Here is a 57,421-nt window from a genome sequence, read left to right on the forward strand (position 1 = left end):
TGTGCGGCAGTTCATCCAGCAGCGGCAGGTGCAGGCGCAGCAGGAACAGCAGGAGTGACGGTGTAGCGAGTTCGTGCGCGGGAGGGCGGCCGGTGCCGGTTGCTCTACCGCGGCGGCGGCCTGCGTTCAACCTGCCGCGGCGCACGTTCTGCCGCGGCCTTCTTCGTGGAAAGTTCGGCGCGCACGTGCGAAGCCGCGTCACGCCTCGCACGATCGACGCTCACGCTTCCCGCTGCGCATAGCGTCTCGCCGTCGCTGACGGCAACTCGCCGAACATCGCGCGATAGTCCTGCGCGAAACTGCTCAGGTGCCAGAAGCCCCACTTCGTCGCGGCCGACGTCACGGGGCCGCCGAGCCGCAGCTCGCGGCGAACGTGATTGAGCCGGACGGCGCGCAGGTAGGCGATCGGGTTCAGATTGAGCGTGTCGTTGAACGCGTATTGCACGGTACGCCGGCTGATGCCGAGCTGCACGCACAGTTCGGCGATCGACAGCGGGCACGTCGACGCATCCTGCAGCCGCGCCTGCGCCGCGTTGACGAGCGACCAGTACTTCGTCGAACGCGTCGCGAGCGCGTCCGGCGCGGGCACCGTCATCGCTTCGGAAATCGCATACAGCACGGTCCGCTCGAGCAGCTCGATGCGGTCCCGCGTCGTCACGTCGTCGGCCGGCGTGCTCTTCGCGGCCGCGGCCATCGCATGGCGCAGCAGGTGGCGCAGGCGATCGGCGACCTGGGCCGTCATTGGGATCAGCGGTGCGAAGGTGCGGGCCCGCAGCGACGCTGCGAACGTGCGCAGCGCCGGCGTCGACAGCTTGTCGGGCGCGATCTCGACGTTCACGAGCACGTGCCGGTCGGGAGAATAGAACTCGAACACGGGTTGGCTCGAGAACACGTGCAGGCTGTCGCGCCCGCTCTTTTCGCCGCACATGCGCGCATGGCCTTCGAGCTCCAGCGGCACGGCCACCGCGACGCGATCCGACGGCACCGCGCCCTGTTGCAGGATCACCTTGTCGAGGTCTTCGACCAGCAGCCGGATGCCGCCGAGCGACACGATGGACGACGAGCCATGAAACCGGCCGCCCGAGATCTGCGTGTAGTTCAGGTGCCAGCCGTCGAATATCCGCGCCTGCTCCTCCACGTCGGTGAACGCGCAGAACGTCACCCTCCGCGCGAGCGGCGGCGCGCCGGAGAAATCGCTCGGATCGGCAGACGGCGTCATCGGAGTCGGGAGGGGAGCGGGCGGATCGATTCATTGTAGTCGCTGCACGCGCGGATCAAAAAACCCCGGAGAAAACCCTCGTTTGCCGAAATCCGATAGTGCAAAGCCGGCCGGCGAAATATCGTTGGCATGAACACGACGCATCGCGCCGGCGCCTGGAGACTCCCGCTTCGTTGCCGGCCCGCGCACTTCAGGAGAGACGTTGATGGAGCTTCCACGTGGCGGATTCTGGCGGAACTGGGTCGGCAATCAGTCGTGCGTCGCCGCGCACATGGCGGCGCCCACCAGCGAGGCGGAGATTGCCGAGCTGGTGCACGCCGCGACGAGCCGGGGCAAGAACGTCCGCTGCGCGGGATCGGGGCATTCGTTCACGCCCATCGTCGCGACCAGCGGCCTGCTGCTGTCGCTGAAGGACTACCACGGCATCGTCGCGGTCGACGAGCAGCAGAAGCGCGTGACGGTGAAGGCCGGCACGCGGATCAACGCGGTCACGCAGCATCTGAAGCAAATCGGCTTCTCGCTCGTCAACCAGGGCGACATCGATTCGCAGGCCATTGCCGGTGCGTTGGCGACGGGCACGCACGGCACCGGGACGACGCTGAGCAACCTGTCGTCGCAGGTGGTCGGGATGCGCATCGTTCGTCCCGACGGCTCGATCATGGAAGTGAGCGACAAGCAGGACCGCGACCTGCTGCACGCGACGCAGGTGAATATCGGCATGTTCGGCGTGGTCTCCGAGCTGACGCTGCAGGTGACCGACGCGTTCTGGCTGCACGACCGCGTGTGGCGCGAGGACTTCGACGCGCTGATGGAGCGTTACGACGAGCTCGCGGCGACGCACCGGCATTTCGGTTTCTTCTGGTGCCCGACGTCCGAGAGCCGCCACCTGTACTGCCTGCCCGACACCACCGCGGTGTCGCATTCGAAGAAAGACTACGACGTGTGCGAAGTGAAGGTGATGGACATCACTGCCGCGCGCACGTACCACGAAGGCGAGCACGAGAAGATCGCGTACAGCTCGGAGGTCTACGCGATCCACTACGTCGCGAACTTCCACGAACTCGAGTACGCGGTGCCTGCCGAACACGGCAAGGAAGCGCTGCGCCGCGTGCGCGACCTGATCCTCACGAAGCATCGGGACTGCATCTTCCCGGTCGAGTACCGCTTCACGAAGGGCGATCCGGCATGGATCAGCCCGTTCAATCACCAGGACAGCGTGACCATCTCGTGCTCGGGCGGCCCGAACGGCGTCGACTACTGGCCGTTCCTGAAGGATGTCGACGACATCCTGCGCGACTACGGCTCGCGTCCGCACTGGGGCAAGCTGCACTTCACGAACCGCGACGACGTCGACCGTTGGTTCCCGAAGGCCGAGGCGTTCCGCGAACTGCGCCGCAGCGTGGACCCGGAAGGCCGTTTCCTCAACGATCATCTTCGGACCCTGTTCAGCTGAGGGGTCCTGACGAATCACACTGGAGAACGACGCATGAATGCCAAGATTGACGGTCGCCTTGCCGGCAAGGTCGCCATCGTGAGCGGCGGCGCGGGCGGATGCGGCGCCGCCGCGTCCGAGCTGTTCGCCGCGCAGGGCGCGAAGGTGGCGATCATCGACCGCGACGGCGACGCTGCCGACACGCTCGCGTCGCGGTTGCGCGATGCCGGCCTGCAGGCGATCGGCCTGCAAGCCGACGTGTCGAAGCAGCCGGACGTGCGGAACGCGGTCGATGCGGCCCACAAGCAGTACGGCAACGCGGACATCCTGTTCAATCATGCGGGCACGCTGATCGTCAAACCGTTTCTCGACATCGAGGAGTCGGAATGGGACTGGCTGATGGGCGTGAACGTGAAGAGCATGTTCCTGATGACGAAGGCGGTGCTGCCGCAGATGCTGGAAAAAGGGCGCGGCAGCATCGTGTGTACGTCGTCGATCTCGGCCGTCTTCGCGACGCCCGGCGAGGTGCTGTATGACGCGACCAAGGGCGCATGCCAGATGTTCGCGCGGGCGATCGCCGTCGAATACCGCGACCGCGGCATTCGCTGCAACGCGCTGGCGCCTGGCTTCATCCGCACGCCGCACGGGATGCGCGAGCTGAAGGATCTGCAGGCGATGGGCGTGGACGCGACCGAGGCGGCCATCGCGGTGCAGCAAGGCCGCCTGTGCGAGCCGTCGGAAGTGGCCGCGGCCGCGCTGTTCCTTGCGTCCGACGAATCGAGCTTCGTCAACGGCACCCAGCTATTCGTCGACAACTGTTTTTCCGCCGTTTAGGCCCCCATATATACAAGAAGCCGACGGGCTGGCGCGACCTCGCCGGGAACGGCAGGTTCGGTCGAAGGTGCCGCAGCGATGCGGACCTTCGATTTTTTTTTGGCCGGGCGTCGCGCGATGCGTCCTAGCGGAATGTCGCAATCCTTCTATCTGAACGCCGTGGCGTCTGCTGGAATGGCAATGACGCGTCACCGTTCAGCCGGCTTCGCGACGCGGCATGGTTGTCGACGTCATCGAGCGCCGGTTCGGCGCTCGGCTTCGCGGGTCCGGGCAAGTCCGGCATACCAGGATCAATCCATCACTCTCTTCTGATCAATCATCATGTTCAATCGCACTACCAGCACCGTCGCCAACGTCGATCCCGAACTCTGGACTGCCATTCAGGACGAGAACCGCCGCCAGGAAGACCACATCGAGCTGATCGCGTCGGAAAACTACACGAGCCCGGCCGTGATGGCCGCCCAGGGCTCGCAGCTCACGAACAAGTACGCGGAAGGTTATCCGGGCAAGCGCTACTACGGCGGCTGTGAATACGTCGATGTGGTCGAGCAGCTGGCGATCGACCGTGTGAAGCAGCTGTTCGGCGCGGAAGCCGCGAACGTGCAGCCGAACTCGGGTTCGCAGGCGAACCAGGGCGTGTTCTTCGCGATGCTCAAGCCGGGCGACACGATCATGGGCATGAGCCTCGCGCACGGTGGTCACCTGACGCACGGCTCGCCGGTGAACATGTCGGGCAAGTGGTTCAACGTGGTGAGCTACGGTCTGAACGAGCAGGAAGACATCGACTACGACGCGGCCGAGCAGCTCGCGCAGGAACACAAGCCGAAGCTGATCGTCGCGGGTGCATCGGCGTTCGCGCTGAAGATCGACTTCGAGCGTCTGGCGAAGATCGCGAAGTCGGTCGGTGCATACCTGATGGTCGACATGGCGCACTACGCGGGCCTGATCGCGGCGGGCGTGTATCCGAACCCGGTGCCGCACGCCGACTTCGTGACGACCACGACGCACAAGAGCCTGCGCGGCCCGCGCGGTGGCGTGATCCTGATGAAGTCGGAATACGAGAAGCCGATCAACTCGGCGATCTTCCCGGGCATCCAGGGTGGCCCGCTGATGCACGTGATCGCGGCGAAGGCCGTGGCGTTCAAGGAAGCGCTGTCGCCGGAATTCAAGGCGTACCAGGAAAAGGTGGTCGAGAACGCGCGCGTGCTGGCTGAAACGCTGGTCAAGCGCGGCCTGCGGATCGTGTCGGGCCGCACCGAAAGCCACGTGATGCTGGTGGACCTGCGCGCGAAGAACATCACGGGCAAGGCAGCGGAAGCAGCGCTCGGTGCCGCGCACATCACGGTGAACAAGAACGCGATCCCGAACGATCCGGAGAAGCCGTTCGTGACGAGCGGCATCCGTCTGGGTTCGCCGGCGATGACGACGCGCGGCTTTGGCCCGGCGGAAGCGGAACTGGTCGGCAACCTGATCGCCGACGTGCTCGAGAATCCGGAAGATGCAGCGACGATCGAGCGCGTGCGCGGGCTTGTCGCGGAGTTGACGCAGCGTTTCCCGGTCTACAGCTGACGCGCTGCAATCGGGCAGCCGGTCGGGCGTTCAACTACTCAGGCGGTTGAATCTCGTCCGGTCCGAAGCGATGTAAAAAAATCCGGCTCGCCGTGTGTGTGCGAGCCGGATTTTTTGCGTTGTAATCCTACATATAAGCCGCTATCGCTTCACACCGACGCATCGACGTTCGCCTCGAGTTCGCGAATGCGCGCGTCGTTGCGCGTGTCCTTGAGCACCGGCGGCCCCGCGAACGATTTGCGCACCCCGAAGCCGTACCAGATCACCATCAGCACGACCACGAACGCAACCAGCACGTAGAGCACCTTCTCGTTCGGCGGCTGGATGCCGACGTAAGCCAGCACGCAGGCGCCCACCAGCCCGAGCAACGCGCACGGCTTCGACCAGATGCCGAGCTGGAACGGGCCTTTTTCGGTCCACGTGCGCCCTTCGGCGAGCATCCCGGAGCCGATCGGCATCGCATACGAGATGAACAGGAACACGGCGCTGCCCGCGCTCAACACCGAGAACGCGTCGCCGTACAGCGTGACGACGATCGCGAGCACAGCGCACGTCCAGATCGCGGGGCCGGGCGTCCGATGGTTGTGATTCACGCTGCGCAGCAGCTTCGACGCCGGCAGCCCGCCGTCGCGCGCAAACGCATACACCATGCGCGACGTCGACATGATCGCGGCGAGCCCGCACACGTAGTTGATGAAGAACATCGCGAGTTCGAGGCATACGCGCAACGTCTTCGGAATCGGCGCGAGGATCGCTTCGAAGAAGCCGGCGCCCTGTTTCATCGCGGCCGTCAGGTCCGGCATGACCAGCACGAACGTGCACACCATCACGTAGCCGAACACCGCGGACCAGAACACCGAGCCGATGATGCCGCGCGGCACGTTCTTCGCCGCGTTGTGGGTCTCTTCCGACGTGTGCGCGGACGCGTCGAAGCCCGTGATCGTGTAGGTCACCAGCAGCAGGCCGGACAGGAACGCGAGCGGCAGCGTCTGCTTCGGCCATGCGCCGCCGTCGACGCCCGTGAAGTTGGTGAAGGTGACGAGCCGATGCAGGTCGAACGCGACCGGCGAGTAGACGAGCAGCGACACGACCAGCGCGATCGTCACGACGAAGATCAGGTAGCCGGACAGGTCGGTGATCTTGCTCGCGATCTTGATGCCGCGAGCGTTGAGCATCGCCTGCGACAACGTGATGATCGCGATGAACGCGGTCTGATGCCACCACGTCAGGCTGTCCGAACTAACGCCGAACATCGGGGCGATCAGCGTCTTGAAGAACGGATCGTAGGTGCCGAAATTGATCGCGGCGATCACGAAGATCAGGCCGATCAGGTTCAGCCACGCCGTCATCCACCCCCATTTCTTGCCGCCGAGGATGGCGCCCCAGTGATAGAGGCCGCCGGCGGTGGGGAACGCCGATGCGATCTGCGACATCGACACCGCGACGATCAGCGCGAACAGCGAGCCGAGCGGCCAGCCGAGGCCGATCGATGCGCCGCCGGCGGCGGAAAACGCGAGCTGAAACGCCGTGATGCCGCCCGACAGAATGCAGATCACCGAAAACGACACGGCGAAGTTCGAGAAGCCGCTCATGCGTCTCGACAGCTCCTGCGCATATCCCATCTTGTGGAGAAGGCTTACGTCACTGTCGGTGCCTGAGTCAGGCTGGATTTTCGCGTCCATGTTCGCTCCGTCACGAATGTCCTGCATGGCAGGACCGTCATCGCTGCCCGGGCCCGGCATTGCGGCCCGCCCCTGGAATTCGTCGGCGGCACGCGACGTCATGGGTGAATGACACGTCGCTTTCCGGTCCGATGCGGGAACGGTATGAAGCCAAATCTCGCGGCGCTATCGGATTTCGGCAATGCACCGGAAAGTCTGGACGGATGCACCTTTCGGGGGCATAGGGCGGGAGGTCTTGCCGATGCGGCGTGGGGTGGGCGATCGCCGTTATGTGATGGAGGGGAATGCGATGACGGCGACTGCCGTGGCCGCGTCGGTTCGCGCGTCGCTTGCGGGGGTGAATGCGTTGGCGGGTTCGGCGGCGGGGCGCAACGTCGGCGCGGATGGATGGAGCGATGTGCACGACGGTAGCCGGGTCGGATTGACCGCGCGTGCCGTTGCGACCGCGCTGACGAATCGCGTCACGTTCTGGCGGCATCGGACCTTCGATTGGCCGGTCGAGAACGGCTTCGACGAACTCCCCGATGGTGCTCACCGCCGATGCGTGGGTGCGGACATCGCGCAGCGATGTTGGCGCAACGGCGGATGCGCAAGTACGTTGCGACGCGCTGCTGCCCGGTGTGCTCGCAGACGTCGCGGCGCGCTACGGCGACGCGACGTCAGACAGGGTGGCGCTGCAACTGGAGCGGGTGAAGTAGCGGCGGAGAACTGGCGCGTCGCCCGACGCGAACCGCGCTTCGCCGCGCGGAAACGGCGTTGCGCTCAGGCCGTTGCCGTTCGCCGCGCCGTCAGCCGGTTCCACAGCATTCCGGAGCGGCTTCCGCTGCGGCAATACGCGAGCACGGGCTTCGGCAGCGCATCGACCAGCGCGCCGAACGCGTCGACTTCCGCATCGCCGATCCGGTCGCGTTCGACCGGCAGATAGCGCGCGTCGAGGCCGAGTTCGCGCGCGGCGGCCGCGATCTCGTCGAAGGCCGGTTGATCGGCGCTTTCGCCGTCGGGCCGATTGCAGATCACCGCGCGAAAGCCTGCATTGCGGATCGCCTTCAGCTCCGCCGGCGTGATCTGCCGCGACGCGGTGAACCCGGTGGCGGCCGCGGCTCGGCATTGCTCGATCGCGCGCGCGAAACACGCGACCGCGAAATCGACATCCTGCTCGGTCGTGAAGCGGCCGAAGCTGATGCGCACCGTGCGGCCGGCGGTTTCCGCATCGAGACCGATCGCGGTCAGCACGTGGGACGGCGCGCCGCTGGTCGAGTTGCATGCGGAGGTCGACGACACGGCGAGCGAATCGCCGAGCATGAACGGGAAGAAGCCCGGCGTGTTCACCGTGAGGCTCAACGTGTGCGGGATGCGGCGCGCCGCTGCCGCGTTGTGCGTGATGTCGCCGAGCGCGAGCAGCGCGTCCTTCAAGCGCGCGCTGAGTGCCGCGATCCGCTCGGCTTCGCGCTCGAGCTTTTCGGCGGCCAGCTCGCACGCGGTGCCCATCCCGACGATCTGATGCGTCGCGAGCGTGCCCGAGCGCAGGCCGCGCTCGTGCCCGCCGCCGTGAATCTGCGGCGCGATGCGATCGGCGATGTCGCGGCGCACGAACAGCGCGCCGATACCCTTGGGGCCATACACCTTGTGCGCGGACATCGACAGCAGGTCGATGCCGAGCGCGCGCACGTCGATCGGCGTCTTGCCGAGCGCCTGCGCGGCGTCGACGTGCAGCAGCGCGCCCGCCGCATGCACGATGCGCGAGATCGCGCCGATGTCCGTCAGCGTGCCGAGCTCGTTGTTGACGAGCATCAGCGACACGAGGCCCGTATCGGGGCGAATCGCCGCGGCCACGGCGTCGACGGTGATTTCGCCGTCGGCGGTGGGGCTCAGGTAAGCGGCCGTCATCCCGCGCTTCGACAGGTTCGCCATCGTGTCGAGGATGGCCTTGTGTTCGATGCGGCTCGTGATCAGGTGGCGCTTGTCGGTCGCGGCTTCCGCGTAGCCTTTCAGCGCGAGGTTGTTCGATTCGGTGGCGCCCGACGTCCAGATGATCTCGTCGGCATGCGCGCCGATCAGCGCGGCAACCTGCGCGCGTGCGTGCTCGACTTTTTCCTTCGCCAGGCGGCCGGCGGCGTGCGAGCTCGACGCCGGATTGCCGAAGATGCCGTCGGCGCCGAGGCACGCCGTCATCGCTTCGATCACGCGGGGATCCGCAGGGGTGGTGGCTGCGTAGTCGAGGTAGTGCAGCGGGGTGGTATCGCTCATGTCCTTCTCTTGCTCTTCTCTTCGGAATGGGAGAAATGATACGAGGTCGTGCGGGGAAAAAGGATCCAAAAGCGGCTGAGAATTTAGCTTGATATGGAATATGGATCTATCTGAATCCGATATTGGGGGATGAATTTCTTTCTTGGCGTGGCGGAGCATCGGGGATTGGTCATACGGATGCCCCAGGGCGCGGCGCACCGCGGTGGCGCGCGGGCCGGGCTGCGACAAACCGAAATGCCGTTAGCGCGTCGGCGCGCGGGTCGATCAGGCCGGCTCGTCTTGATCGGGCCGGTTCGATAAACGATGCGCGTCCTGCACCCATGCGTGCAGCGCGCGCTCGTATTTCGCCGGGATCGTGATCGTGACCGTGGTGAGGCGTGTGACGTTACCCGGCAGGTCCAGATACCGCTGCCACGCCTTGCGAACGAGTTGAGACATTGCCGAGCGGTTCATGCCCAGCTTCGCGGCCAGTTCGCGCTGCGGGCGGCCCTTCACGAAAATCTCGTGCAGCGCCCACTGGTTCACCGGCTTGATGCGGGTATCTTGAAGCCGCAACAGCCGGAACTGTTCGGCGGTCATGCGTCGTGTCTTCTGCATTCAAATTCGCCCCGAATTCGGAAGTGAAGAAATCAGTTTCGCGCCGCAGGTCGTTTCGTCACCATCGAACGCGGCGGCTTGGCCTTCAATGTTGAAGGCCGGGTCGCCTGCTGCAATCGTGCAGGCGCCGTGGATCGGACACGAGCAGGCGTCGCCAAAGCGCGCGACCGCGCGCCCCATGACCTTGCTGATTCCGGCTCCGGATTCGACCCGGCCGCCGTGGGTATGCATGTCGCCTACCCGGATAATTCCTCGCATATGACTCGTCCTCCGAATGATTCGTGTGTGGGTCGCGCGTTGCTCGCGCTGTGCCGCCGGTTTGCATCACCACGAATAGCCCTGCATGCCGTAATCGACATCGTGTCTGCGTCCCCACCACGGCAGGTAGGCGTTGTTTCCGCCGCGCGCGCGGAACCAGTCCTTGGTCGGGTCGATCGGCGTGAGCTTCGATGGCGGCCTGACGACGACGGCCACGGGGTGTTCAGCGTCGGTCGAGCCGGCGACCAATGCGTTGCCGCCGAAGTGGTTGATCCGGCCGATCGCGAGCGCGACGTCGGTCAATGCGCTGCCCGTTCCCATGTCACCGAGCAGGGCGGCGGTGTTGAATGTCTGCTTCTTGTGGTCGTATTCCGGCAGCGTTTCGGTCAAGGTTTGCGCGAGAGCGGCGACGCGTGACGACGCAGCATCGCTGCCGTGGCCTGCATCGTGAACGATGTAGTTGAGGTCAGTGACCGCGACACCCGCATTGCGTGCTGCTTCGGCGATGGTTGCCTTCCACGCCTGTACGGCGCGAGTCGTGCCGACCTTCGGCGCAAATGCTTTCGTGTCGCCGGCCGCGGCCTTGCCGATCCAGGCGAGTGGTTCCCGCTCAGTGTTGAAGTTCGGGCCGGCGAGGAACAGCACGACAAGGTTTTCGTTGATCTGCGCATCCGTGGGCGGGAAGTTCGGCGCGTCCCAGTTCATGGCCCACGCGGTCTTGTCGGGGTTCGCCTGCAAGTAGTCCAACGCCTTGTTCAGCGATGTAAAGCCGGCGTTCGCGCCGCCTTGCGTGATCTGGATATCGGGGGGCGTGTCGCGGCTCCAAAGCGTCTTGGGTGATGGTGGACCGATTTCGAAGCATTGGAGAAACTCATTGGTGAAGTACGTCTTCGCTTCGATCGGATCAAGCCTTGGAGGCAGCGCAAATTCGATATGTATTCCGGCAAGCTCGCGCCAATCTTTGGGATCCTCGGATTTCACGGTGTAGAAATAGCTCGCGTTCGCGAAGTAGCGCGAACGCATCAGCACGAGAAACTCTCTTACGTACTTGTGATAGAAACCGTTGAATGTTTCTTCGCCCTCGTTGCCGTATGCGATGCCAGCGACAGACTGCAGGGTGGTAAAGGACTTCGGATCGGTGCGAACCATATCGTCATTCTTGTTTGGCGCGGCAAGCCCCTGCGTCCACAACAATTGCCATTCGGTTGGATAGTCCATGCGTTGCAATGGATTCAACCACATCAGGCCGACAACCTGCGCGACGAACGGCTTGGCCGGCTCGTCGGTTGATGGTGATGAATTCTCTAGGGCGCTGACAGGTGCGGCATGTACAGAGCGCATGAGGGCTGTGGTGAACAGAAACACCATCAGCGCGGCTAGGCCAGGTACGACAAAAAATCGTTTCATCCAATCTCCTATTTCCAAATGTGCCACGTCGGGTTGTTCGACGTGCGCCATCAACGAGGCCATGAGCACGGTCGCGATCAGCCATGTCGAAACAGCGATGGCGACGCGTCGCGGCCACGTGGCGATCAGGGGCTTCATACAAAACCCCCGGCCTTCAGATAGAACTCGCCTTCACGTTCGTCCGTGATCGTCGGTCATGCGTCTCAGCGCCGGTTTGCATCACCACGAATAGCCCTGCATGCCGTAATCGACGTCGTGTCGGCGTCCCCACCACGGCAGGTAGGCGTTGTTTCCGCCGCGCGCGCGGAACCAGTCCTTGGTTGGGTCGATCGGCGTGAGATTCGAAGGCGGCCTGACGACGACGGCCACGGGGTGTTCAGCGTCGGTCGTGCCGGCGACCAATGCGTTGCCGCCGAAGTGGTTGATCCGGCCGATCGCGAGCGCGACGTCGGTCAATGCGCTACCTGTTCCCATGTCGCCGAGCAGGGCGGCGGTGTTGAATGTCTGCTTCTTGTGGTCGTATTCCGGTAGCGTTTCGGTCAGGGTTTGCGCGAGAGCGGCGACGCGTGACGAAGCGGCATCGCTGCCATGGCCTGCATCGTGAACGATGTAGGCCAGGTCAGTGACCGCGACGCCGGCATTGCGGGCCGCTTGGGCGATCGTTGCCTTCCACGCCTGTACGGCGCGGGTCGTGCCGACCTTCGGCGAGAACGCTTTCGTGTCGCCGGCCGCGGCCTTGCCGATCCATGCGAGCGGTTCGCGCTCGGTGTTGAAGTTCCGGCCGGCGAGGAACAGCACGACAAGGTTTTCGTTGATCTGCGCATCCGTGGGCGGGAAGTTCGGCGCGTCCCAGTTCATCGCCCATACGGTCTTGTCGGGGTTTGCCTGCAAGTAGTCCAAGGCCTTGTGCAGCGATGTAAAGCCGGCGTTCGCGCCGCCTTGCGTGATCCGGATATCGGGGGGTGTGTCGCGGCTCCACATCGTCGGGAAGTGCGGATTGCCGATAGAAAACGTCTTCCGAATCGAGTCTTGCACGTAGCTTTGCGATTCGGCTGCATCAAGTCGATTCGGAATCGCAAGCTCAACATGAATGCCCGCGAGTTCCCGCCAGTCCTTTTTATAGTTGGGCGCGACCGTGTAGAAGTATTTCGGATTGGAGGCATAGCGCGAGCTGAGCAGCAGAGGAAATTCGAACATGTACTTGCGGTAGAAACCTCTAAATGTTTCCTCGCCTTCGTTGCCGTACGCGATACCCGCTACCGATTGCAGCGTAGTGAAGGACTTCGGATCGGTGCGAACCATATCGTCATTCTTGTTTGGCCCGGCGAGTCCCTGCGTCCACAACAATTGCCATTCGGTCGGATAGTCCATGCGTTGCAAGGGATTCAACCAAATCATGCCGACAACCTGCGCGACGAACGGCTTGGCCGGCTCTTCGGCTGATGACGATGAATTCTCTAACGCGCTGACAGGTGCGGCATGTACCGAGCGGGCGATGGCCGTGGTGAACAGGAACACCATGAGCGCAGCCAGGCCAGGTACGACAAAAAATCGTTTCATCCAATCTCCTATTTCCAAATGTGCCGGGCCGGCTTGTTCGACGTGCGCCATCAGCGAGGCCATGAGCACGGTGGTGATGAGCCATGTCGAAAAAGCGATGGCGACGCGTCGCGGCCACCTGGCGATCAGGGCCTTCATACAAGACCTCCGGCCTTCAGATAAAACTCGCCTTCACGTTCATCCGGGATCGTGTCGGGCTTCTTGCCTCCACTATTCTCGGCATGTACCCATTCGTGCATCGATAAATCATCAAGTTGACCGCGTGCAAAATATTCGTAGTACTTCTTGTTTGGGTTGTCGTCCGACAGACCTTTACTCATCCGCCAATCCGCCTCGATGCGCAACGATTTGAGTTGCTTCTCGGTCAGGTAGCACAAGCCCACTGCAACGTCATACGCAAGCGCCTTCTCGGCATGCTCCGGATTGGTCATCGTCGTAGAGTGATTGGTCGGGCTATTCGTCGAACCACGATCGAGCCAGTCGACGATCTGCTTGTCGCGCCATTCTTTGTAGCCCTCCGGTATCGTGCTTTTGCCATCCTCACCAATTACGTGGCCGTCGCTATCAAACCATTCGGTGTTCAGCGTTCGACGCGCTTCCATTCGCAACAACGCGCGATCTTCATAGCGCTGTCCGGCTTCCGTTTCCGCTGTACCCTGCGCGACGCTATCCGCGTTCTTTGCGTGGTACTGGTCGTACGGATCGTCGGTCCGCTTGTCCGCATCGGTCTTGCTCGCGTCGCGCCACGCAGCCGGTGGATCGTTGCCTTCGTTGAAGTCGCTTGTCGCGTCGCCATCTTTCGTTTCGACGGGCTTGCCGAATCGCAGCGCCTTCGGCGAAAACGGATCATCAAGTGCCGGGGCATCCGCCACCACCGTCCAGCCTTTCGGCGGATCGGCATTCACACGCAGCATGTTCAACGCCGAGCTGATTCCAGTCACGACGAACATCAGGGGCGCTGTCACGAGCGTAGCGGCCACGCCCAAGACAGACTCATTGCCCTTGATCGCACCGATCAGATTGAACTTGGCGGGCGGCGATGGCGGATACCAGAAGCCCGGTTTCGTTCCTTGCTTGCCATGTCGCCAATCGTCTTCCCAATACCGGTAAGGTTTCTGCACACCGACCGGAAAACCCGATGCGAACACCCGCTGCGTCAGAATGCCCGCCGCACCGATACCCGCGAGTTCGTGCTTGCTGATCCCGCGCCATCCGATGCCTTGCACCGTCACCGCTGAAATCACCTGATCGTGCGGACAGCAATACGCGGTAACGCGCCCATACGTCGACCCATTCAAGCCATGCCGCGCGCGATCCTCTTGAGCTGCATAAGAACGGTTGCTCGTGGGCGATACCCGCTCGTTTGCCATGTCCTCATCGATCTTGTCCGCGGACAGTTCGCATGCTGTGCGAGCGCCGATGATCGATAGAAACTTGCCGAGCGTCTTCGTGCGCGCAGCATAGGTCTGGCGTCCGCGATGACCGCTCGCGTCTTTCGTCGCGCGTTGCGACCATGAATCCATGAACGTGTCGGATTTGTACGGGCCGTCCGCATTCGCCAGGCTATACGGCGCATTCGCCAGTACGTAGGCATCCGCCACGCAATGTCCGGTGCGTCCCCACGGATCTTCGACATCGGGGAAGGCGTCGCCAAAGAACGCCGCCGTGAGGCCGACGATGTTGCCCTGGCTATGACACACGACGGTAATCGGTACATCGGCCTGCATGCGGCGAATCGACTCGATCAGCCGGGCCAGTCGCAACGCCGCGAGCACGCCATACGCGCGAGGCGGCGCTCGGTACAGCGGCCGGTTGGTTGGATTGATGCCCTGCACCGTCATCCACCCCATCGTTCGATCGTCCAGACCGCCGTGCCAGAGATCGGGCAGGCTTGCACAGCCGTTCGTGAACGGACCACCGCCCCAATAGTCCTTCTCGTTCAGAAAGATCTTGTCGCCGTATTCCTTCAGTTCGGCCGCTGTTGCCCGATAGCCCCACCGGAAATGAATGACAGGCGAGAACGACGGTTCGGGTTTGATGTAGTCACCGGACCAAAGCTTCGGATTCAAGAACCCATCCGGCGTCACGCTTTCCGTATACTTCGCGGGCGTCAACTGCCCCGCGTCGACGCCGTGATACATCATCTGGTCGTCCAGTCGCCCGAGCCTGCGATTCAGTCCTTTGCACAGCCCTTGCTCCGTTGCATCGAACCATTCGCCCTCCGAGTTGACGCCGTGCACGAAGATCACGATGCCGGGCAACGGCAATTGCTTGATGCAGATCAGCGGCGTGTTCTTTGCAAACATCATCACGCCTTCGCCGCGGCCGACGATGATCTGCGGCGGCGAAGGCCGCGGCGCGGGAACGTCGGGAGCATCGGCTTTCGTCGCGGGTTGGTCGCCAGGAGTGGCCGCTGCCGTCACCGGATCAAGAAATGAATCGCTCATTCAAACTCCTTCGCATTCCTATACGTTTTTCTTGATGAATCGCACCGCCAGTCTTTCGAACTGGTCGGCATCGACGGCGGGCAGTTGGCCGGCCACGTCGCTCGACACATTGGACACCGGCCCGGATGGCTTTTGAATTTCGCCTTCGAATCCCGCCGCCGCGTGGCCGTCCGTCGCGCGGACGAGCTTTGGCACCCGGCCAAGCGTGTCCTGAGCGAATGTCGGCATGTCCGCGTTCATGCTCGCCGGACCATCCCAAGCATGACCAGCCGACTTCACCGTGAACGTGCCGGGGCATCCCAGCTCGATATCGCCGCCGCGCAGCCGGAGATACGCACCACCGGACGTAACGAGCACGACTTCATCGCTCGCGGTGCCGACGAGCTTCCCGCCCGCTGCGGTCAATTGAATGTTCTTCGCCGAGTCGACGCGCGTATCGTCGTTCTGCGACTGGATCGTGACCTTCCCCTGATTCGCGATCGCCGACACGCCGTCGCCGTGCGCAAACATCGCGACGCCGCGACCGGCATGCAGATTGATGCGTTCGCCGCTCGTGACTTGCACATGTTGTTGCGCGACTTGATCGATGTTCTCGCCCGCATGGATGACGTGCGTTTTGGGCGTGACGTGGAGGGCCCCGGACTGCGCGCCGAATGCGAGCAGCGCGCACGCATCGTCGGCCGCGCCGGCTGGTGCACCGCCAGGCGTCCAGTTGCGGAATGCACTGGCGACGTTGTCCTGCCCGCTGGTGTCGGCGGACTGTCCGCCGTGCTGGCCGGCGTAATCGCCGAGCGATTTGAAGAGTTCGGTGCATTGATCGAGCAGGCGAATCAGTTCATCGCGATCGAGCTGACCACCGGTGGCCCGTGTGCGCGCATAGGTCGACAGCAGGATGCCGCGCGCGGCGCGCAATGCGGCGGCGGCATCGGTGCGCAGCTCCGCGCCTTCGCCGCGCGCCTCACCATGTCCGTTTTCTCGCGGCTGCGTCAGATACCCGAGATTCAATTCGGTATGCGCATGTTCGCTCGCCAACTGCGCCGAGATTTGCGACGGCGTATCGTCCAGACGAAGCTGGTTATAACGCCTGCCGTTGATTTCCTTGGTCTTGATACCGGAGAGGAACCGGTTGCCGGGAAGCGCGCCGGTATGGCTGAAGGTCGCGGGCGGGTTCGCGCCATTGCTCAGCACGCCGATGATGACCAACCGGTCTGGGTCGCCTGCAAGACATCCCAGCAGGACTTCCATGCCGACGCGGGGCAGGAAGAGCGTCCCGAAGTTGCCGCCCGCCAGATTTGCTCCGACGCGGATCGGTGCGCTGTCACCAGCCCGGCCGTTCGTTCCGGCGCCTTGCGCGTGCGCATGATCGGCCGGGTCGTAACCGTGAATCCGCACGCGTACGCGGCCGGCGCTGTCGCAAAACACTTCCTCGCCCTGCATGCCGACGATCGTGCCGGTCAGCAGGTGAACCGGCGGCACATCGATCTTCGGATCGTAGGCGGGTTTGAGCGGCACGCCGCGCCGCACGCACGTGAAGCGGTTCTCGTAGCGTGTGTCGGTTTGCTCCGCTGGATCGGCAGGTATCGCCGGAACGGTTTCCGTCAGGTTACGGCTCGCCGCGAAGAGTCCCTGCGCCCGGCTCGCGAGCTGCGTTGGCAGGTTGTTGCGGATATCGTGTCGAACCGACGTGACGACGAACCGACGATGCTCGACGGGCTTCATATCCAGTTCCGGGTCGCCCGTCAGCGTGAACCAGTGGCCGACCGGCAAATCGCGCACGTTGCTGATCCCGTCGTATCGCTCGGCTTCGAACTGGTGAGCCAGTATCCGGTCGCGCGTGATGCGGTCGTGGTCGTTCCACGAATCGCCGACGTGCGGGATGTCGATCGCGACGTCGGTCAGCAGGTGGGCCAGATCGTTTCCCGATTCACCCTGATGGAGGCTGGCGACGGCCGTTGAATCGTCGATGCGAGCCGTCTTGTAGTCCCACGACGGACGGCGGACCTTGCCGGACGACAGGCGCTGGCGGTGCGCAAAGAGCGTCACCGTGTCGCGCTGCGCAGCGCCCGCATCGCGAGGGTGAAGGCGCAGCGCACCGGCCGGTGCCTCCTTCAAACAATGCGGATCGTCGCAAAATACGAGCGTGTGAACCGGCTGCTCGTCGGCCATGCCGTGCACGCGGCCGACCGTCTCGGCCTGCGCGAAGACCGTGATGCCTTCCCGGCGCAGCAGACGCCGGATGAAGCGCGCGTCCGATTCGTTGACCTGGCGCGTGAGCTCGCGCACCGGATAGCGATCGGCCTGCAGCCCGGACAAGTCGAAATCGAACGCGCGCGCGAGTGCGTAGCTGCGCTGTTTCCATTCGTTCATCAGCGTCGTGAGGATTTCCGGCACGCTGCGCGAGCGGAACACGCGGGCGTTCGTGCGGCCCTCCATCAACGACAGCGCGTCACACACCTGCAGTTGATAGACGGTCAGCTCGCCGTCGGATTGACCGGTCCGCACTTCGCGCACGATCGCATTGATCGCGCGTACGCCGCCCCGATCGGCCGTCACCCGAACCGACACGGGCAGCCCGAGAAACAGCGCAGGCGACAGATGGTCGTGGGTGGATACGCAGGTCAGCTGCCCGTCGATGCCGGACATCAGCCCTTCGTGGATATCGGCGTGATGGAGCGCCAACAGATGGCCGACCGCGCGTTGCGCGCGCCCGAAATGGAGATCGACCGGCCGCGGGTTTCCGTCAATCAGACCAGACGCAAAATTACGGAGCGTTTTTGCTATCGACATCACGCTAATCTCATTGCTATGTTTCAGAATTCTGATTTATCTGAAATTGAATATCGGTAGGGTTAAAGGCGTGAATTCGCTAAATCGCGCGGCGGAGATTAGCAAGTTTTTCTGGATCGTAAAATGTATTTTTATTTTGAGATCGCGCGATTTGTCTTTAAGAAACAGTATTTTGCGTTTATGGCGAGATGTTTGTTTTTTTAAAAGTCTTATGTCGAGATGTGATTGATGTTGTCTCGACAATTGTTCGGGGAGCCGCAAGAGCGCCGTCAGCTTCTTTTGTCCGATTAAAGCAGGTATGGTTTTTTAAAAACTCGATTTGTCAGACATAAAGGCGAACGACTGCCTGTTGCAGTATCGGAAAAGACGCGAACGGATCGCGCTCGTGCCTGCGCGGGCAATTCGGGAGAACACATGATGTCTATGAGGGATTCCCCCGTAACACGCCGATGAACGTCACGTCGACGCCCGCAGCCCGTCGCCCGGCGCTTTCCCGCCGACGCTTCCCACCGCCCGCTCCCGATTATTTGCGTTTCGCGAATGGCGCGTTCGCCGGTTGTTCCATACCCGATCGGCGGCCGCGCACCTATCGTTCGGGCGTCGGCTGATTGAATTCGACGCCTGCAACCGGAAAGGCGGCCGCCATTTCCTCGCGACTCGCGTCGCATCGCACACAAGACAACGGACCTGGCTTCATGCACCGACGCTCCGGCGCGTGCACGCGGACCAATCCACGGAGACAGACATGAAAGCAAACGAGTGGGATACCTCCTATGAGTGGAAGGCGGTGACGCTGCTGGCGCTCGGATTCGGGCTGGTCGGCCTCGACCGCTGGCTCATCGCGCCGCTGTTCCCGTCGATCATGAAGGACCTGCACCTGACCGCGCAGGACGTCGGCAACTGCATCGGCGTGCTCGGCCTGTCGTGGGGCATTTTCGCGGCGCTGATGGGCGGCATCTCGGACAAGATCGGCCGCCGCAAGGTGCTGATCCCGGCCATCGTCGCGTTCTCGCTGCTGTCCGGCTTCTCGGGGCTCGCGGGCGGGCTGCTCGGCCTGATCGCGATCCGCGGGCTGATGGGCGTGGCCGAGGGTTCGTTCTGCCCGACCAGCTTCGCGGCGACCGCCGACGCGTCGCACCCGCGTCGACGCGGCCTGAACCTCGGGCTGCAGCAAAGCGGCTTCGCGCTGTTCGGGCTGGCGCTGTCACCGATCATCGCAACCCAGTTGCTCAACGTCGTGTCGTGGCGCTGGGTGTTCGCGCTCGTGGCCCTTCCCGGGCTGATCCTCGGCGCGGTCATGTTCTTCGTGATCCGCGAACCGAAGCGCACGAAGGAGGTCGTGTCGGAACACGCGCCGGCCTCGCTCGGCCATGTGCTCAAGAGCCGCAACATCCTCGTCGCGATGGCCGCGCTCTGTTGCGCGATGACCGGCGTGTTCGTGCTCGGCGCGCTGCTGCCGCTGTACCTGACGGAGTACCTGTCGCTCGGCACGCAGAAGATGGGCCTGGTGGTGTCGGCGATCGGCTTCGGCGGTTTTCTCGGGCAGTTCGGGCTGCCGGGCTTGTCCGACCTGGTGGGCCGCCGCCTCGCGAGCATCGTCGGCTTCGCCGGCACCGCGGTGATGCTCTACATTTTCCGCGGGCTCGGCCCGCAGCCGGTCATGTTGTTCGTCGTCCTGTTCGTCGCGTCGTTCTTCACGCTCGGGCTGGTGTCGCTGCTGTCGGGCCCGGTGGCGACCGAAGCCGCGCCCGTCGGCCTCGTATCGACGTCGATCGGCGTGGTAGTCGGCTGCGGCGAGATCTTCGGCGGCGGCATCGCGCCGGCGCTGGGCGGCTATGTCGCCGCGCACTTCGGGATCCAGAACATTCTGTGGCTGCCGATGATCGCGGTGCTGCTCGGCATCGTGGTCAGCATGCTGCTGCGGGAAACCGCGCCGGCCGTGCTGCAGCGCCGCGTGGGCGTGCAGCCGGAGCTGACGGCGGGCGAGCAGCCGTAACGTGCCGCTCGGTCGCATCGGCGCCCGCGCCCGGCGGCCCTGCGAGATTGACACCTGTCGGGTGACAGTGTGACGCTTTGCGCATGCTCCAATCGGCCGGCAGGTGCGGTTAGACTGGCGGTTTCGCTTCCCGGAAAAGGCGCCGCATGGACCGCTTTCTGAGCATCGAGGCATTCGTCAGGGTCGCCGAGGCGAGCAGTTTTGCGGAAGCGGCGCGCCAGCTTGGGGTCACCAGTTCGGTCGTGACGAACCGCATCCAGCAGCTGGAGAAGTTCGTCAACGCGCCGCTGTTCCATCGCAGCACGCGCCACGTGCGGCTGTCCGAAGTGGGCGAGACCTTCTACCGCGAATGCGCGGAGGTGGTCGGGCGCGTCAACGAGCTGACCGACCAGATGCGCGAACTGCGCGCGACCCCGACCGGGCGGCTGCGCATCCAGATGCTGCCCGGCTTCGCGCTCGATCACTTCGGCGTGCCGCTCGCCGAATTCAATCGGCGCTACCCGGGCATCCAGCTCGACATCATCGTCAACGACCGTGTGGTGGACCCTGTCGAAGAAGGGTTCGACATCGCGTTCCAGATCTTCCCGCCGATTTCCGAATCGCTGATCGAGCGGCGCCTGTTCGTGGTCCGACGCCTGTTCTGCGCGTCGCCCGCGTATCTCGACGCGCATGGTGCGCCACAACATCCGCGCGAATTGCTGCAGCACACGACGGCGCTGTATTCGGGTTATCCATCACGCAATCGCTGGACGATGACGCGCGGCGACGAGGTCGTCGAAATGGAATTGCCCGGCATGATCCGCTCGAACTCCGTGCATTTGCTGCGCGAGTATGCGCTGACGGGCGGCGGTGTCGTGTGCCTGCCCACGCTGGTCGCGAGCGAGGCGCTCGTCGCGGGCCGGCTGGTGCCCATCCTCACCGACTTCGAGATCGCGCCACTGAGCTTCGCCGCCGTCTATCCCGCAACGCAGCGACAGGCATTGAAGGTGAAAGCGCTGGTCGAATTCCTCGCCGAATACATCGGCGACGAGTCGCCGTGGGACCGTCCGCTGCTGGAGCGCGGCTGGGTCCGTTGAGCCGGGCGATTATTCGCGAAACGCAAATGCCGTAGTCGCGCTCCGTTGCCTTGTTGAGGGGCGCCCTTGCCCCTAGAGTTGAATCCAACAAGCGGTACAACTCAGGAGACAGCAATGACCGACACGGCATTCCACACCGTCTTTGGCTCGCTCGACAGCTACACCAAGGGCGAGATCGAAATCACCAGCGGCAGCGCGCAGCACTACGCCTTCTCGAACGTGTTCGAGGTGGCATCGAAGTCGGCCCCCTACGAGAAAGTCGTCGCCGGCAAGAACCTTGAATACGTGATCGAAGTGCTGCGCACCGACGGCCAGTCGCCGTGGTTTGCATGCGCGCACGACGAGTTCGCGATCCAGATGGACGGCGAAGTCCGCATCGAATTCATCAAGCTCGACAACCCGCCGACCACCGGCCGCGGCACCGTGAGCGCCGGCACGCAGCCGGCGGGCCGCGAGATGGGCTACGTCGTCCTGCGCAAGGGGCACCAGGCGCTGCTGCCGGCCGGCTGCGCGTATCGGTTTTCTGCCGACCAGCCGGGCGTCGCGCTCGTGCAGACGGTGCTCGGCGAACTGTCCGTCGAGAAGTGGGCCGACATCTGCCTGCACTGACCGATCCGACCGCCCCCCATTCGACTATTCCAGGAGACACGTGATGGCCACCCTCGAGACCCTCGATCTTTCCGCCGGCTTTGCCGCCGATCTGGTGCAAGCCACCGAAGCCGATGCTGTCACCGGCTACCGCCGCTTTCACCTCGGCGCGTTCGCGTTCCAGCGCGACGAATACTTCGTCAAAATCAGCTGGCCGGCGAAGGGCAGCACGCGCACGCATGCGATCCCTGCGGACGCGTTTTTGCGCGCGATGATGCGCGACGTGGCGTGGGGCTTCTTCTACGGCTGGGTGAATTTCGATCACGTGTTCGGCACGCGCAATCACTACGGCAAGGTGGACGTCTATGCCGGCACATTCAACGGAATCCTGAAGGAAGCCGGCGTCGACTACACCGAGACCTTCGAAACGCCGACGATCATGGCGACCTTCAAGGCGATGCTGCACGACTGGACCAACGAAGGCTTCGACCCGTTCGCGGCGCCCGAGGAAACCGGCACGGCCTTCGGCCGCAAGCATGGCGAGAACGGCGCGGCGATCGAACGCACGCGCATCGCGACGCGCCGCATGCCGGGCCTCGAAGGCGACTCGCCGCTGCGCGACGAACTGCCGGTCAATCGCGCGTTCCGCGACGTCGGCCAGGACGAGCCGGAAGTGCATGTGAAGCCGGGCTTCGAAGGCGAGCTGCACGCGTTCAACCTGTTCAAGTACCTGTCGCGCTCGGACGTGACGTGGAATCCGTCGGTCACCTCAGTATGCGGGCGCAGCCTGTTCTGCCCGACCACCGAGGAATTCATCCTGCCGGTGTTCCACGGCAACGACCGCGTCGAATGGTTCCTGCAACTGTCCGACGAAATCGTGTGGGACATCGGCGACAAGAACACCGGTGCGCCGCGCGCGCGCATCACGATGCGCGCCGGCGACATTTGCGCGATGCCCGCCGACATCCGGCACCAGGGCTACTCGACGAAGCGTTCGATGCTGCTCGTCTGGGAAAACGCGACGCCGGACCTTCCGCAGCGATACGAGAGCGGCGAGCTTGCGCCGTATCCGATCGCGTTCTAAGCAGCGCATGCGCGCGATACCGAGGACGATTCATGCAAACCCAACTCTTCATCGACGGCCGCTTCGTTGACGCCGTCGAGCGCGGCACGATCGACGTGCTCAATCCGCACGACGGCTCGCTGATCACAAAGATCGCCGCGGCCACCGCGGCGGACGTGGACCTGGCCGTGGAAGCCGCCACCCGCGCGTTCCCGAAGTGGTCGGCCATGCCGGCGGCCGAACGCGGCCGGCTGCTGCTGCGTCTGGCCGACGCGATCGAAGCCAACGCGGAGGAACTAGCGCAACTCGAATCGCTGGACACCGGCCACCCGATCCGCGATTCGCGCGCGCTCGACGTGCCGCGCACGGCGGGATGCTTCCGCTACTTCGGCGGGATGGCCGACAAGCTGCAGGGCTCGGTGATTCCGGTCGAAACCGGCTTCCTGAACTACGTGCAGCGCGCGCCGATCGGCGTCGTCGGCCAGATCGTGCCGTGGAATTTCCCGCTGATGTTCACGAGCTGGAAGATGGGCCCGGCGCTGGCCGCGGGCAACACGGTGGTGCTCAAGCCGTCGGAGATCACGCCGCTGTCGACGCTGCGTATCGTCGAACTGATGGCCGAGGTCGGGTTCCCGGCCGGTGTCGTCAACATCGTCCCCGGTTACGGGCATACGGCGGGCCAGCGGCTCGCCGAACATCCCGGTGTCGGGAAGATTGCGTTCACCGGTTCGACGGCGACGGGCCGCCGCATCGTCGACGCATCGCAGGGCAACCTGAAGCGCGTGCAGCTGGAGCTGGGCGGCAAGGGTGCGAACATCGTGTTCGACGATGCGAACCTCGACGCGGCCATCAACGGCGCCGCGTGGGCGATCTTCCACAACCAGGGGCAAGCGTGCATCGCGGGTTCGCGTCTCGTGCTGCACGAACGCATCGCCGACGCATTCCTCGAGCGCTTCGTGTCGCTGGCGTCGTCGATCCGTGTCGGCAATCCGCTGGATCCGGACACCGAGATGGGCCCGCTGACGTCGAAGCAGCATCTCGACCGCGTGCTGTCGTTCGTCGACGTCGCGCGTGAGCAGGGCGGCCGTGTGCTCACGGGCGGCAGCGTGCCGCAGGATGCGGCGCTCGCCAACGGCTACTACGTGCGCCCGACGGTCATCGAAGCGAAGAGCGCGACCGACCGTGTCGCACAGGAGGAAGTGTTCGGCCCGTTCGTCACCGTGCTGCGCTTCGGCAGCGACGAGGAAGCGCTGTCGATCGCCAACGCGACCGAATACGGGCTCGGCAGCGGCCTGTGGACCAACGATCTGTCCCGCGCACACAGGATGGCGGCGCGGATCGACGCGGGCATGTGCTGGATCAACTGCTACAAGCGCGTCAATCCGGGCAGCCCGTTCGGCGGCGTCGGCCAGTCGGGCTACGGCCGCGAGATGGGTTTCGAGGCGATGCACGACTACACGGAAGCGCGCTCGGTGTGGGTCAACGTCGACGGCAACGTGCCGCCGCATTTCAAACGCTGAGGCCGAGATGGAGCGCTTCGTCTATCAGGGAACGCCGTCGCGCGTCGTGTTCGAATGGGGCGCGCTCGAGCGGCTGCCCGACGAGTTGTCCGCGCTCGGCGCGCACCGCGCGCTGATTCTGTCGACGCCCGAGCAGCAGCCGCTCGCCGAACGGGTCGCCGGCGTGCTCGGCGAGCGGGCGGCCGGCGTATGCGCGCAGGCCGTGATGCACGTGCCGATCGAGGTGGCCCGTGCCGCGCGCGAGAGGGCGGCCGAGCTGGGCGCGGACTGCTGCATCGCGATCGGCGGCGGCTCGACGATCGGGCTCGGCAAGGCGATCGCGCTCGAATCGTCGCTGCCGATCCTCGCCGTGCCGACGACCTACGCGGGTTCGGAGATGACGCCGATCTACGGGCTCACGGAAGGCCGGCTGAAGCGCACCGGGCGCGATGCGCGCGTGCTGCCGCGTACGGTGCTCTACGACCCGTCGCTGACGTTGTCGCTGCCGCCGGGGATTTCGGCGGCGTCCGGCGTCAACGCGATGGCGCATGCGGTCGAAGCGCTCTATGCGGAAGATGCGAACCCGGTGATCAGCCTGATGGCCGAGGAGTCGATTCGTGCGCTCGGCGAGGCGCTGCCGGCGATCGTGCGCGCGCCCGACGACCGCGAGATGCGCAGCCGCGCGTTGTACGGCGCATGGCTTGCCGGCACGTGTCTCGGCGCGGTCGGCATGGCGCTGCACCACAAGCTCTGTCACACGCTCGGCGGCACTTTCAACCTGCCGCACGCGCAGACCCACGCCGCGATGTTGCCGCACACGGCCCACTACAACCATGCCGCGGCGCCCGACGCGCTGCGCCGGGTCGCGCGGGCGCTGGGCGGCACCGACGCGGCCGACGCCGGTCCGCTGTTGTTCCGGTTGAATCGGCAGCTCGGCCTGTCGACGGCGCTTGCCGATATCGGGATGCCGGAAGCGGGCCTCGACGAAGCCGCCGACCTCGCATGCCGGAACTCCTACGCGAATCCGCGGCCGATCGAACGCGCGCCGATTCGCGAATTGCTTCAGCGTGCGTGGCAAGGGCACGCGCCGCAGTGAGCGGCCGGCCGCATCCAAGGAGACGAACGTGACGAATGAACATCATGACGGCGACACCCGGCTGACCGAGCAGGTCGTTGCCAGCTTCGACGGTACGCCGAACCCGCGCTTGCGCGTGCTGATGCAGAGCCTCGTGCGGCATCTGCATGCGTTTGTCCGCGAAACGGAGCTGACCGAGGCCGAGTGGATGACCGCGATCCGCTTCCTGACCGAAACCGGGCAGATGTGCGACGACGTTGTGCGCCAGGAATTCATCCTGTTGTCGGACACGCTGGGCGTGTCGATGCTGGTCGATGCGATCAACCACCGTTTCGCCACCGGCGCGACGGAAACGACCGTGTTCGGGCCGTTCTACATCGAGGGCATGCCTGAGCGTGCGTACGGCGAGAACATGGCGTTCACGCCCGGCACGCCGGTCGTCGTGCATGGCCGCGTGCTCGGCACCGACGGTGCGCCGGTGCCGGGCGCCGTGCTCGACGTGTGGGAGACCGCCGACAACGGCATGTATTCCGGACAAGACAAGGCACAGCCGCACGGCAATCTGCGCGGCCGCTACCGGACCGATGCCGAAGGCCGTTATGCGATCACGACGATTCTGCCGGTCAGCTATCCGATTCCGACCGACGGCCCGGTCGGGAAGATGCTCGATGCTACCGGACGCCATCCGTGGCGGCCCGCGCACCTGCACTTCATGATCGACGCGCCGGGCTACCGCAAGCTCGTCACGCACCTGTTCGACGAGGAGGACGCGTATCTGGAGTCCGATGCCGTGTTCGGCGTGAAGCCGTCGCTGATGGTCGCCTATCGGCCGCGTGCGGCGGACGATGAACTGGCACGCCGGTTCGGGTTGAGCGGCGCGTACCGCGAAGCGACGTATGACTTCGTGCTCGACCGGAGCTGATCGACATGGCTCGATTTTTCGCGGTGTTTGCGACCGACCAGCCCGGGATGCGCGACGTGCGCGACCGCGTGCGCGCCACGCACCGGACTTACCTGCGTTCCGCCGCGCAGCATGGCGTCTATGTGCGGCTCGGCGGGCCGACGCGCGATCCGCAGGGCGATGCGATGAACGGCACGCTGCTCGTCATCGAGGCGGACGACATCGATGCGGTGATGCAGTTCGTCGGCAACGATCCGTACGTGAAGGAAGGGCTGTTCTCGCGGGTCGAGGTGCGTCCGTGGGACTGGAGCCTCGGCAATCCCGAGCGGAGAGTGTGAGCCATGGGCGCCACGCAACTCTGTCGCTTCTCCGAGGTGCCTGACGGCGGCGCGCGGGTCGTCGACGAGGCGGGCATCGGGCAACCCGTCATCGTCGTGCGGCGTGGGGAGCAGGTGTGGGCGTACGTGAACCGTTGTCCGCATTTCTCGGTTCCGCTCGATTTCGTGCCGGGCAACGTTTCCTGTTACCGGTCGCAGGTGCTGATGTGCGCGCATCACAGTGCGCTGTTCCGGTTCGACGATGGTGTGTGCATCGATGGGCCGTGCTCCGGCGCCGGGCTGGAAGCCGTGGCGGTCGAGGTGGATTCCGCGGCGTGGGTGGTCTGTCGCGGCGCTTGAGTCGGAAGGTGGGGCTGCCCAACCGTGTTCGGGTGATCGGGCAATCGCATCGAGGTGGATGAAATCGGGAATGAGCGGGATTTCATTCACGCTTTCCAATCAGTAAAACTAAGTAATTTTCCGACCCGGATGAAAGAGAAACCGGGCTGGGGAAGTTGTTTCAAGAAACATCGGTCGAGTACCCGCGCGACAGTGGGCGGCCGTTCGCATTGACAGAAAAAAGACGGAGACACCATGAAACTCAGGTTTGGAGCAGCCGCGATGCTTGTCATCGCGCAGAGCGCGCACGCGCAAAGCAGCGTGACCTTGTTCGGTCTGATCGACAGCGGCATCTCGTATGTCAGCAACGAGGGCGGCGGGAAGAACGTCAAGTTCGACGACGGCATCTTCACGCCGAACCTGTTCGGCTTGCGCGGCACCGAGGATCTCGGCGGCGGATATCGCGCGACGTTCGCGCTCGTGAACCAGTTCTCGATGGCGAACGGCAGCATCATCGGCACCGGGATCTTCGGCCGCAATGCATACGTCGGGATCGAGAGCGACCGCTTCGGCAACATCACGCTCGGGAACCAGTACGACTTCATGGTCGATTCCCTGTTTGCGAAGGGGAACGCGGTTTCGATGGATATCAGCGGGTTGTACGGGTTCAGGAATGGGCCGTTCCAGCGTCTTGCGCTGCCGAACAATCCGACCGGCGCATTCGATTGGGATCGAACCGCGGGCAGCAAGCCTGTGGCGAATTCGGTCAAATACAGTTCGCCGACGATTGCCGGTTTCTCCGGTGGCGTGATGTATGCGTTCGGCGGCGTGGCCGGTTCCATCGGCGCGGACAACGCCGTGAGCGCCGGGTTGAACTACGAAGTCGGTGCGTTCGGTATCGGCGCGGCCTATACGAACGAGAAGTATGGCCCGGCGCCCGGTACACCGTCGACCAGTGTGCGCAACTGGGGCGTCGGGATGCACTATGACTTCGGCGCGGTGACCGCGAAGGCGTTGCTGACCACCGTCCACAATTCGTTCAACGACGCCGGTGTGTGGATGGCTGAAGCCGGCGGCACGTGGCGCATCAGGCCGGACGTTTTTCTCGGCGCGAAGTACATGTACATGAAGGGCAACGAGGCCGTGAACGACAACCACGCGCATCAGGTCAGCGTCGCGCTTCAATACCTGCTGTCGAAGCGGACGATGGTGTATGTGTCCGGCGACTATCAACGCGCGAACAGCGGCGCGAACGCGCAGATCAACGGCGTGCTCGACCCGAACGGGGCGTCGAGTTCAGCGACCCAGGCGGTGGCGCGGATCGGGCTGCATACGATGTTTTGACGGAGGCGGCGCGCGGCGCGCGGGTCAGCCGGTGTCGGGGGGAGCTTGCGTCAGCGCCGCCCGGCGCCCGGACTACCTCGCCGTCGCGGCGGCCTCTTTGGCTTTGTCCTGCTCCGCCGCCAGCGCCGCATCCGCCGCCTGTGCGCGCTGGATGGCCGGGCGTGCCAGGATGCGATCGATGTAGGCGCGGATGCGCGGCGTCTCGGGGATCAGCTTGAACATCGTGGTCCAGTTCAGTGCCGAGCCCCACAGCACGTCGGCCGCCGTGAAGCGCTCGCCCAGCAGGTACGGCCCCTTTGCCAGTTGCGCATCGAGCGCGTTGACGACGGCATCGAAATCGCCGTAGGGCGACATCGAGTAGGCGGCGGGCGGACGATTCATCGAGCGGTCGACGATGGCCGGCTCGAAGCACGAACCGTAGAACGTCATCCAGCGCAGGTACGGTCCACGCAGCGAGTCGCCCGGCGCGGGCGACAGGCCGGCTTCCGGATACAGTTCGGCCGCGTACAGGTAGACGGCGGGCTGCTCGGTGACGATCACGTCGCCGTGACGCAGTGCGGGAACCTTGCCCAGCCGATTGATCGCGAGGTAATCGGCTTCGTGATGCTTGCCGGTCGAGAGATCGAACGCGTGCAGTTCATAGTCGGCGCCCAGTTCCTCGAGCAGCATGCGGGCGCCCGCCGATCGGCTGCGCGGGGAATGGAACAGGGTCAGGTGACGGTCTTGCGGCATGGCTGGCTCCGGTGTGTGTTCGGGACAAGGTTTCCAATGTAGGTGGGTTCCGGGCCGCCGTCTTGGAAAAATCCGCTGTGGCGGTGCATCATTACGGCAATCCCCCACCCGTTCGTCACCATGGCCGACTTGCGTAACGTGACCGACCCGCCCAAGGGCGTCGTCGGCCCGAAAGCCTTCAACCAGCGCTTCCGCCTGAATCGCTACTACCCGTGTGCCGAACTGGCCGGGGTGCTCGATCACCACTGGGTCGTCGAATGGGATCTGCGCGGCCAGCCGCCGTACGTGCAGCGCACGCTGCCGTATCCGTGCGTGAATCTGGTGTTCGACCGGCGACACACGGGGATCTTCGGTGTGGTGTCGGGCGCGTTCGAGACGACGCTGGCCGGGGCCGGGAAGGTGATCGGCATGCGGTTTCGGCCCGGCGCGTTTCGCGCGTTCCTCGGCAAACCCGTGCATCTACTGACCGACAAGGTGGTGCCGGTGTCGACGCTGCTCGATTGCGGCGATGCGGAAGCCGAAAACGCCGTGCTCGGCGGCGAGGACGATGCCGCGATGGTGGCGGCGGCCGAGGCGCTGCTGTTGCGCGTGCTGCCGCCGCCGGATCCGCAGGTCGAGCGCATTCATGCCATTTTGCAGATGCTGCAGCAGGACCTCGCGCTGACGCAGGTGCGTGATCTGACCGAGCGTGCGGGGTTGAGCGAGCGCACGCTGCAGCAGCTCTTTTCCAGCCATGTGGGCGTGACGCCGAAGTGGGTGATCTGCCGATACCGGTTGCACGAGGCCGCCGACAAGCTCTCCGGCGGCGAGCCGGTTGATCTCGCGGAACTGGCGCATGCGCTCGGGTATTTCGATCAGGCGCATTTCACGCGCGATTTCCGCAAGCTGGTGGGGAAGGCGCCGGCGGAGTATCGGCGGGAAGATCGGCAGCAGTGAGGTGGCGGGTGCGGCTTCGTGACGGGCAACCGAATGTCATTGCCTGCCGCATGTCGGGCGGCTGCTCGCCGGTCGTGGATTGTTGGATTGTTGTAGTCCGGGCAATACGATAGTGTGGCGTGCTGGCCTGCCGCCGAGCTGCAATTGAACCTACGATGTGTCGCGTAGGCGACCGGTGAGCTCGAACGGTTGGCGCGCTGCCCATCAATTCATCCTGCCGATCGCGTGGTCGGCCGGTCAGCCAGATAATCAGGAGTCTGTCGTGTTTTACCGGAAATCCATGTTGGGTCGTCGGAATGTCGTGTGCGTTGCCGCCGTGGCGATCGTGCTGGCGCAAGTCGCGGCGCGTGCAGAGGCCGCCAATGTCGGCGACACGGCGAGCGCTGCGTCCGCCGTGTCGCCCGATACGTCGCCCACGCGGCCGATTGTCGGCGACGATCCGGTTGCGATTCGGGACGCGCTGCACAAGCAGCACATCAAAAGCGCGGCCCCGTCCCTGAGCGATCGCGTTCGCAGCCTGGTGCCCGGTGGTGCCGACCAACATGGCCGGAACGCCGACCTGGCCGCGGTCAATCTGGATCGTGACGTGACTTTCCTGGTGCCGGTGTCGTATGGGCTGCTGTATCAGTCGAAGAAGCATGTGTTGAAGGTGGACGTCGACCTGGTCGACAGCGACGGCGAAGGCCGGAAAGGCATCCTGCTCAAGAAGAGCATCACCGGGAAGCGCGGGCGAGGGCTCGCGATCGCAGCCGAGGCGAAGGCAAAAGGCTATATCCAGCAGATCGACATCATCGAGCTCGATCCCGGAAAAGGCGGGAAGTCGACCGTTCGCGGGCGTGTGAACCTTTCGCCGGCCGCGTACGCGCAAACGCATGGTCAGTTCGCGATCGCTATTTCCGGGCGACTGGTCCGGCCGTATCTGACGGAGCACGTCGAGCACGCGGAGCCGAGCAACGACGAACCGACCGACATCACGACGAGGACTTCCCGGTTGTATCTGGATGTCGAATCGATTTCGCTGGTGAGTCCGGCGAGTGGGGCGGTGGTGTTGAAGAAGCTGAGTTTGTCGAAGTAGGGGGGTATTGCGATCAAGTGCATTTCACGCGCGATATCCGACGCCGTCTTGACTCGCCGCGGTGAGTTGGAGTCGCCGATTGACGCACCGCAGAGTCTAGGAAGACTGCGCGTCCCAACGATGGAGGAAGGCCATTACGTCATCGCGTGATCGAAGAATTCGCTTGTCGGCCCCGTATTCCTCAAACAATTTCTGGTGGCCAACGTGTGAACTCGATCCCTGACGACTTCGGTACGTCGAGGCCCAATCCAACAACGCGGCGAATGACGCCGCGTCTCCTCCTCGACGAATACCGCGGTGACGGATATTCTCAACGCATTCCGCTTCGTCGAGGCACAACCAGATCAGCGCGGTGGAGTCATCGCGGATCTCATTGACGAGCGAACCGTAAATACCTTCGATGACCCATCGATCAGCTTTCGCGGCATCTCGCAGTAATTGAACGGCATCGTTGCGCTCCCGAGCAACGCTGTATCCGCCCGGAAGCCAATGAATCGAATCCAGGTCTACACAGGGCGCCGCCAAGCGATTCGCGATTCGTTCGGCGAGCCAGCTTTTTCCGGAGCCCGAATTCCCCACTATCAGCGTTCTGTGCAGATCCATACGTGGGCTCGTGTCGTTGGGTCCAACGGCTAATCTCTTGATCGTCAAGTGCCGGCAGCTCAATTGAGCGGCGATGGCTCGGAGCGCAAGCTTGCCAAGCCGGTTGATCGCGTGATCGCAGATGCATGCGTGCCGAGGTAAATTAATTCTGGTTACGTGTCACCCCCGGGTTCTGGTTACGCCCGAGCTTTCTCGGCAAATCAATAACTTGCGTGGCCAGCCCGATGACGTCAAATCGTACGGATGTTTGTCAATCTTGGCAGGTCGGCCTCAACTTTTGTCGACATCGGCCGTAGTACAGGTAAATGGCATGGTCTCTACGGCCACGACGTGATAAGCATAAAGCGGAAAATCATCGATAACCGCGTCGGCAATCAAGATGCATCGAATTCGACACCATTGTCGGCGGAGGGCGTCGTGTATTATTTGATGGACCTGAGCATCGCACTACCTGGACCATTCCCGTTCTGACAACACACTCCGAATCTCCAAGTGACCGATACAGCAAGCGTACTACGTTACTGGCGGGCGATTGAAATTTTTTGTCCGCAATCCGTTCCGAAAGTCAAACCGGAAGACAAAAAGACACCTACAAACGACTTTCGCGCTCCGAACGCGATTGCACCGTGGGATAAGCGTCACGCTGTGATGCGGCGACGAATCGGCAACGATGCTTGGCGGCACGAGGTATACGCCGGGGTCTATCCGGTACGTGCGTTGCGCGACCTTCTACAAGAGAAGTTCGGGGCGGACCCAGACTCGTATGACGAACGTCTCGACATCGATACCGCACTGTTTTGCCTATCAGTAACGCATGACGGTCGCGTGCTGTTTGACAACGCTGTGCTTTCGACCTGCGCGTGGGCCTGGGGCAGGACGATTTCGCCGGGACCTAGCGCATCCAATTGGCTGGAGGGCTACGCCGAGTTTGCAAAGAAATTCGACTCGCAGCTACGTCAGGAACTGGCACTCGAGGAAGGCGACGAGGCGGGTCATAAGCTGCAAGCCGATGGCATCAGCGTCGGACGCCCGGTGACTCTAGGGGATATCGGAAAGGTATCTGCTTGGCTGCTCCGCGAGTTACATATTGAAATGCCGGAGATATCGGACGGCATGCGTATTTCGTCTCGCCGGGTGCCTGAGCGATACGCCTACGAAGCTGATGGAGCGGACTTCCTCAACAGCTTCTTCATGGACGACCTGAGCTTGGTCGCGAGCCAGGTCGAGGCAGGTAACGTCGGCCCCGCATTGCATGAATATCTTGCCGCCGACGGTGCAGTGGACGAATCGAGACGTGTAGATGTTCGGCAGAAGCTTGCCCTGCCTTTCCATTCGCTGGCGCCCGAAGTGTTTCCTCATGGTAGGTGGCCCAGCAAAGGACATCATCCACTCGTCTATGGCCAACAGTTCGCCATTAACCAACTACTCGAGCAAGTAGAACAAACAGGAGGACTGTTTGGCATCAACGGCCCTCCCGGCACGGGCAAAACAACACTCTTGCGCGACCTCGTAGCGTCGGTCGTCGTTTCGCGCGCATTAGCTCTGAGCAAACTCAGCTCGCCCGCGCAGGCGTTTACCGGCGTGGCCAGCATGAAGGCTCAAGATAAAGAGCGAACCGTCAAGCTCTGGAGCGACGCACTATCTGGATTCGAAATCGTCGTTGCATCGGCAAACAATGGCGCAGTCGAAAACGTTACCCTCGATATTCCTGGCATCGATGCAGTCGATGCAAGCTGGGCCCAAGGTTTCGACTATTTCAGCGAATTCGCATCACGGGTCATCGAAAAGCCAGCGTGGGGACTGCTCGCCGCGCGCCTTGGAAGCAAGGCCAACCGTGCGATTTTCAGGAAGCGATTCTGGCAAGACGAGTCACGCGAGTCGTCAGAGGCATCTGGCGGAGATGGCGCTGAGAAGAAGCCGGGGTTTTCCAGTTGGCTTTATTCCCAAAATTCAGCCCTCATAGACTGGAGAGCGGCGAAGACGAGCTTTCAGCAAGCGCTTGATGCTGAAAGGAAGCTTCGAGCACAACGACAGTCGTGGTTTGAGCGTATTGGCGAGCTCGCCAAGGCGCTGGCGCGCGAGAAGGGATTTGCGGCCGAGGCGGAGCGTCGGCAGCAGGCCGAGATTAATTCGGCGATTGCAGAGGAGGCGGCCGCCGCTGAACACGAACGAGCGCGCATCGAACACGAGAGCGCTTCGGCGACCTTGGCCTCTCATGCCAGCAATCGACCGGGCATTATTCGAGTCGTATTCACTCTCGGAAGAGCGTATAGGAACTGGAACGCAAGGAGTCGGGAACTCGCAACGGTAGAGCGCGAGGCCAGAAAAAGCAAGCTGGCAGCGCAAGAGCTTGCAGATGCCATGGTGGAAATCCAGGAGGCTTCAACGGGCTTTCGTACTGCGGCCGAGAGGACCCTGGCAAAGGAGAGAGAAGTCGTCGAGCGGCTACGCAAATCTCTGGCTGAAGCTAAGCAAGTTCTTGGAGAACACTTTCCCTCCTTTGCGACGTGGCATACCGATGATGTCGGACGCGAGAAAAGTTCTCCGTGGGTCGACCCCGCATGGAATGCTGCGCGGACACGCGTCTTCATGGAAGCCTTGAATCTCCACAAGGCGTTCGTCATTTCGCAAGCGGCGGATATCGGGAAAAACTTAACCGCGCTATTCGACGTACTTCAGGGGAACGTGCCGGCGGACGCTGCGCATGCTGCTGTACGCGCGGCATGGCAGACACTCTTTTTCATAGTCCCTGTAGTCTCCACGACGTTCGCTTCACTTCCTCGGTTGTTCGAACATCTTGGTAGAGAAGAGCTGGGATGGCTCCTCATCGATGAGGCTGGTCAGGCCGTCCCTCAGAGCGCCGTTGGCGGAATATGGCGTGCAAAGCGAGCGATTGTCGTTGGGGACCCCCTGCAGCTCGAGCCCGTTCTCACCATTCCATTCAGCGCGCAGCAGGCATTGCGCGGCAAGTTCGACGTGAGCGAAACGTGGCTTCCGGGTCGGCTTTCCACGCAAAAGCTCGCGGACCGCGTCGCGACAGTCGGGACAGTATTGGTCGACCACGAGCGCAAACCGTTATGGGTCAGCTCGCCGTTGCGCGTGCATCGTCGTTGCGATGAAGAGATGTTCCGCATATCAAACAAGATTGCGTACAACGACATGATGGTGTTCGGTACAGAAGGCAGGAAACCATTCCACCTGCCACCTTCTGCGTGGATACACGTCGAAAGCGCTGACGCTGAAGGCCACTGGATACCGGCGGAAGGAGAGATGGCATTGTCCATACTGCGTGATGTCGCGCCAGAAACCCGCGACAAAATCTACGTGATTTCGCCCTTTCGGGACGTCGTTCGCGGACTCGAGTCGCTGCTACATAAAGCAAAGCTTTCGAACGTCGAGGTCGGAACGATTCATACGGTCCAAGGCAAGGAGTCTGACGTCGTGCTCCTGGTGCTGGGCGGAAATCCGAAGAGGCCTGGTGCGAAGGCTTGGGCGTCCAAAAAGCCAAACCTGCTGAACGTCGCAGTCAGTCGCGCCAAGCGAAGAATCTACGTGATAGGCAATCGGAGGGTCTGGGAGCAATTCGACAACTTCGATAAGTGTTCGGCCATCCTCGGGCCGCAAAGCGAGTGGGTTCCACCTGTTCCGTCTTACCTTCAATAAGACCTTCGCTCCTTGCCCGAAAATTTCACGCACCACGCCGATGTCCATACAGACAAGCAGTTCAACTATCGAGGCTAAACGCTACCTTGCGTGGGTTGGAGTCGCGCTGGAGGCCGCTTCAGAAACATCGCTTTCAACAGCCGTTTCGTTGCTGAACGAGGCCGGCGCGCCACTGGCAGACGCCGAAGCCATCGTTGCCGGAATATCCGCCTTCAAGGACAAACGCTGGCGGCACACACCGTCCTCTACAACAAAGCCAGGCCTGAACGCATACAGTGGCTGGCACAACGGTCGCGTCGGTGAGAGACCACCGTCGGCAAACTCAATTCGACATCCCATATCAGCCGCGTTGGCGGTGCTCTTCGCCCTCGGCTTGTGCATCGGCGGATATCATCTTTACCGCGTACGGGTTCCTGTGCCGGCGACCGGTCCGCAGCAGCCCCGTACGGCAGCTTCGGAAGGCAGGGTTTCAAACACAGGGCAACCCTCGAGTTCGACTCGTCAGTCAACTAATCGCCATCGCGAGCAAGAGCCCGCGAAGCTAGAGCACACGAAGCCACGGCACCAAAGTATTTCACGTGCAGAGTCATCACCGATGGCTCCCGGTTCTTCAGCCGAACCTGGCGCAACGTTTTCGGCGGCACAACAGCCGCCTACCCGACGTGGCGATTGTCCACCCGGCGTCGACCGTATCGGCTGCACAGTGTCGGCGACCGACAGCACATTTCCGTTGAAGGCGAAGATACCAGTCAACGCGCACTACGAGCCGAACGGATATGGCTGGCAGTGCAACTCCGGATACGTCGAACGAGGCCTGGGATGTATCAAACTTATCGTACCTCCGCATGCCCATTTCGATATTTCCGGTCATGGATGGTTCTGCGACCCTGGCTTCGAGCCGAGGGGCGATACTTGCCAGTCGCACTAGATGGTTACGGTTATGAAAGAGAAATTTATAAAACCGAGTCAAGTTGCAGCACTGCGCGCGCAGACGTCAGCAGCTTCGCAGAACGCGGCACGTGACTCAACGTGGACGGCTGCTTTAGGACTCGCAGCAAACGCCAGCCTGTGGATTGCCGTCTTTGCTGGGCTCTTTTACTGCCAAGGGCGAGCCTACAGGGACTCCTATCTCATCATACATGGCCTATACCCGCCGATGTTTCCATGGGACCATGGCGACATGGTTTATTTTGGTGTGAATATTGGGTTCTCCAATTTACTTTCCGCAATCATATTTCCCGCAATTTCAGCGTCGTACCTCATCGCGCTTTTGATTTTGGCGAGACGGCGTTGGAAGAAATGGAGGGGGCCGGAAGCGGGTTCTAAAGAAGCCAAAGTAAAAACGTCTCAAAGAACTCCAATGAAATTGACAACGAGTCAGCTCGCGATTGTTTCGTTTCTCTTGCTCGTCCTCGCTGCTTTAATTTTCATGTTCATCTATTTCATCATGACCACGGTCGCGGCGAGCCACGGGCGAGCAAAGGCTGAGCAGGAAATCAAGCGGCAAGACTCTTGTAATTTTAATCGAATGGACCCGCAGGATTTCATCCCTGTAAGGGTCGAGCGGCTAGTCCAAGGGGAGCATGAGCGCTACGACGGTTTTCTTATCACGTGTTCTGCGGCGAACTGCGGTGTGCGAAGTGCCGTGACGGGACACGCGCAGGTCATACCACGCGATGGAATCTTGCGCTTCGATACCGTCGACATAGCGGACGCTTACTTGCCGGCCCGGTGAAGTGTTCGCTGAGTCAGGTCCTCAATGTCATTCGTTCCTAAAGGGGCTGCGCACGCCGCTGTCGTTAGAGGTGCCTCTGAGGGAGTTCACGACGCTTGCGCGTCCGTTCGCGCTCGTGTCACGGCCTCCTGAAGCGCCTGTTTCACCCATGGAGGGGACAACGCGTCGGAAATTTCCGCGAAGAAGGTATCAGTTCCGTCGAATTTCGCGTCAGGAAACGTCCACGCGTGGTCTATAGACCGCTCGCACACCGCGACACCTCTTGGTGTAAGCTGCATTGAGAAGTGACACGCTTGCCGACGTGCTTTAGGCAAGGCGGTCAGAAACTGCCCGCCGGGCTCAAGTATGTGTTGTGCCAGCGCACGGACATTTTGGCGCAACTTCAACATTGCGTCGGTTACTTTGCCTGGTGTTGACGCGGTTGTGACCCCGCCCCCCGGCGAAAAGTAAGCTTTCCCGTCGATGACTAACGGTGCGTCAAGTCCCGACTTTCTGAGCACCTTCCGGTCACCGTCGGAGGCCTCGCGCTCACGAGCGAGCATTCCTTTGAGTTCGAATGGTTCGATGACGGCGGGCCAGTTTCTGGCAACCACTCGAATCAGGTCCTCGCGAGCGAAAAGCAACGAGTCGCCCGAGTGCGGACGTATGTCGATAAACAGTGCGACAGCTACACCAAACATCGCGAACAACAGGAAGTCCCCGCGAGCTGAGAAATAGTCATCGGTCGAGGCTTCTGCCAAGTGCAGGTGATGAATGCCCCAGTCGGCCCACAGCAGGTCGGTCCTTTCGCTACGCCTCTTCCCGCTTGAATCTGACCTGAGCAGCCCCTTGCTTTGGAACGGGTTGATGTCATCGCCGTTCTGAATGGTGCGTTCGAGTGACCGAAACGCACTGGCGACGGGCCCATCAAGCGACTTGGGAAACCGGTCAGAAGCATAAATCTGGCGCGGGCGGGGGTCGATTGTCCGCAGTCGAAAATCCAGCCACCGAAGCAACGGAACGTGCAATCCGTCGACGTTGCCGCTGTGCTTGAGGTCGAATCCCACCAGGAGTTCGGTGGCAATTTGGTCGACGTTTTTGAAGAACTCTTCGTTTAGCTCCTCAATTGTTTGCACGAGCGCTCCTTTCAGCAAAGTATCGGGCCCCGTCAACGGCAACCGCCTCAGCGACGAAGCTACAAAGCGCAGAGGCCGTCGACGACTGCGCGCAGCGCACATGTGCCGAAGAGGGGGCGGCGCCGGTAAAGCCCAAGTGATGACCGCATCATGTACATTCAACGCTCTCGGCTCGAACTATAAGTGCAAACGGCCGCCAAAAGGCGGCCGCTGCTTAGGGATTGTGACCACATTGCTGCTCTGCTCAAGAAAAATGACAGCGCTCAGCTGCTTGAGGAAAACGCCAGCCACACATTATATTGCGAAAAATATCACATATTATTCATATATATCAATGACTTACAAAGTCAAACAATTCGCTAAGACTTCACGAAATTGCGTGATGTTTTTTGCCTGAAATTTCAGCATATTTTTTCCCGCTCCACACGCGAGCACAAACAGCAAATACCCTCACTCCACCGTCACCGACTTCGCCAAATTCCTCGGCTTATCAATATCCGTCCCCCGCGCCAACGCCGCGTGATAAGCCAGCAATTGCATCGGCACCGTATGCAGAATCGGCGAAAGCGGCCCGTAGTACTCGTTGAGCCGAATCACCTCGATCCCTTCGCTCGGCATCAACCCGCAGTCCACATCCGCGAACACAAAAAGCCTGCCATTGCGCGCACTGACTTCATGCATGTTCGACCGAAGCTTCTCGAGCAGCGCATCATTCGGCGCCACCGCAATAACCGGCATTTCATTACTGACCAACGCCAGCGGCCCGTGCTTCAACTCCCCGGCGGGATAAGCCTCCGCGTGGATATACGAAATCTCCTTCATCTTCAGCGCGCCTTCGAGCGCGATCGGATAATGCATCCCGCGTCCGAGAAACAGCATGTTGTCGCGTCGCGCGAGCAACTCCGACCAGCCCATGATCTGCGGCTCCAGCGCGAGCACCTTCGACATCGCATCGGGCAGATGCCGCAGCGCACGCAGATGCGCCTTCTCCTCGTCTTCACTCAACCGCCCGCGCACCTGCGCAAGCGCCAGCGTGAGCAGAAACAACGCGACGAGCTGCGTCGTGAACGCCTTCGTCGACGCCACGCCGATCTCGATCCCCGCACGCGTGACGAACTGCAGCGCGCATTCGCGCATCAGCGCACTCGTCGCGACGTTGCAGATCGCGAGCGTATGCATCATTCCGCGCTGCTTCGCGACATGCACGGCGCCGAGCACGTCGGCCGTCTCGCCGCTCTGCGACACCGCGACGACCAGCGTGCGCGGATTCGGCACGCTGTCGCGATAACGAAACTCGCTCGCAATCTCGACACTCGCCGGCAGCTTCGCGATGCTCTCGATCCAGTACTTCGCGGTCAGCGCCGCGTGATAACTGCCGCCGCACGCGAGCAGCAACACCGAATCGACATCGTTGAACACGCGCCACGCGCCGTCGCCGAACAGCTCCGGCATGATCGACGCGACGTCGAGCAGCGTATCGGCCACGGCCTGCGGCTGCTCGAAGATTTCCTTCTGCATGTAGTAGCGATACGACCCAAGATCGGCCGCGCCGCTGTGCGCCGCCACCCGCTGTACCGCGCGCTCGACGCGCTGGCCGGCCGCATCGACGATCCAGTAGCGATGCAGCTGGATATCGGCGACGTCACCGTTCTCCAGATACGCGATGCGATCGGTGATGCCCGACAACGCGATCGCATCCGACGCGAGGAAATTCTCGCCATCGCCGACGCCGACGACGAGCGGCATCCCGTCGCGCGCACCGACGATGCGGTGCGGCTCGTCGCGGCACATCACCGCGATCGCGTAGCTGCCGCGCAGTCGCGCGACCGCGCGGCGCACCGCATCGAACAGGTCGCCGTCGTACAGGTGATCGATCAGGTGCGCGATCGCCTCGCTGTCGGTCTGGCTCGCGAACACGTAGCCATGCGCCTGCAGCTCCGCGCGCAGTTGATCGCAGTTCTCGATGATCCCGTTGTGCGACAGCGCGATGCGCGCGTTGTCGTCGCTCGGCGAGAAGTGCGGATGCGCATTGAGCGTGACGGGCGCGCCGTGCGTCGCCCAGCGCGTATGCGCGATGCCGGTATAGCCCGACAGCGCTTGCGCGGCGATCTCGCGCTGCAGGTTGGCGACGCGGTCGACGCTGCGTGCGCGTGCCAGCGCTCGGTCGCGATAGACCACGACGCCGCACGAATCGTAGCCGCGGTATTCGAGCCGCTTCAGCCCGTCGACGAGGTTCGGCAGGATGTCCCGCTGGGCAACCGCCCCGACAATTCCACACATATCGCGCTCCGTTAATGTCCTGTCTGGACCCGTGACAGCGATGGTAGAGGCGAGCGTATGGAATTAAATTTCAAAATATATCGGTAAATGAAACGAGACGGCGATAAGCTATCATGTTGAAATTAAATTTCACGCCCTGACCGGAAGGAGCCGCCAATGGCCGGCATCACGCGCGACGATCTCGACCTGCGCATTCTCGCGATCCTGCAGGACGACGCATCGGTGTCGAACCTGCAACTGGCCGAGCGTGCGCTGTCGTCGCCGCCGACCTGCATGCGCCGCGTGCGGCGGCTGACGGAGGCGGGCGTGATCCGCCGCCAGGTGGCGGTGCTCGATCCGGTCGCGATCGGCACGGCGGTCACGGCGTTGATCGAGATCAGCCTCGACCGGCAGACGGCCGAAGACTACGACGCGTTCGAAGCCTACGTGTGTGCGGAGCCGGCGGTCACGCAGTGCTACCGCGTGTCGCCGGGGCCGGACTTCGTGGTGATTGCCGATCTGGCCGACGTCGCCGAATACGACGAATTCGCGCGGAGGCTGTTCACCGGCGCATCGAACGTGCGCAACGTGCGGACGTTCTTCTCGACGCATCGCGCGAAGTTCGAGGCGAACGCGCGGGTCGCGCATGCGATGCGCAAGCGCGCATAGCGTGAGGTGAACGCGTCATTCGTCTTACGTCACACCGTTGCGCCCGCATCGGCCAGTTGCAGCGGCTTCCCGTATCCGAAGCAATGCGCGGGCTCCGGAAACACGCGGTGCCGCACGTCATGCGCGTACTGGCGGATCGCGTCGCGCATCACCGCATTCGCATCCGCGTAACGCTTCACGAAGCGCGGCGTGTACGCATCGAACGCGCCGATCATGTCCTCGGTCACGAGCACTTGCCCGTCGCACGCGGGCGATGCGCCGATGCCGATCGTCGGGATCGTCAGCGTTCCGGTCAGGTGGCGCGCGAGCGCCTCGGCAGTGCCTTCGATCACGACGCTGAACGCGCCGGCCCGTTCGGCAGCACACGCGGCGTCGAACACCTGCGCGGCCGAAAGCGGGTCCATCCCCTGCGCGCGAAAGCCGCCCGCCGCGTTGGCCTGCTGCGGCATGAGGCCGACATGCGCCATCACCGGAATGCCGCGCTCGGTCAGGAAGCGGATCGTATCGGTCATCTCGCAGCCGCCTTCGAGCTTCACGGCCTGCGCGCCGGTTTCGGCGAGCAGCCGCGCGGCGGAGCGGTACGCCTGCGCGGGCGATTCCTGGAACGTGGAGAACGGCAGGTCGACGACAACGCACGCCTGCGCGGCGCCGCGCACGACGGCCGCGCCGTGTGCAATCATCATGTCGAGCGTGACGCGCAGCGTATCGGGCATCCCGTACAGCACCATGCCGACGGAGTCGCCGACGATGATCACGTCGGCCACGTCGTGGACGAGTTTTGCCATTGGCGCGGAATACGCGGTCAGCGACACGAGGCTGCCGATCCCTTTGGTCGAGCGGATCGCGGTGACGGTCTTGCGGGTGATGCGGGTATGAGCGCTCATGAACGGAAGCCGTGTGAAAGAAGAGCCGCAACGGTAGCATCGCGCTCGTTCGTGCAATGACCTTCGGAGGACGTCTTATGTTGCTGGCAGGACAACCCGGCGACCCATACGCAGTGCCCCCGATGACGCGCCTGCCGAGGCCGCTATACGTGCGCGCCTTCGGGATTCCCGGCAACGTGAGCGTCGATGCGCACAGTCATCCGTGGGCCCAGCTCATGTATGCGACGAGCGGTGTGCTCGAGGTGTCGACGCCATCGGGCCGGCAACTGCTGCCGCCGCACTATGCGATGTGGATTCCGCCGCACGTGCCGCATGCGGTATCGACGCGCGATTGCGTCGCGTTCCACAGCCTGTATCTCGATGCGGCGATCGCACGGAGCGACGTGAACGACGATTGCACGATCCTCTGCATGACGCCGCTGCTGCGCGAGCTGGTGATCGCGACTCGCGAATTGCCGGTGAATTACGACGAGACGGGGCCGGACGGTGCGCTCGTGTGCGTGATCGCGGACCGGATCGCCCGCATGCAGCCCGCGCCGCTCACGGTGCCGCTGCCGCGCGATCCGCGCCTGCTGAAAATCGCGCGCGCATTGCATGCGGCGCCGGGCGATACGCGCAGTCTCGACGAATGGGGCCATCAGGTCGGCGCGACGCGGCGCACGCTGTCGCGGCTGTTCCGGCAGGACACGGGGCTGTCGTTCACCGAATGGCGGCAGGCCGTGCGGCTGCTCGCGTCGCTGCCGCTGCTCGACGCGGGCGAGCCGATCGGCACGGTGGCCGCGCGACTGGGTTACGACTCGACATCGTCGTTCATCGCGCTGTTCCAGGCGAAATTCCGCGTGACGCCCGGCGCGTATGCGAAGCGTGAAGCGCGTCGGCCCGTGTTGAGCGCGTGACGCGCGGCATGGGTCAGAACCCGAGCGTCTGCTGCACCGGATGACGCTCGCCGGGCGCGAACCCGGCGCCTTCGAGCGACAACAACGCGCGTTTCCGTTCAATCCCGCCCGCATAACCGGTCAGGCTGCCCGACGCGCCGATCACGCGATGGCACGGCACCATGATCGACACCGGGTTGCGGCCGACCGCGCCGCCGACGGCACGCGCGGCACTCATCGGCAGCCCGACGCGTTCGGTGATGTCGCCGTACGACACGAGCTCGCCGAACGGAATCGCGAGCAGTTCCTTCCACACGCTGCGCTGAAACGCGGTGCCGCGCAGATGAATCGGCACCGAGAAGGTTTCGCGCGTGCCGGTGAAATAGTCGGCGACTTCGTCGGCGACCTTGCGCGCGAGCGGCGGCACATTGCGCGCGTCCGCTTTCGGCGCGATCGCCAGCGACGGATAGTATTTCTGGCCGACGAAGAACAGACCCGTCAGCGCATCGTCCTCGATACGAATGGCGATGTCGCCCAGCGGGCTCGGAATCAGATGAGCGAGAGTCATCGCGAAAGTTCTCCTATGACTGTCCGGCCAGCGGCATCACAAACAGCCGCTCATCCCACACGACGGGTTGCGGCTCGTTCACGACGATTCGCGCGGCGTCGGGATGCGCGGGATTCACCAGCACGTTGGACTCCGCTCGGACGACAACGGAAGGCACGACCAGGATCGCGGTGCGGGATTCGGTCAGCCATGCGTCACCGAACCGACGCGCCTCCTGCAGTGCAGCCGCATTCCATCCAACCGGCAAGGTTTCCGCCGTATGGCGTTCAACGGGAACATCGTCGGGAACCGTTGCTTCGACCCATCCGTGTGTCTTGGGCACCTTGCCGATGCGCGCGTGCACGAGCACCTCGAGCATCGCGCCCGCGAAGGTCGATGCCGCATAGATCACCGGGCGGCCCGGACTATTGAAGCGGCCGCCGACCAGCATCGCGCCGGTACCGCTCCAGATCGCGTGTCGCGTGTCGGCAATGCGGAACAGCTTCATGCCGGCAGCCCATAGAACAGTTTCCAGAGCAGCTCTTCGACTCGGCGCGCACCGAGCTCGGTCAGCGCGACATCGAGCGGCGCGCGCCCCTCGAGTTCCGGATGCGGCGTCGACAGGAATTCCCGCGCGTCTTCTTCGTCATTCCAGACGTAGGTGGTCGTCGCAACGATCCGGGCCAGGCGCTCGGTCTTCTCCGATTCGTCTTGCGTCAGTCGATCGCGGCGGCGCTTATAGGTCGCCTCGGGGATGATGCGGGCGAGGAGCGCACGCCGAGCGTCGGCACCTTGCGTCGCATGTTCGACGCCGGCGCGCAGGGCAGACTTCGGCAGGCCTTCGCGCACAAGCGCCTCGAGCTCGGCCAGCGTATGCGGAACGGGGTGCAGATCCATGACCGCGGCCACCGCTTCAGGGGTAACGAGTGACATGGCCGACTCCCGATAAGGTATCAAATGATACTTGATTATAGGCCATATGATACCGCGCGCGATATGCGCATGCGACGACTGTCAACCATCGTCGCCGCCGATTCCGGCCGGAATCGGGCCGGTGTATCGGCGCGCGGGTTCGCGTCATGCCCCCGTTTTGCCTACAGGAAAATTCCGGAAAAACGATTAATGCCAATCTGCGAAACAGTCGTCTTTTTTTGCGCGGCCAATTTCGAGATGACTCATCGAAATCCCCGACTGACACGGCACCCGGCCACGCCCTATTCTTTGAAAAACGTTTTCCATGAAACTCGACGGGCAATCGGCCGCGCTACGAAAGGGCGGGGCGCCGCCCGTCCCGGCGCCCGTCGCCGGTCACGGACAGGCAACAACTTGCGGCGCGACGGGCGCGGCCGCGTATCGGAGACACTCATGCAATCTGCCGTCGTCGGCGCGGTGCGCGCCGCCGCCAGCCGCTATCGCTGGACCGTCTGCGCGCTGCTGTTCTTCGCGACCGTCATCAACTACATGGATCGCCAGATCCTCGGCCTGCTCGCGCCGATGCTCCAGCACGACATCGGCTGGAGCCAGGTGCAGTACGGCCGCATCGTGATGGCGTTTTCGGCGTTCTACGCGATCGGCCTGCTTTGCTTCGGTCGCATCGTCGACTGGCTCGGCACGCGCATCTCGTATGCGGTCGCGATGCTGGTGTGGAGCATCGCGGCGATGATGCACGCGATGGTCGGATCGGTGATGGGCTTCGCGGCGGTGCGCGCGTTGCTCGGGATCGGCGAGGGCGGCAACTTCCCGGCCGCGATCAAGACCACGGCCGAATGGTTTCCGCGCCGCGAGCGCGCGCTCGCCACCGGCATCTTCAACTCGGGCGCGAACATCGGTGCGGTGTTCGCGCCCGCGATCATCCCGGCGATCGCGGTGGCCTACGGGTGGCGCGCGGCGTTCGTGATCGTCGGCGCGATCGGCATCGTGTGGCTCGCGGTGTGGCTGGTGCTGTATCGCAAGGCCGACACGCGCGCACTCGCCGAGGCCTACGACGAGCCGCGCGACGAAGCCGAAGCGCTCGACGCGGCGAACGTGAACGCCGGTGCGCCACGCTGGGGCGAGCTGATCCGCAAGCGCGAGACGTGGGCGTTCCTGATCGGCAAGTTCCTCACCGACCCGGTGTGGTGGTTCTATCTGTTCTGGCTGCCGAAGTGGCTCAACGAGTCGCGCGGGATGGACATGCAGCATATCGGCCTGCCGCTCGTGTGCATCTATGCGCTGACGACGATCGGCAGCATCGGCGGCGGCTGGCTGTCGTCGGCGTTGCTGCGCGCGGGCTGGAGTGTGAACGGCGCGCGCAAGACGGCGATGCTGATCTGCGCATGCTGCGTGCTGCCGATTGCGTTCGTGTCGCAGGTGCAGAACCTGTGGATCGCGGTGCTGATCGTCGGTCTCGCCGCGGCCGCGCACCAGGGCTGGTCGGCGAACCTGTTCACGACGGCGTCCGACCTGTTCCCGCGCCGTGCGGTCGCGTCGGTGGTCGGCATCGGCGGGATGGCGGGCTCGATCGGCGGCGTGCTGTTCTCGGAAGTGATCGGCCAGGTGCTGCAACGCACGGGCCACTACTGGGTGCTGTTCGCGATCGGCGCGCTGGCCTACCTGCTCGCGCTGGCGGTCATGCACGTGCTCACGCCGAAGATGAAGCCCGCGAAGCTCGACGCGTAATTGCATGTTCGCGTATTGGCAAACGAACGCGCCGCCCGGAGGCGGCGCGTTTTCATGTGCGGGGCGAGGAAGCGCCGGGTATCGCAGCGGGCGCGTGCGTCAGCCGACCGCGGCCGTCGATGCGCGCATGATCAGCCGCGGCTCGAACGTCGAATAGCTTGCGTCGGTGCGCCCGGCGAGCGCGTCGATCAGCTTCTGCATCGCGAGCTCGCCCATGTTCTCGCTCTGGATGTCGATGGTGGTCAGCGCGGGCGCCGCGTATTCGCCGTACGGCACGTTGTCGACGCCGGCGACCGACACGTCCTGCGGCAGCCGGAACCCGAGCGACGCGGCTTCCTTCATGAAGCCGAGCGCGATCAGGTCGTTGTAGCAGATCACCGCCTGCGGACGCTGCGGCCCGAGCATCACGCGCGAGCATGCGCGCTCGCCGGCCTCGGCGGTCGGCGCATGCGCATCGTGCACGTCGAGCGTAAGGCCTGCCTCGGCGAGACAGTCGCGCGCGCCCTGGATCCGTTCGTCGTTCACGCGCGCCGGCCCGAAGCCGAGGTACGCGATGTGCGTATGGCCGAGATTGAGCAGGTGACGCGCGAGCATGTAGGTGGCGAGCCGGTTGTCGATGCCGACGCTCGGAATCGGCAGGCCGGGGCTGCGCCGCAGCAGCACGAGCGGCTTGTGCAGGTCGAGCATCCAGCCGGCTTCCTCGTCGGGCATCCGCGTGCTGACGATCAGCCCGTCGACGCGCTGCGCGAGCGCCTCGATCAGCGAGCGTTCGCGCGCCTGATTCTCTTCGGTATCGACGAGCAGCAGCGTGTAGTCATGCTGGAGCGCGACGCGGTTCGCGCCTTTGACGACGTTCGTGAAATACGGGTTGCTGATATCGAGGATCACGACGCCGATGGTGCGCGTGCGTCCGGTGATCATCGAGCGCGCGAGCGGGTTCGAACGATAGCCGAGCCGCTCGATCGATTCCTTGAGCCGCGCCTCGACGGCCGGGGAAAAGCGCTGGGTGCCGTTCACGTACTTGGATACCGTCGCGACCGACACGCCGGCTTCCGCCGCCACGTCGCGGATCGTCGGGGAAACTTTTTTCATGAAGAGGGTAACGTTTTCGTTCCGTTGCCCCGGATTGTGGCAGAAAAAGCCGGCACCCGGCCACCGGCCGATATCGGGAAAATGCGGATGGCTGCGGGCGGGTTCAAGCATTGACGGTCGGCTTTCGTCCCGCGTATAGTTGGAAAACGTTTTCCGATTTCGGCTGATTTCACCGACTTCGGGCAACTTTCCGGACACCCTTCAGGACAGATTCAAGGAGACTCGATGAACGCCTCATCCACCGGCGCACGCAAGCCGTTCGGGCGCCTGCTGCTGACCGGCGCGGCCGGCAACCTCGGCCGCCAGGTGCGCGGCGCGCTGGCGAACTGGGCCGACGTCGTGCGCGTGAGCGACATCGCCGCGCTGGACGACGCGGCCCCGCACGAAGAAACCCGTGTCGTCGACCTGGCCGACCGGCCGGCGGTGATGGAACTCGTTGACGGCGTCGACGCGATCGTCCATCTCGGCGGCATTTCGGTCGACGCGCCGTTCGACGATCTCGTCGATGCGAACATCACCGGCACGTACAACCTGTACGAAGCCGCGCGCAAGCACGGCGTGAAGCGGATCGTGTTCGCGAGCTCGAACCATGCGATCGGTTTCCATCCGGTCACGGAAGTGCTCGATGCCGATTCGCCGCTGCGCCCGGACAGTCTCTATGGCGTGACGAAATGCTTCGGCGAGTCGCTGTCGCGCTACTACTTCGACCGCTTCGGGATCGAGACGGTGTGCCTGCGGATCGGCTCGTCGTTCGAGGCGCCGAAGAACCCGCGCATGCTCGTGACGTTCCTCAGCTATCGCGACTTCATCGAGCTCGTGCGCTGCTCGCTGCTGACGAACCGCGTCGGGCACGCGATCGTCTACGGCGTGTCCGACAACCCGGTGAAGTGGTGGGACAACACGAAGGCCGGCTTCCTCGGCTTCCGGCCGCAGGACAGCTCCGAGCAGTTCGCCGGGATGTTCCCGCTCACCGCGCCGACCGCCGACTACGACGATCCCGCGCAGCGCTACCAGGGCGGCGGCTTCGTCGTCGGCGAGCCGATGGAGCGCAACGCGAAGTAAGCGCCGCGCACGGCGTGGCTCAGCGCAGGATGTCCGTCGCCTTGTGCCGTTCATCCACGCCGTCGATCAGGATCAACGGGCCGCTCGCGTGCCGCGCGCGCAGCGGCTGGATCTGCTGGTACGCGTCCGATCCGTACCAGGCGCGGGCGGTGTCGAGATCCGGAAACGCGATCGCGATCAGGTCGCCGCGCCACACGCCTTCGCGCACGTCCGGCCGCGCGCCGTGAATGACGAAATGGCCGTCGAACGGCGCGAGCGTGCCGTCCATACGCTCGAGGTAGTCGACGATGTCGTCGCACATTTGAACGTCGTGCAGGTGGGCGATGGCGTAGGCGGTCATGGCGGGCTCCGGGGTGTCGATGCAGCCATGATCGGTGCGCGCGCGGCGCGCGTCGATTACCTGCGACGTAAGCAAATCCATCCGGCCGGGCGCGTCATGCCCGCTTGCGCATCGGTCGCGGGTGCGGCACCGCCTCGGGTGCCGGCGCCGACTCGGCCGCTTCCTTGCCTAGCTTGTCGAGCATGCGTTGCGCGGCGCCCGCGCAATCCTCGCTGGCCTCCGATCCGCTGGAAGAACAAGGCGCTGCGCACGCTGGTGTCCCAGCAGATGGCCGCGCAGTGCCGGCCGCGGCGCCACCGCAAGTGGATGGCCGGGCGGGCGCGCGTTAGGCGCGACGGCGATGCGTCGTGCGGCCTGATGCCGGCTCAGACCGGATACGCATCGTCGACCTTCAGGTTCGCGAGCCGGAACAGCGTGCGCAGCGTCTGCGGATGAATGTCGCGGCGCGCGGCGAGCGACGTCAGCATGAAGTCGAGCACCTTCGCGTAACGCAGCAGCACGAGGCAGCGCGCGAGGTCCGCGTTGCCGCCGCGCATGCCTTCGGCGAAGTGGACCATCTGGGTCGACAGCGAGCGTGCCATCTCGAGTTCCATCTGCTGTTTTTCGGTCCATTCGGGCTGCGGCTGTTCGAGCAGTTTCGCGAGAAAGAGCTGGAACGACGTATCGGATGAGTTGGGCAGCGCATCCATGGGGAGCCTCGTTGCTTGCGTGGATCGTTCGGGCGTATCCGGTGGACGGATCGCGATCCGGTTCATGTCCGCGCCGTCCGGCGACGCGGTTGTCGCTGCAATGCGAATGCAGGTTTCGTACCAGCGGCGCGATCCGGTTGTCGAGCAATGTCGACGCGGGGCGCGGCCGCGGTCATCGCGTCCCGCCGGTGCTGGCTTGCGTGGAAAATCGACGAAGGGATCCATACGCCGAGCGCGGTCGCGATCGATCGCGCGTCAGGGCCAGGACGGATGAAATGCTTCAGCGATGTAACGTAACGCCGGGTGGAAACCGGTTGCATGTTTCGGTCGACGGATCGCCGGAAGGTCGCGATGCCTGTGTGTCGGCAGTACCCCGTGGCCGCGGGCGGCTGCGCGCCCCGCACCGCGACCACATCCGCCGCACGGTCGAATGTCGCGGCACCTGCGCCGGATGTTTCATATCCGAGACGTTTTCGCGCGAGGCGATCCGGATGCGTATGCGTATCCAACCGACGCCGCCCGCGCGATCCAACTGGCCCTGCGAATAACCGGACAATTGTGCATGGGCAGCCGCGCCGTGTTTGCGAACAATCTCCGCATCATCCTCGCGAGGTTCGACATGAGCGTCCACGCCTTCTTCTCGGCCAACCTGCTGCTCGCGTACACGGCCTATTTCATCGGCACGGCCAGCCCCGGCCCGAGCAATCTTGCGATCATGTCGGTCGCCGCGAACCATGGCCGCAAGGCGGCGCTCGCGTTCGCGCTGGGCGTCATCTCGGGATCGATGTTCTGGGCGACGGTGGCGGCGCTGGGCGTGTCGGCGGCGCTGCTCGCATGGTCGAAGCTGCTGGTCGCGATCAAGCTGTTCGGCGGCGCGTATCTGCTGTGGCTCGCGTTCAAGTCGGGCCGCACCGCGTGGTCGGCCAGATCGGCCGATACGCTGAAGGCGGCGACCGAGCAGAAGCTGTCGCGCCTCTACGCGCGCGGCGCGATGCTGCACCTGACGAATCCGAAAGCCATCCTGGTGTGGGTATCGATCGTCGCGCTGTCGTCGAACGGCGCGGGCGCGTCGCACGGCGCCGTCGTGCCGGGCTGCATCGCGATCGGATGCGTGGTGTTCGGCGGCTACGCGCTGGTGTTCTCGACGGACGGCGCACGCCGGCTGTACGTGCGCGGCCGGCGCGCGATGGAAGCGTGTCTCGCGGTGGTGTTCGGCGTGGCGGGAGTCCGGTTGCTGGCGTCGAACGTATAGGGCGGTGCGTCGCGAAACGGCGGCGCGCGCATCGACGCGTCGGCGTTCCCGGTCCGCGCGTGGCGCGCACGCGCAAAAAAGCCGCTGCACCGGCGTGGGCAGCGGCTTGTTCCGGGCACCTTGCTTCAGAAAATGAAGCCGGTGTTGATGAACTTCGAGTAGTGATCCGACACGATCGAATCGAGCAGCTGCTTGCTGCCCTCGGTCTGCTTGGCCGCGACCATCGAGCGGATCGAGAACGCGCGCAGCGCATCGGTCACCGACAGCGTGCCTTCCGCCGAGTCCTTGCGCCCCGCGAACGGGAACACGTCCGGCCCGCGCTGGCACTGGCAGTTGATGTTCACGCGGCAGACCTGGTTCACGAGCGGATCGACGAGCGCGCCGATCTGCGCCGGATCCGAACCGAAGATGCTGACCTGCTGGCCGTGGTCCGACGTCGTCACGTAGTCGAGCGCGGTTTCCACGTCGTCGAACGGCGCGACCGGAATGATCGGCCCGAACTGCTCCTCGCGATACAGCTTCATGCCTTCGGACACCGGATACACGACGGCCGGGTAGAACAGCGTCTTGCTGAACTCGCCGCCCGAATGGTTGACGACCTGCGCGCCCTTGGCTTTCGCGTCGTCGATCGCGTCGGTCATGTACGCGGTGCGATGCATGCCCGGCAGCGGCGTGATGCTGACGCCTTTCTCCCACGGCATGCCGATCTTCAGCTGTTCGAGCGCGGCGGTGAAGCGCTTCAGGAACTCGTCGACGATCGAGCGATGCACGAGCAGCATCTTCAGCGCGGTACAGCGCTGGCCGTTGAACGACAGCGCGCCGAGCAGACACTCCTTCACGGTGAGGTCGAGATCGGCGTCGGGCAGCACGATTGCCGCGTTCTTCGCGTCGAGGCCAAGGATCGCGCGCAGCCGGTGCGACTTCGGATGTTGCTTCTTCAGGTGGTCGGCGACCTTGCTCGACCCGATCAGCGCGAGCACGTTGATCTTGCCCGACGCGAGCATGTGCGGCACGACCACCGCGCCCGGCGCGTAGATCGTGTTGATCACGCCTTTCGGGAACGCGTCGCGGAACGCCTCGAGCAGCGGCTCGAACAGCAGCGTGCCGTACTGAGGCGGCTTGAACACCACGGTGTTGCCCATCAGCAGCGCGGGGATCAGCGTCGCGAAGGTTTCGTTCAGCGGATAGTTGTACGGCCCCATGCACAGCACGACGCCGAGCGGCGTGCGGCGGATCTGGCCGATCGTGCCTTCCGCGATCACGAAGCGCGAGTTCGCGTTGTCGAGCTCCTTCAGCGCGTCGATCGTCTGCGTCATGTACGTGACGGTGCGATCGAACTCCTTCTGCGAATCGGCGAGGCTCTTGCCGATCTCCCACATGATCAGGTTCACTACCAGCTCGCGCTGCGCGACCATCCGCTTGATGAAGTCCTGCATGCACGCGATGCGCTGCTCGACCTTCATCGTCGGCCACTCGCCGCGGCCCGAGTCGTACGCGCGCACCGCGGCGTCGAGCGCCGCGTCGCTTTCCGTCTCGCCCATCACCGGATAGCTGCCGATCTCCATCTGCGCGACGCTGCCGTCCGGCTGGCGCACGCACACGGGCGACAGCACCGTTTTGGTCGTGCCGTCCCACGGGCGCAACTCGCCGTCGACCAGCGACACGCGTTGGTGGATCGGAGCGGCGAGCCGGAACTCGGCGGGGATGTCTTGATAGGCGGGAAATAGCTGCTGCAGGGAGGCGGAATCGGGCATGACGGTCTCGTTTGACAGGTGTCCGGAAAGGACGGGCGATGCGGAATCCTGAGCTGAATGATCCTCGATCCTTGAATCGGCATGATGACGCGCGCACGTCTTGACGTCACGCTACGTCACGCGATGGCGTGGCCGAAACCCGGATTGGAACCAGTTCCATTTAAAAGGAACGCCGAGCCGATTGCAACATTTACCGAACGCGATCGTTCGGCGCGTAAGCATTCTGTAGGACTGTTTCCAAATGCCGGAAATAAGCAGATCGGTGCGTGCGCAAACGTTTCACGGCGGCCGGTTTGGGCGGATAATGGCCACGCGCGGCGCAGAAAAAATTGCCCGGGGACCTGAGAGAAAACATAAGCAGTGAAGAAACGAGAGAAGGTGCCGCCGCGCTGCCGAAGCGAGGTCGGCTGCCCGGAGCGCCGGGTCGGGGTTGCCCGCCCGGCGCGCACCGGACTTGTCGCGATACGCGGCGATCATTCGACGTCTTCGTCATCCTCCGCATCGAGATCGTCTTCCTCCCCGTCCCGCCCCGGCGCCGCATACGCGCTCGCCTGTTCCAGCAACCACGCACGAAACGACTCCAGCGGCTTGCTGTGGCTGAGTTCCGTTGGATACACGAGGTAGTACGCCGAATCGCCGACCGTCGCCGCGTCGCACGGCACGACGAGGCCGAGCTGCTGCAGCTGTTCCTCGACGAAGAACTTCGGCACGAGCGCGATCCCGAGCCCGGCCGCGGCCGCGCTGATCAGCATCGTGTGGAGTTCGTAGCGCACGCCCTGCATCGTGCGGATGTCCTCGACGCCGTGCGTCTCGAACCATTGCGCCCATGCGCCCGGGCGCGTCGTCGAGTGCAGCAGCGGATACGCGAGCAGATCCTCCACGCGTTCGACCGGCCCGTCGAGCAGCGCGGGCGAGCAGATCGGCACGACTTCCTCGCCGAACAGATAGTCGGACGACGTGCCGGGCCAGGTCGGCTTGCCGTAATGGATCGCGGCTTCGAAGTGCGTGTCCTCGAACGAGAACAGATCGGTGCGGCTGCCCATGTTCACGCGCACGTCCGGCGTGCGGTCGTAGAAGCTCTTGATGCGCGGGATCAGCCAGTGCGATGCGAAGGTGGGCAGCACGGCGAGCTCCAGGTAGCCGCCGCCGCTGCCGTGCGCGATGATCGACAGCGTGTCGCGATCGAGCGCCTCCAGCGCGCGCCGCACCTGCGTGCCGTACAGCTTGCCGGCGCGCGTGAGCACCACGCGCTGCTTGACGCGCGCGAACAGCCGCACGCCGAGGCTCGCTTCGAGCGTCGCGATCTGCCGCGATACCGCGCTTTCGGTCAGGAACAGCTCCTTCGCCGTGTGCGTGAAGCTCTCGTGGCGCGCCGCGGCTTCGAAAGCCACGAGCGCGCCCATGTTGGGGATCTTGAATTTGCGCATGAATTTGTCTGACGAAGGAGCCCGCCCGAAGCGGGCCGGCGAACACGTGCGGGAACCGTGAATAATTCCAAAAACTCATCAGGTGTCAATTTAATCTCGCTTTACGCCCGGCTGCAACCCTTTGAATAATGCATCCCACGCAAGGTCAGGCGCCCACGGGGGCAGCCGGCCAACCGAGATGCCGGCACGTTTGCCGGCGATTCCCCGACACGAGAATCCTGATGCGCAATCCGAATATCGACAGCCTGCTGACGAAGCTGCTGGGACAGGCAAAGACCGACGCCCTGTTCGCCACCCTGAACATGCCGGCCATCCTCGACGAATGGGAAACCGACGTCGTCACGCGCGCGGAAATCGCGCAGGCGATGAACATGGCGCTGTTCGAAGGGCTGCTCGAACGTTCGGCGAACGGCCGCGCGTACACCGCCGAAGCCATCGAAAACGGCGGTTCGGTCTACTTCGACCACGGCGCGCTGCGCACGGTGCGCTGGCCGCACACGGGTGCGCTGCCGCCGGGCGAAGCCGCGTTCACGCGGATCCTGCGTCCGCTCGGCTTCCGCCTGAACGGCCGTTATCCGCTCGACAAGCTCGGCATGACCGGCCGCGCGTACGCGCATGAAGACGCGCCGGACGAGATCGCGCAGTTCTTCGTCAGCGAACTGCATCCGGAACGTTTCTCGAAGGAATTCCAGCAGGCCGTGACGAACGTCGTGAGCTCGTCGCGCGATCCGCTGTCGCCGGCCGCCGTCGCGCTGCTGTGGGAGATCGAGCGCGAAGGGTGGCTACCGATCGACGCCGCGCATGCATTGCTGCCCGAGATTGTCGGCGCGTTCGCGCGCCAGCACGACGTGCCGAACGAACTCGACTACGAGACGCTGCTGCTCGAATCGGCCGAGATGGCATGGATCGCGACCGAAGGCAACGCGTTCAACCATGCGACCGATCGCGTGACCGACGTGTTCAAGCTGTCCGACGACGAGAAGGCGAAGGGGCGGCCGATGAAGCCGGAAGTCGAGCGCTCGCGTTCGGGCCGCGTGTTCCAGACCGCGTATCGCGCGGACATCGTCGAGCGCGAGTTCCGCACGCGCGACGGCGGCACGGTGAAGCGCAACGTGCCGGGCTCGTTCTATGAATTCATCACGCGTCGTCGCACGTTCGACCAGGCGGCGCGGTGCTGGGTGACGGACCTGCGTTTCGATGCGGGCAACGCGCAGGGCATCTTCAAGATGACGGCGAACGCGGCGAACTAAGCGCGACGCACGCAAGACAAAAGGGCCGGCGGCTGATGACAGCCGCCGGCCCTTTCGCGTTGCATGAGCGCGTCGAGCGTCAGAACAGATGCGTGATCAGGTAGAACAGCACCAGCACGCCGAGCGGTACGCCCAACAGCCATGCGATCAGATACTTGCCCATGTCGTTGTCCTCCGCGTGGCCGCGACGCGGGACGCGGCGCGGCGTGTGAGGAGACTGACGCGTTACAGCTCGCGATCGAACTCCTTCATTTGTTTCTCGGCTTCGTCGCGCGCGATCCCGTAACGCTCCTGAATCTTGCCGACCACATAGTCGCGATTACCTTCGGCGACGGCCAGGTCGTCGTCGGTCAGCTTGCCCCACTTGGCCTTCAGCTTGCCCGACAACTGCTTCCACTGACCCTTGATCTTGTCTTCGTTCATGGTGTGCTCCTGTCGTAAAGGGAGAAAAGTGCGGCGCCAGGCCGCGTGACACCTCAGGCCTTCGCCTTCAGGCCGGATGCGTCGACGTGCTTCACGCCCTTCACCGAGCGTGTCACGGCGATCGCTTTCTTGACCGCGAGCTTCGAATGCAGCACGCCCGTCAGCGTGACGACGCCGTCCACCGTCTTCACGTCGATGTCCGTGCTCTTCACGCCTTTGGTGGTCGCGAGTTCGCTCTTCACCTTGGTCGTGATCCATGTATCGGTCACCGGCTGATCCGATTCGGCCTTCATGGATTTCTCGGTCGACGACGCCTGTGCGTACGCGGTCGTGAGCGGTGCGCCAGCGAGCAGGAAAGCCGCGCTGACGGCGAGCAGCGTCGAAAGGTGCGAGGTCTTGTTCATTGATGTTCTCCTTCGAGTGGCGTGAGTGAATGAATGCGGATGCAATGCGGATGGCGTCGCGCGTTATTGCGTCATCGCGCGATCGGCGTGTCGTAGCCCGGCTCGCGCGGCGGCATGTCCGGGCGCGGTACGTCGGGTGGTTGAGGCACGGGTGGGTCGGTGCCGGGCGACGGTTCGGGCGGATGGTCCGGAGCCGGTTCGGGCCGCGTCGGATCAGGTGTCTGATGCAGCTTCATCGGGTCGTCCTCCTCTGCGGTAGTTCAGCGCGTGAGCGCCGATGCAGTACCAGCGTACCGGCGCGAACGCACGCATGCATCGCGCAAATTCACCGGGTTGCCTAGTGCGTTTGCACGGGGACGGAACGGCTGAGCGGGAACGGGAAATGCGCCGATAGATGTGCGAGGCGCGACGGCATGCGCGGGTGCCGCCATGCGCGCCGCTTGGCGGGATAGCGCACGCTGAGGGCGCGGCACGCGAATGTACTATTGCGCATGGTGCATCCAGGCGTGCCGAGCGCAGCGACGGCACGCGACCATCGCGACACGCGCCGGGCCGGCGCACGTCGGCGCCTGATGGCGCGGATGCGGCCGAACCGGCAACCATGCACACGACGTGGACGACCCTTCAATGGACGATCGAGTAAACGAACAGACGCTCAAGTCGCATACCGACCGGCGTCAGCTGTACCAGATCATCGCGGGGCTCACCGAAGGCGTGATCCTCATCGAACCCGACCAGCGCATCGTGTGGGCAAACGAGGCCGCGCTCGCGATGCACGGCGTCACCGAGCTCGACGCGCTCGGCGCGGACGTGACCGAGTATCGCGAGCGCTTCCGGCTGCGCTACCGCAACAACAATCCGGTGGGCGACGGCCACTATCCGATGGATCGCGTGATCGCGGGCGAGGAGTTCAGCGACGTGACGGTCGAAGTCGAATCGGCCGCCGACGAGAACGTGAGCTGGGTCCACCGGATCCGCAGCCTCGTGCTGACGAACGCCGCCGGCGAGCCCGACTGTCTCGCGCTCGTGCTGCACGACGCGACCGAATGGGCGAGCGCCGAGGAGCGCTTCGAGCTCACGTTCAACGCGAACCCGGCGCCGGCCGTGATCTGCCGGCTCGACGACCTGCGCTACGTGAAGGTCAATCAAGGTTTCCTCGACATGACGGGCCACGCACGCGACGACGTGCTCGGCCGCTCCGTCTACGAAGTCGATGTGCTCGATCAGGCCGAACATCGCGAACTCGCGATCGAGCGGCTCGGCGAGGGCGCGACGATCCCGCAGATGGAGGCCATGCTCAAGCGCGCGGACGGCGGCACGAAGGCGGTCGTCGTCGCCGGGCAACCGATCGACATGAACGGCGAGGCGTGCATGCTGTTCACGTTCATGGATCTCGAGCCGCGCAAGCAGGCCGAGCTCGCGCTGCGGCAGAGCGAGGAGTGCTTCGCGAAGGCGTTCCGGATGGCGCCGGTCGCGACCGCGATCGTCACCGCCGACCGCTTCGAGCTGCTCGACGTGAACGACGCATTCGTCGCGATGGCCGGCCACGCGCGCGACGATCTGCTCGGCAAGTCCGCCGACGAGATCGGGCTGTGGGCCGAGCGCGGTGCGCGCCAGCAGATCGACAGCGCACTTGCGCGCGACGGCAACGTGCGCAACGCGGACGTGCAGATCCGCACGGGCGACGGCGACGTGCGCGATTGCGTGGTGTCGGCCGAACCGGTCGCGATTCACGGGCAG

The 57,421-nt window shown here is 63.8% G+C and carries 50 protein-coding genes and 1 pseudogene (2 of these 51 running past the window's edge); 26 read left to right on the forward strand and 25 right to left on the reverse strand.

The window, feature by feature from the left end; genetic code table 11:
- Positions 1-58, forward strand: partial view of a hypothetical protein gene (locus BAMB_RS25975; protein WP_011660125.1) — the final stretch only. 371 nt of this gene lie to the left of the window's left edge; only the last 58 of its 429 coding nucleotides appear in the window; its start codon lies beyond the left edge, outside the window; it ends in the stop codon at positions 56-58.
- Between the two features lie 162 nt (positions 59-220).
- On the opposite strand, the gene BAMB_RS25980 is transcribed toward BAMB_RS25975, so the two are convergent.
- Positions 221-1,219, reverse strand: a complete 999-nt coding sequence (locus BAMB_RS25980) for a helix-turn-helix domain-containing protein (protein WP_011660126.1) — start codon at positions 1,217-1,219, stop codon at positions 221-223.
- Between the two features lie 205 nt (positions 1,220-1,424).
- On the opposite strand from BAMB_RS25980, the gene BAMB_RS25985 reads away from it, so the two are divergent.
- The 3 genes from BAMB_RS25985 to glyA all read left to right on the forward strand — a co-directional run bounded on the left by BAMB_RS25985 (position 1,425) and on the right by glyA (position 5,054).
- Positions 1,425-2,672, forward strand: a complete 1,248-nt coding sequence (locus BAMB_RS25985) for a D-arabinono-1,4-lactone oxidase (RefSeq protein WP_011660127.1) — start codon at positions 1,425-1,427, stop codon at positions 2,670-2,672.
- A gap of 33 nt (positions 2,673-2,705) precedes the next feature.
- Positions 2,706-3,485: an SDR family NAD(P)-dependent oxidoreductase gene (locus BAMB_RS25990; protein ID WP_011660128.1), complete on the forward strand. Its 780-nt coding sequence runs from the start codon at positions 2,706-2,708 to the stop codon at positions 3,483-3,485.
- 321 nt (positions 3,486-3,806) lie between these two features.
- Positions 3,807-5,054 carry a serine hydroxymethyltransferase gene (glyA, locus tag BAMB_RS25995; protein WP_011660129.1) on the forward strand — a complete coding sequence of 416 codons (1,248 nt, stop codon included), beginning with the start codon at positions 3,807-3,809 and terminating at the stop codon, positions 5,052-5,054.
- A gap of 149 nt (positions 5,055-5,203) precedes the next feature.
- Here glyA and BAMB_RS26000 read toward each other — a convergent pair whose 3' ends face one another.
- Positions 5,204-6,736, reverse strand: coding sequence for an amino acid permease (locus tag BAMB_RS26000; protein ID WP_041491719.1), 1,533 nt, complete (start codon positions 6,734-6,736; stop codon positions 5,204-5,206).
- 253 nt (positions 6,737-6,989) lie between these two features.
- On the opposite strand from BAMB_RS26000, the pseudogene BAMB_RS34490 reads away from it, so the two are divergent.
- Positions 6,990-7,434 (forward strand): annotated as a pseudogene (locus BAMB_RS34490) (DJ-1/PfpI family protein); the annotation flags it as partial.
- A gap of 64 nt (positions 7,435-7,498) precedes the next feature.
- Here BAMB_RS34490 and BAMB_RS26010 read toward each other — a convergent pair.
- The 7 genes from BAMB_RS26010 to BAMB_RS26035 form a co-directional block, all read right to left on the reverse strand.
- A complete protein-coding gene (locus tag BAMB_RS26010) occupies positions 7,499-8,983 on the reverse strand; it encodes an aminotransferase class V-fold PLP-dependent enzyme (protein WP_011660131.1) in 1,485 nt (494 codons plus the stop codon).
- Between the two features lie 264 nt (positions 8,984-9,247).
- On the reverse strand, positions 9,248-9,562 hold the full coding sequence (locus BAMB_RS26015; RefSeq protein WP_006752296.1) for a TrfB-related DNA-binding protein: 315 nt from the start codon (positions 9,560-9,562) through the stop codon (positions 9,248-9,250).
- An 18-nt stretch (positions 9,563-9,580) separates the two neighbouring features.
- Positions 9,581-9,838 carry a PAAR domain-containing protein gene (locus BAMB_RS34495; protein WP_011660133.1) on the reverse strand — a complete coding sequence of 86 codons (258 nt, stop codon included), beginning with the start codon at positions 9,836-9,838 and terminating at the stop codon, positions 9,581-9,583.
- A 66-nt stretch (positions 9,839-9,904) separates the two neighbouring features.
- Complete coding sequence (locus BAMB_RS26020; protein ID WP_011660134.1) at positions 9,905-11,245, reverse strand: hypothetical protein; 1,341 nt, start codon at positions 11,243-11,245, stop codon at positions 9,905-9,907.
- Between the two features lie 219 nt (positions 11,246-11,464).
- Positions 11,465-12,805 carry a hypothetical protein gene (locus BAMB_RS26025; protein WP_011660135.1) on the reverse strand — a complete coding sequence of 447 codons (1,341 nt, stop codon included), beginning with the start codon at positions 12,803-12,805 and terminating at the stop codon, positions 11,465-11,467.
- 134 nt (positions 12,806-12,939) lie between these two features.
- On the reverse strand, positions 12,940-15,252 hold the full coding sequence (locus BAMB_RS26030) for a T6SS effector phospholipase Tle3 domain-containing protein (protein WP_011660136.1): 2,313 nt from the start codon (positions 15,250-15,252) through the stop codon (positions 12,940-12,942).
- An 18-nt stretch (positions 15,253-15,270) separates the two neighbouring features.
- Positions 15,271-18,039 carry a type VI secretion system Vgr family protein gene (locus BAMB_RS26035; RefSeq protein ID WP_011660137.1) on the reverse strand — a complete coding sequence of 923 codons (2,769 nt, stop codon included), beginning with the start codon at positions 18,037-18,039 and terminating at the stop codon, positions 15,271-15,273.
- A gap of 745 nt (positions 18,040-18,784) precedes the next feature.
- Between BAMB_RS26035 and BAMB_RS26040 the strand changes: the two genes are divergently transcribed.
- From BAMB_RS26040 to BAMB_RS26085, 10 genes are all read left to right on the forward strand, one after another.
- A complete protein-coding gene (locus BAMB_RS26040) occupies positions 18,785-20,035 on the forward strand; it encodes an MFS transporter (RefSeq protein ID WP_011660138.1) in 1,251 nt (416 codons plus the stop codon).
- A gap of 146 nt (positions 20,036-20,181) precedes the next feature.
- The gene (locus BAMB_RS26045) at positions 20,182-21,111 is read left to right on the forward strand and encodes a LysR family transcriptional regulator (RefSeq protein WP_011660139.1); all 930 of its coding nucleotides are present in this window, start codon (positions 20,182-20,184) and stop codon (positions 21,109-21,111) included.
- 114 nt (positions 21,112-21,225) lie between these two features.
- A complete protein-coding gene (locus BAMB_RS26050) occupies positions 21,226-21,720 on the forward strand; it encodes a cupin domain-containing protein (protein ID WP_011660140.1) in 495 nt (164 codons plus the stop codon).
- Between the two features lie 43 nt (positions 21,721-21,763).
- Positions 21,764-22,783, forward strand: a complete 1,020-nt coding sequence (locus tag BAMB_RS26055; protein ID WP_011660141.1) for a hypothetical protein — start codon at positions 21,764-21,766, stop codon at positions 22,781-22,783.
- A gap of 32 nt (positions 22,784-22,815) precedes the next feature.
- Complete coding sequence (locus BAMB_RS26060; RefSeq protein ID WP_011660142.1) at positions 22,816-24,282, forward strand: aldehyde dehydrogenase family protein; 1,467 nt, start codon at positions 22,816-22,818, stop codon at positions 24,280-24,282.
- A gap of 7 nt (positions 24,283-24,289) precedes the next feature.
- A complete protein-coding gene (locus BAMB_RS26065) occupies positions 24,290-25,357 on the forward strand; it encodes a maleylacetate reductase (protein WP_011660143.1) in 1,068 nt (355 codons plus the stop codon).
- A 28-nt stretch (positions 25,358-25,385) separates the two neighbouring features.
- Positions 25,386-26,258 (forward strand): intradiol ring-cleavage dioxygenase, encoded by an 873-nt coding sequence (locus BAMB_RS26070; protein WP_011660144.1) that lies wholly within the window; start codon positions 25,386-25,388, stop codon positions 26,256-26,258.
- 5 nt (positions 26,259-26,263) lie between these two features.
- Entirely contained in the window at positions 26,264-26,575 is a 312-nt protein-coding gene (locus BAMB_RS26075) for a YciI family protein (RefSeq protein WP_011660145.1), read from the forward strand.
- Positions 26,576-26,578: 3 nt separating this feature from the next.
- Positions 26,579-26,914 (forward strand): Rieske (2Fe-2S) protein, encoded by a 336-nt coding sequence (locus BAMB_RS26080; protein WP_006752309.1) that lies wholly within the window; start codon positions 26,579-26,581, stop codon positions 26,912-26,914.
- Between the two features lie 234 nt (positions 26,915-27,148).
- Positions 27,149-28,237: a porin gene (locus BAMB_RS26085; RefSeq protein ID WP_011660146.1), complete on the forward strand. Its 1,089-nt coding sequence runs from the start codon at positions 27,149-27,151 to the stop codon at positions 28,235-28,237.
- 72 nt (positions 28,238-28,309) lie between these two features.
- Here BAMB_RS26085 and BAMB_RS26090 read toward each other — a convergent pair whose 3' ends face one another.
- Positions 28,310-28,969, reverse strand: a complete 660-nt coding sequence (locus BAMB_RS26090) for a glutathione S-transferase family protein (protein ID WP_011660147.1) — start codon at positions 28,967-28,969, stop codon at positions 28,310-28,312.
- Positions 28,970-29,089: 120 nt separating this feature from the next.
- Here BAMB_RS26090 and BAMB_RS26095 point away from each other — a divergent pair, with 120 nt between their 5' ends.
- Positions 29,090-29,905 (forward strand): AraC family transcriptional regulator, encoded by an 816-nt coding sequence (locus BAMB_RS26095; protein ID WP_041491581.1) that lies wholly within the window; start codon positions 29,090-29,092, stop codon positions 29,903-29,905.
- 262 nt (positions 29,906-30,167) lie between these two features.
- Positions 30,168-30,980, forward strand: a complete 813-nt coding sequence (locus BAMB_RS26100) for a hypothetical protein (RefSeq protein WP_041491723.1) — start codon at positions 30,168-30,170, stop codon at positions 30,978-30,980.
- A 96-nt stretch (positions 30,981-31,076) separates the two neighbouring features.
- Here BAMB_RS26100 and BAMB_RS34500 read toward each other — a convergent pair whose 3' ends face one another.
- Positions 31,077-31,583 carry a P-loop NTPase family protein gene (locus BAMB_RS34500; protein WP_127456231.1) on the reverse strand — a complete coding sequence of 169 codons (507 nt, stop codon included), beginning with the start codon at positions 31,581-31,583 and terminating at the stop codon, positions 31,077-31,079.
- A 492-nt stretch (positions 31,584-32,075) separates the two neighbouring features.
- Here BAMB_RS34500 and BAMB_RS26105 point away from each other — a divergent pair, with 492 nt between their 5' ends.
- Positions 32,076-35,246: a DEAD/DEAH box helicase gene (locus BAMB_RS26105; protein ID WP_011660151.1), complete on the forward strand. Its 3,171-nt coding sequence runs from the start codon at positions 32,076-32,078 to the stop codon at positions 35,244-35,246.
- 940 nt (positions 35,247-36,186) lie between these two features.
- Positions 36,187-36,981 (forward strand): hypothetical protein, encoded by a 795-nt coding sequence (locus BAMB_RS35570; RefSeq protein ID WP_127456233.1) that lies wholly within the window; start codon positions 36,187-36,189, stop codon positions 36,979-36,981.
- Between the two features lie 86 nt (positions 36,982-37,067).
- On the opposite strand, the gene BAMB_RS26115 is transcribed toward BAMB_RS35570, so the two are convergent.
- Together BAMB_RS26115 and glmS are read right to left on the reverse strand one after the other, a co-directional pair.
- A complete protein-coding gene (locus BAMB_RS26115; protein ID WP_227739342.1) occupies positions 37,068-38,096 on the reverse strand; it encodes a hypothetical protein in 1,029 nt (342 codons plus the stop codon).
- Positions 38,097-38,546: 450 nt separating this feature from the next.
- Positions 38,547-40,376 carry a glutamine--fructose-6-phosphate transaminase (isomerizing) gene (gene glmS / locus BAMB_RS26120; RefSeq protein WP_011660154.1) on the reverse strand — a complete coding sequence of 610 codons (1,830 nt, stop codon included), beginning with the start codon at positions 40,374-40,376 and terminating at the stop codon, positions 38,547-38,549.
- Positions 40,377-40,532: 156 nt separating this feature from the next.
- On the opposite strand from glmS, the gene BAMB_RS26125 reads away from it, so the two are divergent.
- On the forward strand, positions 40,533-41,024 hold the full coding sequence (locus BAMB_RS26125) for an Lrp/AsnC family transcriptional regulator (RefSeq protein ID WP_011660155.1): 492 nt from the start codon (positions 40,533-40,535) through the stop codon (positions 41,022-41,024).
- A 29-nt stretch (positions 41,025-41,053) separates the two neighbouring features.
- On the opposite strand, the gene panB is transcribed toward BAMB_RS26125, so the two are convergent.
- Entirely contained in the window at positions 41,054-41,908 is an 855-nt protein-coding gene (panB, locus tag BAMB_RS26130; protein WP_011660156.1) for a 3-methyl-2-oxobutanoate hydroxymethyltransferase, read from the reverse strand.
- A 77-nt stretch (positions 41,909-41,985) separates the two neighbouring features.
- On the opposite strand from panB, the gene BAMB_RS26135 reads away from it, so the two are divergent.
- Positions 41,986-42,804: an AraC family transcriptional regulator gene (locus BAMB_RS26135; RefSeq protein WP_011660157.1), complete on the forward strand. Its 819-nt coding sequence runs from the start codon at positions 41,986-41,988 to the stop codon at positions 42,802-42,804.
- Positions 42,805-42,817: 13 nt separating this feature from the next.
- Here BAMB_RS26135 and BAMB_RS26140 read toward each other — a convergent pair whose 3' ends face one another.
- From BAMB_RS26140 to BAMB_RS26150, 3 genes are read right to left on the reverse strand one after another with little or no spacing between them, the layout of a single operon-like run.
- Positions 42,818-43,351, reverse strand: a complete 534-nt coding sequence (locus BAMB_RS26140; RefSeq protein ID WP_011660158.1) for a methylated-DNA--[protein]-cysteine S-methyltransferase — start codon at positions 43,349-43,351, stop codon at positions 42,818-42,820.
- 13 nt (positions 43,352-43,364) lie between these two features.
- Positions 43,365-43,838: an RES family NAD+ phosphorylase gene (locus BAMB_RS26145; RefSeq protein ID WP_011660159.1), complete on the reverse strand. Its 474-nt coding sequence runs from the start codon at positions 43,836-43,838 to the stop codon at positions 43,365-43,367.
- Complete coding sequence (locus BAMB_RS26150) at positions 43,835-44,263, reverse strand: antitoxin Xre/MbcA/ParS toxin-binding domain-containing protein (protein WP_011660160.1); 429 nt, start codon at positions 44,261-44,263, stop codon at positions 43,835-43,837. The genes BAMB_RS26145 and BAMB_RS26150 overlap by 4 nt, the downstream gene beginning before the upstream one ends.
- A 432-nt stretch (positions 44,264-44,695) precedes the next feature.
- Between BAMB_RS26150 and BAMB_RS26155 the strand changes: the two genes are divergently transcribed.
- Entirely contained in the window at positions 44,696-45,988 is a 1,293-nt protein-coding gene (locus BAMB_RS26155; protein WP_011660161.1) for an MFS transporter, read from the forward strand.
- Positions 45,989-46,087: 99 nt separating this feature from the next.
- Here BAMB_RS26155 and BAMB_RS26160 read toward each other — a convergent pair whose 3' ends face one another.
- The gene (locus BAMB_RS26160; protein ID WP_041491583.1) at positions 46,088-47,191 is read right to left on the reverse strand and encodes a LacI family DNA-binding transcriptional regulator; all 1,104 of its coding nucleotides are present in this window, start codon (positions 47,189-47,191) and stop codon (positions 46,088-46,090) included.
- Between the two features lie 114 nt (positions 47,192-47,305).
- Here BAMB_RS26160 and BAMB_RS26165 point away from each other — a divergent pair, with 114 nt between their 5' ends.
- Positions 47,306-48,142 carry an NAD-dependent epimerase/dehydratase family protein gene (locus BAMB_RS26165; RefSeq protein WP_011660163.1) on the forward strand — a complete coding sequence of 279 codons (837 nt, stop codon included), beginning with the start codon at positions 47,306-47,308 and terminating at the stop codon, positions 48,140-48,142.
- Positions 48,143-48,161: 19 nt separating this feature from the next.
- Here the strand turns inward: BAMB_RS26165 and BAMB_RS26170 are convergent, their stop codons facing one another.
- Together BAMB_RS26170 and BAMB_RS26175 are read right to left on the reverse strand one after the other, a co-directional pair.
- Positions 48,162-48,482 (reverse strand): DUF1330 domain-containing protein, encoded by a 321-nt coding sequence (locus BAMB_RS26170; protein WP_041491725.1) that lies wholly within the window; start codon positions 48,480-48,482, stop codon positions 48,162-48,164.
- A 365-nt stretch (positions 48,483-48,847) separates the two neighbouring features.
- Positions 48,848-49,171: a hypothetical protein gene (locus BAMB_RS26175; protein WP_006756972.1), complete on the reverse strand. Its 324-nt coding sequence runs from the start codon at positions 49,169-49,171 to the stop codon at positions 48,848-48,850.
- Between the two features lie 619 nt (positions 49,172-49,790).
- Between BAMB_RS26175 and BAMB_RS26180 the strand changes: the two genes are divergently transcribed.
- Entirely contained in the window at positions 49,791-50,423 is a 633-nt protein-coding gene (locus BAMB_RS26180; RefSeq protein WP_011660165.1) for a LysE family translocator, read from the forward strand.
- Between the two features lie 125 nt (positions 50,424-50,548).
- Here the strand turns inward: BAMB_RS26180 and BAMB_RS26185 are convergent, their stop codons facing one another.
- Positions 50,549-52,177 carry an NADP-dependent glyceraldehyde-3-phosphate dehydrogenase gene (locus BAMB_RS26185; protein WP_011660166.1) on the reverse strand — a complete coding sequence of 543 codons (1,629 nt, stop codon included), beginning with the start codon at positions 52,175-52,177 and terminating at the stop codon, positions 50,549-50,551.
- Between the two features lie 473 nt (positions 52,178-52,650).
- Positions 52,651-53,604 carry a LysR family transcriptional regulator gene (locus tag BAMB_RS26190; RefSeq protein ID WP_011660167.1) on the reverse strand — a complete coding sequence of 318 codons (954 nt, stop codon included), beginning with the start codon at positions 53,602-53,604 and terminating at the stop codon, positions 52,651-52,653.
- Positions 53,605-53,825: 221 nt separating this feature from the next.
- Between BAMB_RS26190 and BAMB_RS26195 the strand changes: the two genes are divergently transcribed.
- Entirely contained in the window at positions 53,826-54,854 is a 1,029-nt protein-coding gene (locus tag BAMB_RS26195; RefSeq protein ID WP_011660168.1) for a DUF1338 domain-containing protein, read from the forward strand.
- 225 nt (positions 54,855-55,079) lie between these two features.
- Here BAMB_RS26195 and BAMB_RS26200 read toward each other — a convergent pair whose 3' ends face one another.
- From BAMB_RS26200 to BAMB_RS35575, 3 genes are all read right to left on the reverse strand, one after another.
- On the reverse strand, positions 55,080-55,277 hold the full coding sequence (locus tag BAMB_RS26200) for a CsbD family protein (protein ID WP_011660169.1): 198 nt from the start codon (positions 55,275-55,277) through the stop codon (positions 55,080-55,082).
- 53 nt (positions 55,278-55,330) lie between these two features.
- Complete coding sequence (locus tag BAMB_RS26205; protein WP_011660170.1) at positions 55,331-55,681, reverse strand: BON domain-containing protein; 351 nt, start codon at positions 55,679-55,681, stop codon at positions 55,331-55,333.
- A 71-nt stretch (positions 55,682-55,752) separates the two neighbouring features.
- Positions 55,753-55,917, reverse strand: a complete 165-nt coding sequence (locus BAMB_RS35575) for a hypothetical protein (RefSeq protein ID WP_006749573.1) — start codon at positions 55,915-55,917, stop codon at positions 55,753-55,755.
- Between the two features lie 391 nt (positions 55,918-56,308).
- On the opposite strand from BAMB_RS35575, the gene BAMB_RS26210 reads away from it, so the two are divergent.
- Positions 56,309-57,421 carry the 5' portion of a helix-turn-helix transcriptional regulator gene (locus BAMB_RS26210; protein ID WP_011660172.1) on the forward strand. 432 nt of this gene lie beyond the right edge of the window, so the window shows 1,113 of its 1,545 coding nt (coding positions 1-1,113); its start codon is at positions 56,309-56,311; its stop codon lies beyond the right edge, outside the window.

The organism is Burkholderia ambifaria AMMD (assembly GCF_000203915.1).
Taxonomy (GTDB): Bacteria; Pseudomonadota; Gammaproteobacteria; order Burkholderiales; family Burkholderiaceae; genus Burkholderia; species Burkholderia ambifaria.

Bases quoted from the DNA above. Each gene is read 5' to 3' on its own strand.
- BAMB_RS26185 (WP_011660166.1), bottom strand. From the start codon at position 52,177: ATGCCCGATTCCGCCTCCCTGCAGCAGCTATTTCCCGCCTATCAAGAC.
- BAMB_RS26075 (WP_011660145.1), top strand. From the start codon at position 26,264: ATGGCTCGATTTTTCGCGGTGTTTGCGACCGACCAGCCCGGGATGCGC.
- BAMB_RS34495 (WP_011660133.1), bottom strand. From the start codon at position 9,838: ATGCGAGGAATTATCCGGGTAGGCGACATGCATACCCACGGCGGCCGG.
- BAMB_RS25990 (WP_011660128.1), top strand. From the start codon at position 2,706: ATGAATGCCAAGATTGACGGTCGCCTTGCCGGCAAGGTCGCCATCGTG.
- BAMB_RS26045 (WP_011660139.1), top strand. From the start codon at position 20,182: ATGGACCGCTTTCTGAGCATCGAGGCATTCGTCAGGGTCGCCGAGGCG.
- BAMB_RS26125 (WP_011660155.1), top strand. From the start codon at position 40,533: ATGGCCGGCATCACGCGCGACGATCTCGACCTGCGCATTCTCGCGATC.
- BAMB_RS26195 (WP_011660168.1), top strand. From the start codon at position 53,826: ATGCGCAATCCGAATATCGACAGCCTGCTGACGAAGCTGCTGGGACAG.
- BAMB_RS35570 (WP_127456233.1), top strand. From the start codon at position 36,187: ATGAAAGAGAAATTTATAAAACCGAGTCAAGTTGCAGCACTGCGCGCG.
- BAMB_RS26060 (WP_011660142.1), top strand. From the start codon at position 22,816: ATGCAAACCCAACTCTTCATCGACGGCCGCTTCGTTGACGCCGTCGAG.
- BAMB_RS26095 (WP_041491581.1), top strand. From the start codon at position 29,090: ATGGCCGACTTGCGTAACGTGACCGACCCGCCCAAGGGCGTCGTCGGC.
- BAMB_RS26165 (WP_011660163.1), top strand. From the start codon at position 47,306: ATGAACGCCTCATCCACCGGCGCACGCAAGCCGTTCGGGCGCCTGCTG.
- BAMB_RS26050 (WP_011660140.1), top strand. From the start codon at position 21,226: ATGACCGACACGGCATTCCACACCGTCTTTGGCTCGCTCGACAGCTAC.
- BAMB_RS26205 (WP_011660170.1), bottom strand. From the start codon at position 55,681: ATGAACAAGACCTCGCACCTTTCGACGCTGCTCGCCGTCAGCGCGGCT.
- BAMB_RS26030 (WP_011660136.1), bottom strand. From the start codon at position 15,252: ATGAGCGATTCATTTCTTGATCCGGTGACGGCAGCGGCCACTCCTGGC.
- BAMB_RS26065 (WP_011660143.1), top strand. From the start codon at position 24,290: ATGGAGCGCTTCGTCTATCAGGGAACGCCGTCGCGCGTCGTGTTCGAA.
- BAMB_RS26170 (WP_041491725.1), bottom strand. From the start codon at position 48,482: ATGACCGCCTACGCCATCGCCCACCTGCACGACGTTCAAATGTGCGAC.
- BAMB_RS25980 (WP_011660126.1), bottom strand. From the start codon at position 1,219: ATGACGCCGTCTGCCGATCCGAGCGATTTCTCCGGCGCGCCGCCGCTC.
- BAMB_RS26020 (WP_011660134.1), bottom strand. From the start codon at position 11,245: ATGAAACGATTTTTTGTCGTACCTGGCCTAGCCGCGCTGATGGTGTTT.
- BAMB_RS26190 (WP_011660167.1), bottom strand. From the start codon at position 53,604: ATGCGCAAATTCAAGATCCCCAACATGGGCGCGCTCGTGGCTTTCGAA.
- BAMB_RS26035 (WP_011660137.1), bottom strand. From the start codon at position 18,039: ATGTCGATAGCAAAAACGCTCCGTAATTTTGCGTCTGGTCTGATTGAC.
- BAMB_RS26145 (WP_011660159.1), bottom strand. From the start codon at position 43,838: ATGAAGCTGTTCCGCATTGCCGACACGCGACACGCGATCTGGAGCGGT.
- glyA (WP_011660129.1), top strand. From the start codon at position 3,807: ATGTTCAATCGCACTACCAGCACCGTCGCCAACGTCGATCCCGAACTC.
- BAMB_RS26155 (WP_011660161.1), top strand. From the start codon at position 44,696: ATGCAATCTGCCGTCGTCGGCGCGGTGCGCGCCGCCGCCAGCCGCTAT.
- BAMB_RS26175 (WP_006756972.1), bottom strand. From the start codon at position 49,171: ATGGATGCGCTGCCCAACTCATCCGATACGTCGTTCCAGCTCTTTCTC.
- BAMB_RS26200 (WP_011660169.1), bottom strand. From the start codon at position 55,277: ATGAACGAAGACAAGATCAAGGGTCAGTGGAAGCAGTTGTCGGGCAAG.
- BAMB_RS26085 (WP_011660146.1), top strand. From the start codon at position 27,149: ATGAAACTCAGGTTTGGAGCAGCCGCGATGCTTGTCATCGCGCAGAGC.
- BAMB_RS26160 (WP_041491583.1), bottom strand. From the start codon at position 47,191: ATGCTTGAACCCGCCCGCAGCCATCCGCATTTTCCCGATATCGGCCGG.
- BAMB_RS26000 (WP_041491719.1), bottom strand. From the start codon at position 6,736: ATGGACGCGAAAATCCAGCCTGACTCAGGCACCGACAGTGACGTAAGC.
- BAMB_RS34500 (WP_127456231.1), bottom strand. From the start codon at position 31,583: ATGGATCTGCACAGAACGCTGATAGTGGGGAATTCGGGCTCCGGAAAA.
- BAMB_RS25985 (WP_011660127.1), top strand. From the start codon at position 1,425: ATGGAGCTTCCACGTGGCGGATTCTGGCGGAACTGGGTCGGCAATCAG.
- panB (WP_011660156.1), bottom strand. From the start codon at position 41,908: ATGAGCGCTCATACCCGCATCACCCGCAAGACCGTCACCGCGATCCGC.
- BAMB_RS26015 (WP_006752296.1), bottom strand. From the start codon at position 9,562: ATGACCGCCGAACAGTTCCGGCTGTTGCGGCTTCAAGATACCCGCATC.
- BAMB_RS26140 (WP_011660158.1), bottom strand. From the start codon at position 43,351: ATGACTCTCGCTCATCTGATTCCGAGCCCGCTGGGCGACATCGCCATT.
- BAMB_RS26025 (WP_011660135.1), bottom strand. From the start codon at position 12,805: ATGAAACGATTTTTTGTCGTACCTGGCCTGGCTGCGCTCATGGTGTTC.
- BAMB_RS26180 (WP_011660165.1), top strand. From the start codon at position 49,791: ATGAGCGTCCACGCCTTCTTCTCGGCCAACCTGCTGCTCGCGTACACG.
- BAMB_RS26135 (WP_011660157.1), top strand. From the start codon at position 41,986: ATGTTGCTGGCAGGACAACCCGGCGACCCATACGCAGTGCCCCCGATG.
- glmS (WP_011660154.1), bottom strand. From the start codon at position 40,376: ATGTGTGGAATTGTCGGGGCGGTTGCCCAGCGGGACATCCTGCCGAAC.
- BAMB_RS26080 (WP_006752309.1), top strand. From the start codon at position 26,579: ATGGGCGCCACGCAACTCTGTCGCTTCTCCGAGGTGCCTGACGGCGGC.
- BAMB_RS35575 (WP_006749573.1), bottom strand. From the start codon at position 55,917: ATGAAGCTGCATCAGACACCTGATCCGACGCGGCCCGAACCGGCTCCG.
- BAMB_RS26040 (WP_011660138.1), top strand. From the start codon at position 18,785: ATGAAAGCAAACGAGTGGGATACCTCCTATGAGTGGAAGGCGGTGACG.
- BAMB_RS26090 (WP_011660147.1), bottom strand. From the start codon at position 28,969: ATGCCGCAAGACCGTCACCTGACCCTGTTCCATTCCCCGCGCAGCCGA.
- BAMB_RS26150 (WP_011660160.1), bottom strand. From the start codon at position 44,263: ATGTCACTCGTTACCCCTGAAGCGGTGGCCGCGGTCATGGATCTGCAC.
- BAMB_RS26055 (WP_011660141.1), top strand. From the start codon at position 21,764: ATGGCCACCCTCGAGACCCTCGATCTTTCCGCCGGCTTTGCCGCCGAT.
- BAMB_RS26010 (WP_011660131.1), bottom strand. From the start codon at position 8,983: ATGAGCGATACCACCCCGCTGCACTACCTCGACTACGCAGCCACCACC.